The organism is Pseudomonas acericola (SeqCode) (assembly GCF_053456465.1).
Window position 1 is genome coordinate 57,672 of the sequence record NZ_JBRFJB010000009.1, and the last position, 57,105, is coordinate 114,776.

50 protein-coding genes (1 of these 50 cut by a window edge) are annotated in these 57,105 nt (G+C 61.8%); 14 read left to right on the forward strand and 36 right to left on the reverse strand.

The features are described from left to right. Positions 1-451: 451 nt before the first annotated feature. From ACU688_RS24665 to ACU688_RS24680, 4 genes are read right to left on the reverse strand one after another with little or no spacing between them, the layout of a single operon-like run. Positions 452-946 carry a periplasmic heavy metal sensor gene (locus ACU688_RS24665; protein ID WP_448186731.1) on the reverse strand — a complete coding sequence of 165 codons (495 nt, stop codon included), beginning with the start codon at positions 944-946 and terminating at the stop codon, positions 452-454. After that, the gene (locus ACU688_RS24670; RefSeq protein WP_448186732.1) at positions 943-1,374 is read right to left on the reverse strand and encodes a hypothetical protein; all 432 of its coding nucleotides are present in this window, start codon (positions 1,372-1,374) and stop codon (positions 943-945) included. The genes ACU688_RS24665 and ACU688_RS24670 overlap by 4 nt, the downstream gene beginning before the upstream one ends. Further along, entirely contained in the window at positions 1,371-1,949 is a 579-nt protein-coding gene (locus ACU688_RS24675; protein WP_448186733.1) for an RNA polymerase sigma factor, read from the reverse strand. The genes ACU688_RS24670 and ACU688_RS24675 overlap by 4 nt, the downstream gene beginning before the upstream one ends. A gap of 37 nt (positions 1,950-1,986) precedes the next feature. Beyond that, entirely contained in the window at positions 1,987-2,298 is a 312-nt protein-coding gene (locus tag ACU688_RS24680; protein ID WP_448186734.1) for a YXWGXW repeat-containing protein, read from the reverse strand. A 224-nt stretch (positions 2,299-2,522) separates the two neighbouring features. Here ACU688_RS24680 and ACU688_RS24685 point away from each other — a divergent pair, with 224 nt between their 5' ends. Continuing rightward, the gene (locus ACU688_RS24685; protein WP_448186735.1) at positions 2,523-2,663 is read left to right on the forward strand and encodes a hypothetical protein; all 141 of its coding nucleotides are present in this window, start codon (positions 2,523-2,525) and stop codon (positions 2,661-2,663) included. Here the strand turns inward: ACU688_RS24685 and ACU688_RS24690 are convergent. Then, positions 2,660-2,908, reverse strand: a complete 249-nt coding sequence (locus tag ACU688_RS24690) for a DUF1652 domain-containing protein (protein WP_448186736.1) — start codon at positions 2,906-2,908, stop codon at positions 2,660-2,662. The genes ACU688_RS24685 and ACU688_RS24690 overlap by 4 nt on opposite strands. A gap of 244 nt (positions 2,909-3,152) precedes the next feature. On the opposite strand from ACU688_RS24690, the gene ACU688_RS24695 reads away from it, so the two are divergent. Next, a complete protein-coding gene (locus ACU688_RS24695) occupies positions 3,153-4,097 on the forward strand; it encodes a GGDEF domain-containing protein (RefSeq protein ID WP_448186737.1) in 945 nt (314 codons plus the stop codon). A 270-nt stretch (positions 4,098-4,367) separates the two neighbouring features. Here the strand turns inward: ACU688_RS24695 and ACU688_RS24700 are convergent, their stop codons facing one another. Together ACU688_RS24700 and ACU688_RS24705 are read right to left on the reverse strand one after the other, a co-directional pair. Continuing rightward, complete coding sequence (locus ACU688_RS24700) at positions 4,368-4,625, reverse strand: hypothetical protein (RefSeq protein WP_448186738.1); 258 nt, start codon at positions 4,623-4,625, stop codon at positions 4,368-4,370. A gap of 566 nt (positions 4,626-5,191) precedes the next feature. Then, the gene (locus ACU688_RS24705) at positions 5,192-6,292 is read right to left on the reverse strand and encodes an AbrB family transcriptional regulator (RefSeq protein WP_448186739.1); all 1,101 of its coding nucleotides are present in this window, start codon (positions 6,290-6,292) and stop codon (positions 5,192-5,194) included. A 107-nt stretch (positions 6,293-6,399) separates the two neighbouring features. On the opposite strand from ACU688_RS24705, the gene ACU688_RS24710 reads away from it, so the two are divergent. Continuing rightward, positions 6,400-7,299 (forward strand): LysR family transcriptional regulator, encoded by a 900-nt coding sequence (locus tag ACU688_RS24710; protein ID WP_448186740.1) that lies wholly within the window; start codon positions 6,400-6,402, stop codon positions 7,297-7,299. A 5-nt stretch (positions 7,300-7,304) separates the two neighbouring features. Here the strand turns inward: ACU688_RS24710 and ACU688_RS24715 are convergent, their stop codons facing one another. The 3 genes from ACU688_RS24715 to ACU688_RS24725 form a co-directional block, all read right to left on the reverse strand. Next, the gene (locus tag ACU688_RS24715) at positions 7,305-7,634 is read right to left on the reverse strand and encodes a hypothetical protein (RefSeq protein ID WP_026136677.1); all 330 of its coding nucleotides are present in this window, start codon (positions 7,632-7,634) and stop codon (positions 7,305-7,307) included. Positions 7,635-7,714: 80 nt separating this feature from the next. Beyond that, positions 7,715-10,213, reverse strand: a complete 2,499-nt coding sequence (locus tag ACU688_RS24720) for a TonB-dependent siderophore receptor (RefSeq protein ID WP_448186741.1) — start codon at positions 10,211-10,213, stop codon at positions 7,715-7,717. A 96-nt stretch (positions 10,214-10,309) separates the two neighbouring features. Continuing rightward, positions 10,310-10,747, reverse strand: coding sequence for a DUF3995 domain-containing protein (locus ACU688_RS24725; protein ID WP_124530054.1), 438 nt, complete (start codon positions 10,745-10,747; stop codon positions 10,310-10,312). A 93-nt stretch (positions 10,748-10,840) separates the two neighbouring features. Between ACU688_RS24725 and ACU688_RS24730 the strand changes: the two genes are divergently transcribed. Both ACU688_RS24730 and ACU688_RS24735 read left to right on the forward strand, forming a co-directional pair. After that, entirely contained in the window at positions 10,841-11,230 is a 390-nt protein-coding gene (locus tag ACU688_RS24730; RefSeq protein ID WP_017735800.1) for a DUF2946 domain-containing protein, read from the forward strand. 95 nt (positions 11,231-11,325) lie between these two features. Beyond that, complete coding sequence (locus tag ACU688_RS24735; protein WP_448186742.1) at positions 11,326-13,452, forward strand: TonB-dependent receptor; 2,127 nt, start codon at positions 11,326-11,328, stop codon at positions 13,450-13,452. Between the two features lie 509 nt (positions 13,453-13,961). Here the strand turns inward: ACU688_RS24735 and ACU688_RS24740 are convergent. Together ACU688_RS24740 and ACU688_RS24745 are read right to left on the reverse strand one after the other, a co-directional pair. Beyond that, complete coding sequence (locus ACU688_RS24740; protein ID WP_448186743.1) at positions 13,962-14,978, reverse strand: ABC transporter substrate-binding protein; 1,017 nt, start codon at positions 14,976-14,978, stop codon at positions 13,962-13,964. Positions 14,979-15,110: 132 nt separating this feature from the next. After that, positions 15,111-15,560, reverse strand: coding sequence for a hypothetical protein (locus ACU688_RS24745; RefSeq protein WP_448186800.1), 450 nt, complete (start codon positions 15,558-15,560; stop codon positions 15,111-15,113). 416 nt (positions 15,561-15,976) lie between these two features. Here ACU688_RS24745 and ACU688_RS24750 point away from each other — a divergent pair, with 416 nt between their 5' ends. Then, the gene (locus ACU688_RS24750; protein WP_448186744.1) at positions 15,977-16,252 is read left to right on the forward strand and encodes a hypothetical protein; all 276 of its coding nucleotides are present in this window, start codon (positions 15,977-15,979) and stop codon (positions 16,250-16,252) included. A 110-nt stretch (positions 16,253-16,362) separates the two neighbouring features. Continuing rightward, complete coding sequence (locus ACU688_RS24755) at positions 16,363-16,593, forward strand: hypothetical protein (protein ID WP_448186745.1); 231 nt, start codon at positions 16,363-16,365, stop codon at positions 16,591-16,593. 12 nt (positions 16,594-16,605) lie between these two features. Here the strand turns inward: ACU688_RS24755 and ACU688_RS24760 are convergent, their stop codons facing one another. Then, positions 16,606-18,276, reverse strand: coding sequence for a methyl-accepting chemotaxis protein (locus tag ACU688_RS24760; RefSeq protein ID WP_448186746.1), 1,671 nt, complete (start codon positions 18,274-18,276; stop codon positions 16,606-16,608). 92 nt (positions 18,277-18,368) lie between these two features. Then, positions 18,369-18,773, reverse strand: coding sequence for a TraR/DksA family transcriptional regulator (locus tag ACU688_RS24765; protein ID WP_010564800.1), 405 nt, complete (start codon positions 18,771-18,773; stop codon positions 18,369-18,371). 374 nt (positions 18,774-19,147) lie between these two features. Between ACU688_RS24765 and ACU688_RS24770 the strand changes: the two genes are divergently transcribed. After that, positions 19,148-23,833 (forward strand): dermonecrotic toxin domain-containing protein, encoded by a 4,686-nt coding sequence (locus ACU688_RS24770; RefSeq protein WP_448186747.1) that lies wholly within the window; start codon positions 19,148-19,150, stop codon positions 23,831-23,833. A 45-nt stretch (positions 23,834-23,878) separates the two neighbouring features. Here the strand turns inward: ACU688_RS24770 and ACU688_RS24775 are convergent, their stop codons facing one another. Genes ACU688_RS24775 through ACU688_RS24785 form a run of 3 tightly spaced genes read right to left on the reverse strand, consistent with a single transcriptional unit; the run spans position 23,879 to position 27,473 of the window. Continuing rightward, on the reverse strand, positions 23,879-24,901 hold the full coding sequence (locus ACU688_RS24775; RefSeq protein WP_124526318.1) for an ABC transporter permease: 1,023 nt from the start codon (positions 24,899-24,901) through the stop codon (positions 23,879-23,881). 26 nt (positions 24,902-24,927) lie between these two features. Beyond that, entirely contained in the window at positions 24,928-26,481 is a 1,554-nt protein-coding gene (locus tag ACU688_RS24780; RefSeq protein ID WP_124526319.1) for a sugar ABC transporter ATP-binding protein, read from the reverse strand. 56 nt (positions 26,482-26,537) lie between these two features. Further along, positions 26,538-27,473 carry a sugar ABC transporter substrate-binding protein gene (locus ACU688_RS24785; protein WP_124526320.1) on the reverse strand — a complete coding sequence of 312 codons (936 nt, stop codon included), beginning with the start codon at positions 27,471-27,473 and terminating at the stop codon, positions 26,538-26,540. On the opposite strand from ACU688_RS24785, the gene ACU688_RS24790 reads away from it, so the two are divergent. Further along, a complete protein-coding gene (locus tag ACU688_RS24790; protein WP_448186806.1) occupies positions 27,472-27,669 on the forward strand; it encodes a hypothetical protein in 198 nt (65 codons plus the stop codon). The genes ACU688_RS24785 and ACU688_RS24790 overlap by 2 nt on opposite strands. 158 nt (positions 27,670-27,827) lie before the next feature. On the opposite strand, the gene ACU688_RS24795 is transcribed toward ACU688_RS24790, so the two are convergent. The 6 genes from ACU688_RS24795 to ACU688_RS24820 all read right to left on the reverse strand — a co-directional run bounded on the left by ACU688_RS24795 (position 27,828) and on the right by ACU688_RS24820 (position 35,692). Further along, entirely contained in the window at positions 27,828-28,856 is a 1,029-nt protein-coding gene (locus tag ACU688_RS24795; protein ID WP_448186748.1) for a Gfo/Idh/MocA family protein, read from the reverse strand. 91 nt (positions 28,857-28,947) lie between these two features. Further along, positions 28,948-29,958, reverse strand: a complete 1,011-nt coding sequence (iolG, locus tag ACU688_RS24800; protein ID WP_017735811.1) for a bifunctional inositol 2-dehydrogenase/D-chiro-inositol 1-dehydrogenase — start codon at positions 29,956-29,958, stop codon at positions 28,948-28,950. A gap of 19 nt (positions 29,959-29,977) precedes the next feature. Continuing rightward, entirely contained in the window at positions 29,978-31,909 is a 1,932-nt protein-coding gene (gene iolD, locus ACU688_RS24805) for a 3D-(3,5/4)-trihydroxycyclohexane-1,2-dione acylhydrolase (decyclizing) (RefSeq protein WP_448186749.1), read from the reverse strand. 10 nt (positions 31,910-31,919) lie between these two features. Continuing rightward, positions 31,920-32,708 carry a 5-deoxy-glucuronate isomerase gene (gene iolB, locus ACU688_RS24810; RefSeq protein ID WP_448186750.1) on the reverse strand — a complete coding sequence of 263 codons (789 nt, stop codon included), beginning with the start codon at positions 32,706-32,708 and terminating at the stop codon, positions 31,920-31,922. Continuing rightward, the gene (gene iolE, locus ACU688_RS24815) at positions 32,705-33,598 is read right to left on the reverse strand and encodes a myo-inosose-2 dehydratase (RefSeq protein ID WP_448186751.1); all 894 of its coding nucleotides are present in this window, start codon (positions 33,596-33,598) and stop codon (positions 32,705-32,707) included. Before iolE ends, iolB begins: the two co-directional genes overlap by 4 nt. Before the next feature lie 156 nt (positions 33,599-33,754). Beyond that, complete coding sequence (locus ACU688_RS24820) at positions 33,755-35,692, reverse strand: bifunctional 5-dehydro-2-deoxygluconokinase/5-dehydro-2-deoxyphosphogluconate aldolase (RefSeq protein ID WP_448186752.1); 1,938 nt, start codon at positions 35,690-35,692, stop codon at positions 33,755-33,757. Between the two features lie 284 nt (positions 35,693-35,976). Here ACU688_RS24820 and ACU688_RS24825 point away from each other — a divergent pair, with 284 nt between their 5' ends. Next, positions 35,977-36,885 (forward strand): MurR/RpiR family transcriptional regulator, encoded by a 909-nt coding sequence (locus ACU688_RS24825; protein ID WP_448186753.1) that lies wholly within the window; start codon positions 35,977-35,979, stop codon positions 36,883-36,885. A 56-nt stretch (positions 36,886-36,941) separates the two neighbouring features. On the opposite strand, the gene ACU688_RS24830 is transcribed toward ACU688_RS24825, so the two are convergent. From ACU688_RS24830 to pdxR, 5 genes are all read right to left on the reverse strand, one after another. Continuing rightward, entirely contained in the window at positions 36,942-40,049 is a 3,108-nt protein-coding gene (locus ACU688_RS24830) for an efflux RND transporter permease subunit (protein WP_448186754.1), read from the reverse strand. Next, the gene (locus tag ACU688_RS24835) at positions 40,046-41,257 is read right to left on the reverse strand and encodes an efflux RND transporter periplasmic adaptor subunit (RefSeq protein ID WP_448186755.1); all 1,212 of its coding nucleotides are present in this window, start codon (positions 41,255-41,257) and stop codon (positions 40,046-40,048) included. The genes ACU688_RS24830 and ACU688_RS24835 overlap by 4 nt, the downstream gene beginning before the upstream one ends. Continuing rightward, on the reverse strand, positions 41,250-42,488 hold the full coding sequence (locus ACU688_RS24840; protein ID WP_448186756.1) for a TolC family protein: 1,239 nt from the start codon (positions 42,486-42,488) through the stop codon (positions 41,250-41,252). Before ACU688_RS24840 ends, ACU688_RS24835 begins: the two co-directional genes overlap by 8 nt. Before the next feature lie 96 nt (positions 42,489-42,584). After that, the gene (locus ACU688_RS24845) at positions 42,585-42,923 is read right to left on the reverse strand and encodes a hypothetical protein (RefSeq protein ID WP_448186757.1); all 339 of its coding nucleotides are present in this window, start codon (positions 42,921-42,923) and stop codon (positions 42,585-42,587) included. 26 nt (positions 42,924-42,949) lie between these two features. Beyond that, positions 42,950-44,368: a MocR-like pyridoxine biosynthesis transcription factor PdxR gene (gene pdxR / locus ACU688_RS24850; RefSeq protein WP_448186758.1), complete on the reverse strand. Its 1,419-nt coding sequence runs from the start codon at positions 44,366-44,368 to the stop codon at positions 42,950-42,952. A 92-nt stretch (positions 44,369-44,460) separates the two neighbouring features. Here pdxR and ACU688_RS24855 point away from each other — a divergent pair, with 92 nt between their 5' ends. After that, a complete protein-coding gene (locus ACU688_RS24855; protein ID WP_448186759.1) occupies positions 44,461-45,702 on the forward strand; it encodes a multidrug effflux MFS transporter in 1,242 nt (413 codons plus the stop codon). A gap of 157 nt (positions 45,703-45,859) precedes the next feature. Here ACU688_RS24855 and ACU688_RS24860 read toward each other — a convergent pair whose 3' ends face one another. Beyond that, on the reverse strand, positions 45,860-46,744 hold the full coding sequence (locus ACU688_RS24860; RefSeq protein WP_448186760.1) for a hypothetical protein: 885 nt from the start codon (positions 46,742-46,744) through the stop codon (positions 45,860-45,862). 351 nt (positions 46,745-47,095) lie between these two features. Between ACU688_RS24860 and ACU688_RS24865 the strand changes: the two genes are divergently transcribed. After that, on the forward strand, positions 47,096-47,779 hold the full coding sequence (locus tag ACU688_RS24865) for a response regulator transcription factor (protein WP_003219726.1): 684 nt from the start codon (positions 47,096-47,098) through the stop codon (positions 47,777-47,779). Next, positions 47,757-49,148, forward strand: coding sequence for a sensor histidine kinase (locus ACU688_RS24870; protein ID WP_448186761.1), 1,392 nt, complete (start codon positions 47,757-47,759; stop codon positions 49,146-49,148). Before ACU688_RS24865 ends, ACU688_RS24870 begins: the two co-directional genes overlap by 23 nt. A gap of 128 nt (positions 49,149-49,276) precedes the next feature. Here ACU688_RS24870 and ACU688_RS24875 read toward each other — a convergent pair whose 3' ends face one another. The 4 genes from ACU688_RS24875 to ACU688_RS24890 are packed head-to-tail and all read right to left on the reverse strand — an operon-like array spanning position 49,277 to position 53,512. After that, positions 49,277-49,693 carry an SRPBCC family protein gene (locus ACU688_RS24875; RefSeq protein ID WP_448186762.1) on the reverse strand — a complete coding sequence of 139 codons (417 nt, stop codon included), beginning with the start codon at positions 49,691-49,693 and terminating at the stop codon, positions 49,277-49,279. 55 nt (positions 49,694-49,748) lie between these two features. Further along, positions 49,749-51,044, reverse strand: a complete 1,296-nt coding sequence (locus ACU688_RS24880; protein WP_448186763.1) for an NAD(P)/FAD-dependent oxidoreductase — start codon at positions 51,042-51,044, stop codon at positions 49,749-49,751. Further along, positions 51,041-52,129 (reverse strand): polyamine ABC transporter substrate-binding protein, encoded by a 1,089-nt coding sequence (locus tag ACU688_RS24885; protein ID WP_448186764.1) that lies wholly within the window; start codon positions 52,127-52,129, stop codon positions 51,041-51,043. The genes ACU688_RS24880 and ACU688_RS24885 overlap by 4 nt, the downstream gene beginning before the upstream one ends. A 24-nt stretch (positions 52,130-52,153) precedes the next feature. Then, positions 52,154-53,512: a glutamine synthetase family protein gene (locus ACU688_RS24890; RefSeq protein WP_448186801.1), complete on the reverse strand. Its 1,359-nt coding sequence runs from the start codon at positions 53,510-53,512 to the stop codon at positions 52,154-52,156. Between the two features lie 129 nt (positions 53,513-53,641). Between ACU688_RS24890 and ACU688_RS24895 the strand changes: the two genes are divergently transcribed. Further along, positions 53,642-54,529: a helix-turn-helix domain-containing protein gene (locus ACU688_RS24895; protein WP_448186765.1), complete on the forward strand. Its 888-nt coding sequence runs from the start codon at positions 53,642-53,644 to the stop codon at positions 54,527-54,529. Between the two features lie 132 nt (positions 54,530-54,661). On the opposite strand, the gene ACU688_RS24900 is transcribed toward ACU688_RS24895, so the two are convergent. The 3 genes in view from ACU688_RS24900 to ACU688_RS24910 are tightly spaced (at most 26 nt apart) and all read right to left on the reverse strand, a layout consistent with a single transcriptional unit that may run on beyond the window. Continuing rightward, a complete protein-coding gene (locus tag ACU688_RS24900) occupies positions 54,662-55,765 on the reverse strand; it encodes an acetoin dehydrogenase dihydrolipoyllysine-residue acetyltransferase subunit (protein WP_448186766.1) in 1,104 nt (367 codons plus the stop codon). After that, positions 55,762-56,781 (reverse strand): alpha-ketoacid dehydrogenase subunit beta, encoded by a 1,020-nt coding sequence (locus ACU688_RS24905; RefSeq protein WP_124526341.1) that lies wholly within the window; start codon positions 56,779-56,781, stop codon positions 55,762-55,764. The genes ACU688_RS24900 and ACU688_RS24905 overlap by 4 nt, the downstream gene beginning before the upstream one ends. A 26-nt stretch (positions 56,782-56,807) precedes the next feature. Further along, on the reverse strand, positions 56,808-57,105 hold the 3' end of the coding sequence (locus tag ACU688_RS24910; RefSeq protein ID WP_448186767.1) for a thiamine pyrophosphate-dependent dehydrogenase E1 component subunit alpha. Its footprint extends 680 nt past the window's final position; only the last 298 of its 978 coding nucleotides appear in the window; the start codon falls outside the window, past its right edge; the stop codon is at positions 56,808-56,810.

The window sequence follows — 57,105 nt, forward strand, 5'->3', positions numbered from 1 at the left end:
GGTTCGACCTTATACGGATACTGCTGGCCGGGGCCTCGCACTCAAGTTCGGTGACATACCGCTTGCTGGTCTTGCTCACGGTATCCAGCCATCTGTCTTTACCGACATACAACCCGAATACACCACCGTCCGGCGCCGCTTGCAGGTACAACTCAAGGTCGTCGGCAAAGGGCTTGCCTGTCCCCGTGAGGGGTTGGAATTGTTTGCCGCTCAACGTTTGATAGAGGGTATAGCCATACACTTCGGGCCCGGTAACTTCAGACCTGACCGGCGCCGCCGCTCAACCGCCCAACGACGACGTGATCATCACCAGGCTCAACACACTGCACAGCATCCTTTGCATGAAGCGCCCCACGGCAGACGGGCGGCTGAATAGCCGAGCGCAAGATGGCGCCCAATCCCAGTCGTTGTTTCGGCGTGCCTGGCCGAAATCTTAATCCGATACAGCCGCTCAAGAGCGCGGTTTACTGGCCACCACTTGAGTCAGCTTCTCCTTTGCCTTGGCCTGCCCACGCTGGTACAGCGCCTCGACCAGTTTTTGCCGCTCATCCTGGGGCAGATGGCTGGCGAACTCCGCCAGGGTGGTGTCCACCAGCGCCCGCAGAGACAGATCGGCCTCACGGGCCTTGGCCAACTCGCTCACCAGTGCGTCACGGTCCAGCGTCGGCGCTTGCAGTTGCTGGATCACCCCAAGCCGCGCTTCGCGACCGGCCATGATCAACGGCTGGCTGTCGGCGCGGTTGTGTCGCAACAGTTGGCGCAGTTCCTTGCGGCGCTCTGGTGGCAGCTTGAACATCGCCTGGCGCAACCCATGTTGGTTGACCACGGCTTCGACGGGTTTGACCGTCGCCATCCAATGGTAGAGACCACCGCCCACGCCACCGATCAAAAACACGTTGAGCAACACCGATACCGCCAACCACGGTTTAAGGGACTTGGACGTCATTGTTCGGTTTCCTCGGCGTTGACGCTAAACACGACTTCCGCATCGCCCTGGTCGAAGACGCTGGGCAGCACTTCGGAGGACAGCATCGGCAACGGCACGCTCATCGAGGCCACCAACACCCCGGCGGCGATGCCTGCAATGCCCACGCCTACCAAACCGGCGGGTGACAGCCAGTTGGCATAACGCGACCAAAATGACGCCCGTCGCGGTACGGCTTGGCGAATCTGCCTGGCCAGCGCCGGATCGGTGAGTGGCGCTGCGTGCGCATCCAACTGCGTATCCAGCCACGCGGCCTCGTGCAAGGCCTGGCGGGCGCTGGGGTTGCCGCTGTCGAGCAGGGCCTGGGCTGGCGCCTGTTCAGCGCGGGGCCAGCGATGCAGGCTGGCCCCGTAGGCATCAGCCAAATGGGCGAATCGTTCGGGCGTCATGGTTTTTCCCTTCCTGGGCGGGCAAGCCCTGGTGTATCGGCAAGTTGATTGCGCAACTGGCGGCGAGCCCGTGACAACAGGCTCTCCAGTGCCTCGACGCTGATCTCCATCAGGGCCGCGGCGTCGATGTTCGACAGCTCCTGGTAATACTGCAACACAATCGCTTCGCGCTGGCGCTCGGGCAATGCGGCCAACGCAGCCGCCATCCGCGCGCTGCGGTCGGCGGCTTCAAGGTGCTCGTCCGGCGACGGCGCGGTGTCGGCCAGTTGCAGCACCTCATCTTCATTCAGCGGGCGCTCCTTGCGCCGACGCAGGCGATCCCGGCACAGATTCAGCGCAACCCGGTGCAACCAGGTGTCAAAGCGCGCGTCCCCTGCCCGCCAGTTGGCCGCCTGGCGCCAGATCCGCAGGAAGCTCTCCTGGGCCACGTCCCTGGCCTCGTCGGCATCCCCCAGGATCCGACTGGCGAGCGCCAGCAAACGCGGAAGTTTGCGCGTCACCATTTCGTTGACGGCCGCAGGTTCGTTGTTGCCGATACGCGCCAGCAGTTCAACGTCCGGGTCAGTGTCTTTCAATCGGGTAATTCTCGGTCCGCAGGCTAAGTATCAGGTTTCAGCGCATCCAATGGCCTTCACGCCAGTACCAGTTCGGGCCACGGGATTCCCAGTGGCCGGGCTGCCAGCGCGCATTGCGCATCACCGGCTGCCAGTGCCCCGGCACCCAAGCGTAAGCACCGCGCTGCCAGCCCCAGTGGCCACGGTCCCAGGCATAACCCGGGCGCCCGGCGGGGATCACCTCGACACGCTCTACCGGCGGCGCCTGGCGAATGATGACTTCGGTCTGGGCAAACGTCGGGGTGCTGACAAACGCCGCAAAAACCAGCGGAACCAGCAAGGCATAGCGCAATTGGGCCAGTGTGCTCATGGCAACTCCTTCAGGCGGCGGACGAAAATGTTCGCTGCTGATGGGTTGAACGGCGGGCGCCGGAAAATCCGTCGCAGGGCACGCAGGTTTTTTCCGGGAGTGCTTGAAGGGCAGTATTGCCCAGGGGATGACAGCGCTTGATGAAATATTTGAAAGCCGCGCGACGGATTTATGCGGGCGCCGGCGTTAAAGGAGTAACGCCGCACACACCCAGAGGAAATACCATGTCCCGTCGCCTAACCCTGCTGGTTGCCGCCCTGCTGATCGCCAGCCTCAGCGGCTGCGTGATCCTGCCCGAACACCGCCATTGCTGCTGGCGCTATTACGGCGCGGTCACAACCACCGCAGACACCGTCAACAGCTAACCGACCGCCGCAAAACCCCGGCGCCCGGCCTTGAGCTCGGTGCGCAACTCACCAATAAGGTTTGAGATAGAACGGATGCTGTCCAGACCTTCGGGGGACACGCGGGTCAGCAACAGGTCGACGCGCCCGGAGACCGGCTCGAACACGCTGATGCGCAGCGAACCGTCGCCATTGAGGGTGCAGTCACACGACAGCGGCAAAAAGCCCACGGCCATGATGCGATTGAATTCGATGATGGAAATCATGATAAGCCCCCGTCCCTGGGTTCTACCCTGCTGGTTGGATTCGACCAGATTAGTTGAGGTTTGGCCGCATCTGGAGAATTAATGCAAAAGTGTTACCCAAGCCTCATTTTGCCCGCAAAACGCTGGCCCGCTGGCGCCAAAAACCCAGCACACGACCTCTCGTCTGCTGCATTGGCGAAGGCTTGACTCCCACCCGCGATCACCAGACGCTCTTGGCTTTTCGCCCCTCCCGGAGCCGCCGCCCATGAGCATCGATCCCCCGAGCCCGCCCGACAGCGATGTGTACAAAACCCTGCTGGAATCGACCAAGGCCATCCCCTGGCGCATCGACTGGCAGACCATGACCTTCAGCTATATCGGCCCGCAGATCGAAACGCTGCTGGGCTGGACGCCGCAAAGCTGGGTCAGCGTGGATGACTGGGTCGAACGCATGCACCCGGATGATCGTGAGTACGTGGTGAATTTCTGCGTGTCGCAATCCCGCGCCGGCGTGGACCATGAGGCCGACTACCGCGCGCTGACGGTGAACGGCGACTACGTATGGATCCGCGATGTAGTGCATGTGGTACGCAAGGATGGTGAAGTCGAAGCGCTGATTGGCTTTATGTTCGATATCAGTGAACGCAAGAAGACCGAAGAACACCTGATCCGCCTGCAGAAACAACTTGAGGAATATTCCTTCCAGGACGGCCTCACCGGCATCGCCAACCGACGCATGTTCGACACCGTGCTGGAGCGCGAATGGACCAGCGCCCAGCGCAGCCAGTTGCCCCTATCGTTGATCATTCTCGATATCGACTTTTTCAAGCAGTACAACGACCACTACGGCCATATCAAGGGTGACGAGTGCCTGCGCCAGGTGGCAAACACCCTCTCGCAAGCGGCCAACCGCCCACGGGATTTCATCGCGCGCATCGGCGGTGAAGAGTTTGTGTGGTTGCTACCGGAAACGGACGCGGCATCGGCGAAGTTGGTGGCGCAACGCTGCCTGCATCTGGTGCGCCAACGGCAGATCGAGCACGGGTTTTCCCCGGTGTCCAAATGGCTGAGCGTCAGCCTTGGCGTCGGCACCCACACCGTGACACCCAACAGCGCGATGCTGGGCTTTGTGGAACAGGTCGATAAGTTGCTGTACCAGGCCAAACGCAATGGACGGATGCGCGCGGAGTTTGCCGCTATTGAAGTTTGACGCCGAGGTCAAATCACGGGCAAAAAAAATCCCAAGTAGCTGATGGAAACTTGGGATTTAAAAATGCATAAACCGTGGGAGGTGAACGCCCGGCTATAGTAGCGATTGTAAAAAGCTGTAACAAGTAAAAATCCATCCTTTCGTCGGATTAAAACAGCCGTAAGTCATTCAATAACCACATGTTTTTTAAGGTGGCCGGGTATTTGAGTGCCACTTTTTGGTGCAAGTAAGGGGATGCGTGCGACTTATATTCCCCCTTATAAAAGATGGTTATTGATTAATGCGACCTGACACTTCGCCACCGTTGCTCGCGCAACTGTCGCCCAGTTTCAAGCCACCGGACGCGGCGGCACCGGCCAAACGTTCCACTTGCTGACACAGTACCAAACGCTCAGCCGCCTCGGCCCGCTGGCGATCCGCGTTGGCGTTGATATGCATGAAGTAACCGCCCAGCAACACCGCGACACACAGCACGCCGACCGCGAAGTGGCGCAGGCTGTTGGTTGATGAAGGCTCTGGCTGGTACATGGTCCGGCAACGACCTGCTCTATTTGCGACGAAGCGTGCAATTGTATGCAAATAGAAACACAGCAATTGTCGTGGTTTTGTAAACCGTCTTCGTTAGCGGGTCACAGGTTTGGCAACAGTCCCTGCTTGCCCTATCCAAGCATAGGTATCTACACAACGACTGGACCTGACAAAACCCGAAGCTCTGGCTCTGGCTCTGGCTCTGGCTCTGGCTTTGGCTTTGGATCTTAGGCGCCCCATTAACCACGCTGGCCGAACGCAGGCTTGAATCCGTGGGTAACCCGGCAGGACGCCGGGTTAGCCGTCCTGGGCCAAGGATGGCCCATGACGGCGGCCCACGGATTCAAGCCTGCGTTCGGGCACACCGAGCCTAGGCGAGGTGCCGAGTGGTGGGGCAAGAGCGTTTTGCTTACTTTTGCGCTCTTCAAAAGTGAGCCGCCGTAAGGGCGGAACCCTATTCAGCCGTTACCTAAATAACGGATATGTACTCCGACCAAAAAACCTCAGTGCCTAACACATAGCTATCGCAGGCAAGCCAGCTCCCACACTGAACCGGTTTACACCCGTTAAAAATCCCCCGACTGCCTGGCCGTCACGGGAGCAAGCTCCCTCGCCACAGGTCCAGCAGCAATGCTCACTATGCCTATCCAAGAGCTGCTCAACAGCCGATACAACGGCAAGCACGCCGCCTGGATCAGCAGCATGCGCATCACCTGCATCGCCGTCACCAACGTCACGGCCAACCCCAAGGCCTCGGCGGTCAGGCTCATCTCCGGCGCGCTGCCGGGCATCATGCCCAAGGCCAGCGACAGCCACGGCATCTCCAGCCACGTCCCCAGCGCCCAGGCCGCCAGCGCAGTGGCGATGATCGAGCCGCTCAGCAGCACCAGCACCTTGGCGAGATAACCCGGGGCGCGCCGGAAAAAGCTGCGCTCAAACGCCGCGCCCAATGCACAGCCAATGAGTAACTGGCCAGCGCCACTGAGCCAGCCGGGCATGCTCATCGACAAGTTGTTGCAGGCGACGCCCACGGCGCAAATCAGGAACGGGCCGAAGGTCCAGGGATTGGGCAGGTTGCAGCGTTTGAACCCGATCGCCGCCAGCAGGCTGATGCCCAGGATAAAGATCAGCCAGGGCCAGATCACCGGCAATGGTGCGGGGGCGGCGGTATGTGCCAAACCAAAGGTCGCGACTGCTGGCACTGCCAGTAGGATCAGCAACAGGCGCAGGCTGTGGGCGGCAGCAATCAAACCGGGGTCGGCTTGGCGCTGGCGGCCCAGGTGGACCATCTCCGTGGAGTTGGCCGGCATCAGCGCAAAAAACGCCGTGCCCAAGGCCACGCCCCAGCGGTGCAGCAGCCATACCGAACCTAGCGCCAGCACCAGCGTCAGCAGCACCGCCGTGACGATCAATCCGAGGTGCGCGACCACTTGCTGCATCACCGGCAAGGTGAAATGACAGCCAATGGCCACGGCGACAATCAACTGCCCGGCTTCGCGCCCATGGGGAATTTGCGGAACCATCGCCCCGCTACACCGGCTGATCAATACCGCCAACAACGAACCGATGACCCAGGGCAACGGCCAACCGGCCCACTGCGCAAGGCTGCCGCCCAAGGCGCCGACAATCAGGGTGACAAGCCAATACTGGCGAAGGTTTAGGGTCATGATGAAGTCCGGCATGGAGAAGAGTGCCGACAGGTTATAGACTGGATGGCATCACAAAAAATATCCATTTGTGAAGCATTCCATCACTCTTTGTTATGTGAGCCCCCGTGAACCTGAAAGCCCTGGAGTACTGCGTCGAAATCGCCCGCCAAGGCAGCTTTACCAAGGCCGCGCAGGCCCTGCATGTGGCGCAGCCGGCGCTGAGCATGGCGGTCAGCCGCCTGGAAGATGAGCTGGGCGTGGCCTTGTTCAACCGCGCCACGCGGCAAATCAGCGTGACCGCCGAAGGCCAGTTGTTCCTCGCCCGCGCCGAAGCCTGCCTGCAAGGGTTGGCGGGGGCCCGTCGTGAGTTGCAGGACTTGACGCACTTGCACAGCGGCGAAATCCGCGTCGGCATCCCGCCGATGTACGGCATCCGGCATATTCCCGAGTTGCTGATGCAGTTCCGCGCGCATTACCCCGGCATCGCCATGCACGTCGTGGAAGGCAGTGCCGATGACATCAGCGCGCGCCTGGCAACACGGGATATTGATGTGGCGCTGCTGGAGTCGCGGCGCGTCGATCCGGACTGGCAGTCGGTGTTACTCGGCAGCGATGAAATGGTGTTGTGCATGCATGAGCAGCACCCGCTGGCGACCGCAGCCTCGGTCGCGGCAGAACGCTTGCGGGGCGAACCGATGCTGGTGTTCGACAACACCTTCCTGCAACGTCACCTTTTGGATGCGTTTTGCAGCAACGCCCGGGTGCGTTTCAACATCGCCCTGGAAAGCAACTTCGTGCCTCTGGTAATTGCCGCCACGCGCAACGGCATGGGCGTTTCCACCTTGCTGCGTTCGGTTCAGGAACAGGAACCCGGCTTGGCCGGGGTGTCATTCGAACCCGCGCAGTTCATGCACTTCAACCTGTGCTGGCGGGGCAGCGAATACCTGTCCCAGGCCAATCGGCGGTTTATTGAAACGGCGAAGGTGTATTTCCAGGAAGACGCCAGCTCACCGCTGTCGCACTGAACCGGCTATTTGCGCGCCACTTTGTAGCGCACGCAATCCTGGTAAAAACTCTGGCGGATCGCTTCGGGCTTGAGCCGCGAGCGACTGTCATAGGTCTGTTCGGTGATGCCCATGGCCATCATGCGCATCCACGATTTGTTGAACTTGATCGTCTGGATCTTCTGCCGCGCCGCATACAACGACACCCCCGACAGCTTCAACTCCTGGGCCCTGGCGGCCGTGCCCGCGCCCCAGCTGCACATGTACTTGTCACCCTCGCGCAGCTCCCGTGCCTGCACGGCAGCCGCGCCGCCTGCCAGTGAGCAGGCGATCAGCATGATTCCAACAGTGCGCATTAACATCCCCGACTAACCGACTGAAAATAAAAGCGATTCTGCCGAGGATTTTGTTACAAAGGGGCCATTAAAGTGCCTTATCACCACTGATAGGTGGCACTCGCTTGTACCGTGCGCTGTGAGCCATACCAGCACCACGAGTAGGAATAGCACGATGCGACGTACTCTTTATTCGCCAGGTTGGTGGCGTTGAGGGCCAGGCGCAGGTTGTCCTTGAGGCTGGTGATATTCGGGATGTCGTAGTGCACCGCCGCATCAAACAAGGTGTAGCCCGGCACTTTCAGGGTGTTGGCCGTGTCGCCCCAGGACGAGCCGACATAACGCGCACCGGCACCGGCGCCGAAGCCCTTGAGGTGGCCATCATGGAAGGTATAGTCCGCCCAGGCCGACGCCGTGTGGCGAGGCACGGCGTAGGTCGTGGTGCCTTCGGCAGCGATGGCCGGGCCTACGCCGATGTCGCTGATGGGTGCATAGCGCACAGTGCTGTTGGACTTGCTGATGCGGTTGTCCAGGTAAGCGTAAGCCGCCGTGATATCCAGGTTGTCGTTGAGGCTGGCCTTGCCTTCCAGTTCAAAGCCACGGGATTGCACTTCGCCGTCCTGGCTCTGGCAGCGGCCGGTGCCGCACAGGTGGGTGGGATCTGGATCGGTGGTCAGCACATTGCTCTGGCGCAGGTCGAAAATCGCTGCGGTGATAAAGCTGTTGCTGCCCGGCGGCTGGTACTTGATGCCGATTTCATACTGCTTGCCTTCGGTCGGCTTGAACACCGAGCCACCGTAGCCAGTACCCGACTGCGGGTTGAACGACTCCGAGTAGCTGGCATACGGCGCCAGGCCGTTATCAAACAGATAGACCAGGCCGATACGGCCGGTAAAGGCCTTGCTGTCCAGGGACGACTTACTCTTGGCGCCGGTGCTGATCGTCTGGGTGCTGTTATCGGTGCTGGCCCAGTCATAGCGCCCGCCCAGCAGTAGCACCCACTTGTCCCACTTCATCTGTTCTTGCAGGTACACCCCGGTCTGTTCGCTGCGCGACGTGCCGTCGGTGGTGTACGCCGGCACCGGCACTGCCGCGCCGTACACCGGGTTGAAGATATCCAGGGTCGGCCCGGCGGTGTAGACGCCGGAGCCGGACTTGGTGTCGGTGCTGGTGTTCTGATAGTCGAGGCCCATCAACAAGGTGTGCTGCAACGGGCCGGTATCGAATTTGGCCTGCAGCTGGTTGTCGAGGGTGTACGCGTCCATGTTCACGTCGCTGGCGATGGTCGAGCGGCGGATGGTGCGGTAGTCCGTCATCAGGTAGTTGCTGTAGAGGCTGCGGTACTGGCCTTCGCTGCGCAGGTAACGCGCGTTCTGGCGCACGGTCCACACGTCGTTGAAGCGGTGTTCGAAGGCGTAACCGATGGAGTAATACTCGCGGTCACTTTTCTCGAAGTTCTTCTCGCCATCATAGAAGCCCACATCGATATCGTGCCCGGTCGGGCTGTGCAGCACCGAACCCCACGCCGGCACCGAGCCGTAGGACGCGCCCTTGGGGTCCTTCTGGAAGTGCCCGAGCAAGGTCAGCGAGGTGTCGTCATCCGGGCGCCAGGTGAAGGCGCTGGATAGGGCCTGGCGGCGGGTTTCGGTGTGTTCCACTTGCCCGTCGGCATCGTCGAAAAGCCCGGCCACGCGGTAGGAATACACGCCCTGATCATCCACCGGGCCGCTCAGGTCAAACGTCGTACGCTTCTTGTCGAAGGTGCCGTACTCCACGCCTACCTCATGAAACGGTGTGTCCAGCGGGCGCTTGCTGACCATGTTGATCACACCGCTGGGCGTGCCCTGCCCGTACAGCACCGAGGCCGGGCCACGCAGGACTTCGACACGTTCCAGGTCAAAGGCATCTTTTTGCGGCAACGCGTCGCGGCTCGAGGGCATGCGCAGGCCGTCGAGGTAAGTGGCGGGCGAAAAACCACGGATGGTCAACTGGTCGAGACGCGAGGCGGTGGCGCCACGGGTTTCCGGGACCACCGCCGCGCTGTAGCGCAGGATCTGGTTGAGGCTCTCGGCGTTCTGCGCGCGCATCTGGTCTTTGGTGACGATGGAGATTGACTGCGGGGTCTCGATGATCGGCGTGTCGGTCTTGGTCCCCGACAGGCTGCGGGTGGCCACGTAACCGGCCACGGGCCCGGTCGGGCTTTCGCTCTGGTAGGCGCCGCTGATGGTGGTGGCCTGCAACTCCATGGCCGCGCCGTTATCCGGGATGGCTTCGAGGCGGTAGCGGTCGGCGGCGATCTTCAGCGCCTGCAGGCCGCTGCCGGCGAGCAACTGGGTCAATGCCACATCGGTGGCGTATTGCCCGCTCAAGCCGTTGCTGTGTTTGCCGCGAGTGAGGCCTGCATCGAACGCCAGCACCAGGCCAGCCTGCTCGGCGAGGCTATTGAGGGCCTGGCTCAAATCGCCAGCGGGAATCGAGAAACCGCGCACGGTACTGGCGCTCTCGGCGGCGCAAACGGACGGGGTATTCAGCAACGGCACAGCAGCAAAAGCCATCGCCACTGACAGGGCCAGTGGGTGCAAGGGACGGGCAAGCGACATGGGAAGTCCTGGGTAATAGAGGTTCTATTAACCATGACGGGCAGCTCGGAAGATCGGGTAAGGATGAGAGCGGTTTTTATTTGCGCAGGTGTATTTTCAACCCCACGCTACTACCAACAACCCCACCCCCAACACCAAACACAGCGGCGAATAGAAATACGTATCCAACCGGGCAAACCGCGACCCACCGACCTTCTTGAAAAAACCCACCAGCTCCGAATCGCCAATCGCCCGGGCAAACATCACCAGGGCTATCGCGCTGATGCCCCACTGCAACGCGCCGTGGGACACCGCGCTAAAGTACAAACCGGCGCGCAGGCACACGAGCAATGCAATCGCCACCAAGCCCATCGCCACCAGCAAGGTGCCCAGGGCCGACGGCTTGAACGCCGGCCGTGGCCCACGGGCAAATTCGCCGGGTAGTTGGGGGATGGCGGCGAGGCTGCCGAGTTTGCCGCCGGCAGCCCAATAGAGGTGCACCATGCTGATGCAGGTAAAAACCCCGACGATCCATCGCGCAATGACAAAGCTCATGACTGGCTATCCCTGGAAAAGTCCGAAAGAGGATAGTCGCCCAGTGATTTTCTGCAGGCATTTCGTCGGCGGCTGATGGTAAAGTGCCGCCCCATGAAATTCGCCCGCACCGACCGCTCGCTCATTGCCTGGATGCTCTACTGCTGCGTCCTGTTCAATGTGTTCGCCTGCAGCATCGGTCACGGGCAGATGGTCGGCATGCAGCTCAACGGCATCGGCGGCCAGTTCTGTACGGTGGACCCGCGCACCCAGGCGCCGGCTCCTGCCAACTCCACAGATGAGAGCCTGCCGACCCTGGCCAAGGCGTTCGGTTGCCCGCTGTGTTCCAGCGGCGGCATGGGCCCGGCCCTCAGTTCCAGCCTGAATGTGGCGGTATTGCCACAACCCCATGCGCCACCGCCTGCCGTGGTGCTGGCCGCTGACATCCCTGCCCGCTTTACCTGGCCCACGGCTCACCCGCGCGCGCCACCTGCTGTCGCCTGATCCCTTCGCTGTCTGATCTGCACTGAGCACCGCATCCCCCAGGGAGTGCGTGCGGCTGTGCGTTGTTTTCAAGCCAAGTTTTTCAGGATTCAACCATGAAACATTTACCCCTGTTGGCGGGCCTGTTCGGCTGCCTGCCTGTCTGCGGCTGGGCCTTAGAGCTGGCGCCCACCACCATCGATGGCGAGCAAAGCGCCGAACCCGGCCTGACGCTGGATCAATCCAGCGGCATGGCCTCACGGCTTGGGCTGAGCGTGCGGGAAACCCCGGCGTCGGTGGCCATCGCCAACCGCAACGATATCGAACGCCACGGCGCCAAGACCTTCCGCGATGCAGCCAACACCCTGCCCGGCGTCAATGCCAGCGCTCCGCCGGGGCTTGGTGGATTTGTATCTTATCGTGGCTTTACCAGCAGCCAGATCACCCAGATGTTCAATGGGATCAACGTCGCGACCGGCCTGGCCCGCCCGGTGGACGCCTGGATCTACGACCGCGTGGAACTGGTGGGCGGCCCCTCCTCCCTGATCAACGGTGCCGGCTCCGTGGGCGGCTCGCTCAACTACGTGACCAAGCTCGCCGGCCGCGAAGAACAAGCTGCGCAAGGCCAGCTCAGCTATGGCAGCTACGACACCACCGGCATCGCCTTCGGCCTCAACCACGCCCTCACCGAACCGGGCGCCGAGGTGCAGCACTACGCGCGCCTGGATGTGAGCCGCAACAGCAATCACAGCTATATCGAGCGCGACCAACGCGAGGCCTGGAGCCTGGCGTTTTCCCTGCTCAGCGACCTCACGCCAGACCTGTCCCACACCCTGGCCCTGGAATACCAGGATGAACATGAAGACAGCCCGTACTGGGGCACCCCGGTGCTCAATCCCAAGGCGGGCGAGTTGAAGATCGACCGGCACAACCGCTTCAACAACTACAACGTCGCCGATGGCCGTTATGAACAGCGCACCCTGTGGGCGCGGTCGATCATCGACTACCAGATCAATGACAGCACCACCTTGAAAAACACCCTCTATCACCTCGACAGCCAGCGCGACTACCGCAACCTGGAAACCTACCAGTACAACGCCGACAACAGCGCCGTAAACCGCTCGACCGCGTATCAGGTGCGCCATCAGGGCGAGCAGAACGGCAACCAGTTCGAGCTGCGCCATGACGCCAGCATCTTTGGCCTGGCGACCACCTGGTCTGGCGGCTTCGAATACAAAATCAACAGCACCACCAGCAGCCCACTGCGCGCAGCGGGGAACAGCGCGGTGGACCCAAACCACTTCGACCCGGGGCATTTCTATGCCATCCCCGGTACCAAACCCGGCTTTATCAAGGACAAGACCAACGAAGTCACCACCCGGGCCCTGTTCGTGGAAAACCGCCTGGGCCTCACCGACAAACTGTCGCTGTTGACCGGCCTGCGTTATGACGCGATCGACCTGGATGTGACCAACCACAGCACAGTGACCGCCACCAACCCGCGCCACTTCAAACGCCGCTGGGAACCATTGACCGGACGCGTCGGCCTGACCTACCAGTTCATCCCCTCGGCGAATGTCTACGTGCAATACAGCACCGCCGCCGAACAGCCGACCACCACCACCCAGGTGTTCGATGTCTCCACCGGCAAACAGTGGGAAGTGGGCAGCAAGTTCGATTACCTGGACGGCCGTGGCTCGGCCACCGTTGCCGCCTACCGGATCGAGCGCAAGGACTTTGCCGTCACCGACCCACTGGACCCGACCAGCAGCATTCCCGTGGGCGCACAGACATCCCGGGGTATCGAGTTGGCCAGCTCACTGCGCATCACCCCACGGTTGCTGGCCGAAGGCAACTTCGCCTGGGTGGACGCCGAATACGATGAGTTCAACGAGAAGATCGCCAGCGGCGCCGTGGTGTCGCGCAAGGGCAACACGCCGACCAACGTGCCCAAACGCGTGGGCAACCTGTGGCTGACCTATGACTTTGCTGAAGACTGGCAAGGCGGCGTGGATGCGCGCTATGTGGCGCAGGTGTATGCGGACAATGCCAACACCCTGACCGTGCCGGCGTACACGTTGTTCGGCACGTTCCTGCGCTACAAGGTGGATCAACACACCTCGGTGACGGGTCGAGTGCGCAACCTGACGAATGAGGTGTATGCCGAGTTTGCGCATGTTTCACCGGCTTACTACCTGGGGTCGCCAAGGACTTTTGAGTTGGCGGTACAAACCCAGTTCTAAACCTGATGTGGGAGCTGGCTTGCCTGCGATACAGACACCTCGGTACATCAGGCACACCGAGTCGATGCCATCGCAGGCAAGCCAGCTCCCACAGGGGAACACGCCAGCTCCAAAAAACCGGTCGGCTACTAGGCCGCCGCGCTTTGCTTTTGATCTTAGGCGCCCCGTTAAACACGCTGGCCGGAATTCGGCATGGATTTGGGGGGTAAACCGGCAGGGATGCCGGTTTAGCCGCCCCGCGCCATGGATGGCGCGTGGCGGCGGCCCCCCAAATACATGTCGGATTACGGGCACACCGAGCCTAGGCGAGGTGCCGAGTGTTGGGGCAAGAGCCCTTTTGGTTACTTTTGGGGCTCTTTTCCAAAAGTGACCCGCCGTAAGGGCGGAACCAATTTCAGCCGTTACCGCAGCAACGGGTATGTACCCCGACAAGCCGCCATCGCAGGCAAGCCAGCTCCCACACAAGCCAGCTCCCACATTTGGATCTCCACATGGCTGGGACATCAAGGTTACTTCAGGCTAGCCTCAACCTTGCGCGCCACATCCTCCGACAACCAAGCCTTCCACACCTCAGGATGTTCCTTGAGAAACACCTGCGCCACTTCCCGTGGCGCCGTGTGGTTCTCACTCATCGCCGCCAACGCCTTGTTCAACGGCCCAATGGGAAACTCAACCTTGGTGAAAAACGCAGCAATCTGCGGATACTCCTGCTGAAACGGCGTCGACACGCCAATGCTCAACTTGGACGCCAACGACCGCGTCGGCCGGGGGTTGGGGTTATCGGCATCCGTCAGGGTCTTCCAGGCGTCGGCATCAAACGCCGGCTCTTCCAACTGGATCAATTTGTAGCGCCCCATCAAGGGCGTCGGCGACCAGTAGTAGAACAGCACCGGCTTGCCCCGGCGGATCGACGAAGCAATCTCCGCATCCAGCGCCGCCCCCGAGCCACTGCGGAAATTCACGTAGCTGTCACTCAGGCCATAAGCCTTGAGCTTCTGCGCGTTGACCACCTCGGACGTCCAGCCGATCGGGCTGTTGAGAAAGCGCCCCTTGCCGGGCGACTCAGGGTCCTTGAACACGTCCTTGTAGCGCGCCAGGTCCTGCACACGCTTGAGGTCCGGCGCCAGCGGCTTGAGGCCCTTGGCCGGGTCACCCTTGATCACGTACTCCGGCACCCACCAGCCTTCGGTCGCGCCCTTGACCGTATCCCCCAGGCCCACCACTTTGCCTTCGGCCTCGGCCTTGATCCACACCGGGCTGCGGCCGGCCCACTCTTCGCCGATCACCTGGATGTCGTTCTTGGCCAGGGCGGTTTCCAGAGTGATGGTGGTGCCCGGCAAGGTGTCGGTGGGCAAGTCATAGCCCTTTTCGACGATAACCCGCAGCACTTCGGTGATCAGGCTGCCACTTTCCCAGTTCAGGTCGGCGAAATGAATCGGCGCCTGGGCAGCCGATACCGGCAATGAAACCATCGACAGGCTCAGTGTCGTAAGCGACACGGCCAACAACGCTCTAAATCCTTTCATGCCTGCGCACCTCGCGTTTTCGCAGCAACAGCGGACGGCTTTGCTGCCAATGCGCGAAGCCTCTGAATAGTTAAGTCAACTCAACTGTAGTAGAGGTTCCGGGAGATACGGATTACACGTGGTGTTTACAACTCACTCACTGGCCTTGAAGGTCACGAGTTCGCCCTTGCGCCACTTGGCGGCCTTGCCGGTCACGGCCTTGAGGGTCTTGGTCAAGCCTTCCTGCAATTGCTCAGTGGCGGCAAACACCAGCATCACGCTGTGGCCTTCCTTGAACACAATGCCCTGGCCTTCGGTGGAGGAAACAAAGGCGTAATCACCCAGGCCATACACCGTCAACTTGATATCGCGAAACTTCAATTCAAACTTGCCACCTTCGCGACTGGGCAATACGGCCGCACGAAAATGATCACCCACCTTGAGTTCCAGGCGCTGTTTGTCATCAACAACCAACGCCGTCTCGGTATCGATCTCGGCGATGTAAATACCTTCCGGCGTCTGTTCAGTGACATAAACAAAACGGGATTGGAACAGCTTGACCAACTTTGCGCGCAAATCACCCAGCACGAATAACGCATGCATATCCAGATTACTGACTGCCAAGGAAACGCCCCCACATTAAAAGAAGTGCTGACCGCCAGAGCGGACAGCACAAAAATACGGCCGTTACGGCTCGATCACACAACCTGTTCATTGAAAAAACTGAAGAGACTCCCGATGCTGCGCCCCTAGACGAGTACAGACGTACTCGATGGACCTTATGCAAGGTCACCAGGCATAACAGCAAATCACAGGTTCGCCGACCCGAGAATACGGGGCGACCCGCTTCAGAGAATAACCCTATTAAAAAGCGTAGCTTCCGACAGGCTACACAAAACCACATACCTGACATGGAACCTAACATCGACCGGCGACGACAATACTAAAACAGCAGCACGGGTCAAAACCACCTGAAACGCTGCTGGCGTGTCACGAAGATCGACCGAAAGGAGCTGACCATGCAACCACGTCAACACAACACTGCGTCTGCCAGCACTCATTCATCCTGGCACGACGAGCGCCAATACTACTGCCTGCACAGCCTCAGTGGGTACGAGAATTCAGTTCTTTACCAAGTTGTACCTGCCGGCCGCAACTTCTTTCATATCCGCGAAGTGACCAGCGGCCGGATCAAAGGCTTTCGCAGCGACCATATCCAGGCTTGCCAATTGGCCAAGGCATTGGAGGCCAACCTGTATGGCCTCCATGGCGCAATCGTTTCGTCACCTGGCTAACTTTACTGCGCCGCCGCCCGCCAACAACTGCCATACTGGCCCGTCCATTGAAGTTTGCCCCCCGCGGGTCAGGTTTCATCAGTGCAGTTACCTTGAAGGGAAGGCTATACGTGACGGAATTTGATATTGGCGAATTTTTCATCCATGGCGATGCCAGGGAAGTGGACGGGGAGTTTCAAGCGGTCATCGTGATGCGCGCCAAGCCACCACTGAAGACGGTCACCACGCACCAGGTGGAAAAGGACCGTTGGTTCAAGACCGCAGACGCCGCTGCAATTGCGGGAAAAGAAGCCGCAAAGGCCCTCAAGACCGCCGTCGATTCAGGGGCGTTGACTTCCTGAACCCCGCCCCACCTAAACGCCTTCGGGCTTGTACCCCAGTCGCAACCCACCCCAATGCCGGCCCTTGACCATGATCGGCACCGACAGGTCATGCATCAATTCGCCGGTGTCGCGGGTGTAGGTCTGTAGCAATACCGCCTGCTGATGACTGCCACAGCGAATCCCGGTGCGGTCCTCGAACTTGCGCTTGGTGCGGTTCTGCACAGCATCCACCTGGGCATCGCCGGTCAAGGCCTGGGAAAACGCCTTGTTGTGCGTCGGCACATAGCCTTGCGGCGTGCAGGCAATGGCGAATACCAAGCCCTCGTGACGCGGCAACAACGCCTCCTGAATCCCCGGCAGCACCTGGTCGGTGTAACCGTCAAATCGCGTGTGGTACTTGCTCGGGCGAGTGTTCGGGATCGCCGTGTAACTGCGGTCGAACAAGTCGTCCAGGCTGATGCGGTTTTGCAGCACATCGGCCTCGAACTGCGCAGCGATGCGGCTTGCGCCTTCACGGGCGAGGTCGTAGATACGCTGGTGGTAGTCATCCAGCCCGACTTCGGCCAAACGCTCGCTGATGGTTTCGGCCTGACCTTCCATTTGCACGGCGGCATCAGCCAGTTGGCGGGTCTGCTGGTCACTCACGGCCAGGTCGCTGCGCATTTGTTCCACGGCATGGAACAGGCTGTCGAGTTGGGTGCGGTTGGTATCGGTACCCTGGGCGATTTCATTGACCTGCCCTTCCACATCCGCGGCCAGGCTGGCGATGTTCGACAACTGTTCGCCGGCATGTTCCACCTGCTCGACACCGGTGTTGAGGTCGGCCGACAACTGGCGAATCTGCTCCACCACCTGGGCCGTGCGCTGCTGGATATCCGCGACCATCACCCCGACTTCATCGGTCGCCGTGGCGGTACGCCCGGCCAACCCGCGCACCTCATCGGCGACCACGGCAAACCCACGGCCGTGCTCACCGGCGCGCGCCGCTTCAATCGCCGCGTTCAAGGCCAGCAGGTTGGTCTGGCTGGCGATGGACTGGATGACCAGGGTCACCCGCTGGATTTCCTCACTGCGCTGGCTCAAGGCTTCGATCAATTCACGGCTGGCATTGGCGCGCTGGCTGAGCTGGTGCATACGCGTGATGGACTGCGCCAGCACCTCACGCCCTTCGGTACTGCGCTGATGGGCCTGGCTGGCGGCGCCGAGGGCCTGGCGGCTGAGCTGGGACGTGACCTGCTCGGTGCCGATCATCACTTCGGCGCTGCTGACGATCTGCTTGGCCGCGCTCAACTGGGATTGCAGGCGAGCGGCCAGTTGCTTGACCGAGTAGGCCACGCCGGCAGCGGACAGCGCGTTATGGCTGGTGGTATGGGACAAATCACGCGTCAACTCGCCAATCGCATCAACGGCGGACGATTGTGCGACAACGGGCGTAGGACTTTTCAGGCGAGGTAGCCAGATCACCAGCAAAACCAGTGGCAGGCAGAGGTACAGCGGCAGGCCGGCAAACACCAGGCCCAACAGGATCAGCACCAGGGCGGTGCTCTGCAAGAGCGGCGTCAGCCAGCCGGGCAGCCCGCGCGCCACCGTGTGCGGTGGCACTGCTGCGCCCATCAGAGATCCGTCTCCAGCCATCTTCGTCACCCCACTGTTTGTCATTATTGTTGCTGCATTAAACGCCACTATCTGGCCATTATCCATGGGCCTTTAGTGGGGTGGCTTGCAGCAGATCAATAGACGGGGCGTAACGGGTATTGCCTGGGGGCCATGTGCGCGCCCCCAGCTTCAGCGCATCAAGCTTGGCGCTGGTGCTTGTCGATCTGCTCGTGGCGCTCTTGCGCTTCGATGCAGTACTTGGTGGTCGGGCTGATCAGCAGGCGCTTGAGGCCGATAGGCTCGCCGCTGTCATCACACCAGCCAAAGGAATCTTCCTTGATGCGCTCAAGTGCACGCTCAAGTTGCGGCAGCATGCGCTGGTCGCGGTCGATGGCGTTTACCAGCCAGGTACGCTCTTCTTCAACGGAAGCGGCGTCAGCTGGGTCGGCCGGGGTGTCCAGGCTTTCAATGGCGATACGGTTCTGCTCAATGCGCTCGTGGTGTTCCACTTTCATGTCTTGCAGCAACTGCTCAAAAAAAGCGTGCTGTTCGGCATTCATGTAGTCATCCGCCGGCATGGCCAGCAACTTTTCCTTTGTCATTGATTTCTCTATAAAAAATACGTGCATTAAGGCGAATAAGGGAGCGTTCCGGCCGACCTCTGCAGGTCTCGGAAGGGCGCCGTCCATTTCAAGCGCCACCCGGCACTCAATTTACGAGGGGCGGCAGTCTAAGGCCGACTTGAGGGCGCAGCAACTGAAAAGACAGGCAATTTTTCCGAGAAAACCCTTAAAAGCACCAGGACGGGCCTATTGGACGGTTATCGGAGTGCGTTTATAGCAAGAAATTCAGTGTTGTGGAGCTATATAGAAGACAAACGGTTGATCAGCCTCTCAGCATTACATAACACCCGAGCGGGGTAGAAAAGGAATCAGCTGGTGGCCTCTGCACGTTCGCAGTGAAAAAAGGACCTTTTATGACGACCCACCCTCTTTCAACGCCTGCCGATGCTGTCATCGCTGAGTTCAGCAGCCGCTCCAATGTGGCCAGTGTGGTGCAAAAACTGTTCAGCGCCGACATCGCCAATACCTATCCTGCACTGCACCTGGACTTGAACCTCACCCAGCTCGCCACGCCGACCTCAGGCGGCGGTTGGACGCTGCAGCCCTTGATGCCGCTGGTACTCGATTTTCTGGGTCGCGGCACCCCCGTGGACTTCAGCGACCGCGACGCAAATGCCTGCTTTTTTACCGACAGCCCGCCTACCCGGCTGAAGATGCCCGACGGTACGCTACCGTCCCCGCAAGTGATCGAAGGATTGATCAAGGCCCTGCCCGCAGCCTTGCCTGGCGCCCTGCAAGATGACTTGGCGGATTACTGGCGCGCACTTGCCGACACCGGCGTCAGCCGCTGGCGCTGGCTCAGCGATGTGCTGATGAACACCCTGAGCCTCATCATCATCCGCGAGGCAAGCCTGGAAACAGCTGACCGCCAGGCACTCTATCAATTAGTGGATTATCCCGACCGCGATCAGCGTATCGCCAAGTTCGGCAACAACGCCGTGCATGCCTACTGCCCACTTGCCACGCTGCAAGCGGCGAATGGCACACAAACCTTGCACGGCCCGGACCTCGTGCTGGTCAATGGCCAATCCAATGCACTGCTGTACTCGCCCGCCGGCACGTGTGTGCGGTTCTCCAGTGCAGAGGCCGCCTTGCAAGCCTGGACGCTACGGGTAACGCAAGAGGTTGTGGTAGAACGCGTCGCCCTGCAGCGCCTGGAGCCGGACGGCAACCTGTTCGACGCACAGGCGGCGCTTATCCTCAATCAACAACTGCAACAGATCGCGACCCTCCGCCTCCCCGGCTCCCAGGGCCTCGAAAGCCTCGAAACCGTGTACCGCCATATCACCGACCCTTACCGGTACTTTGCAGGCGCTGGAACGCCAATATTCCAAGGCTTGGCAACCGTGGCACTGCAGGCTCCGACCTGGTTGCAACAAGCACCGGCTGCCGATCGTGCACGCTATCGGCACTACTGCTTGCAGCTGGCGAGCGCGAAAAAACTCAGTGGGGGGCGCACGTTTCTCAGCGATGTCCCGGACATCCGTGCTTTTACACGCGAGGCCTTGACCCAAAGACTCAAGAACGATGCCGTTCGGTTCGATCAATCACAGCCGTTCGAGCTTCAGCCTGACGACCTGTTGCTGACCTTCTCCGTCGCAGCCGGTTACCCAGGCGGCTTCGGTTTTGTGGAAAAGGTGGAGATGAGCCTCACGGACCTTGCCATCAAAAACCTGCACGCTAAACCCAGTGGGACCTTCACCATCGCCCACCGCAACGCCCTCCCCCTGCCCTCCTGGCTCACGGCGGACTACATCGACGGCAGCGATGGTCCGATCCAACAGGCGGACATCGGCAAGGCCTATCCAGAACGCCTCAACACCCTCTTGCTTGGCGACAACGCCACGCCCTCCCAGCGCGAGCAGCAGTTTGCCGAGCAAGCCCAAGCGCTCTTGCCCATGCAGGCGCTTGAACTGAGCCTCAAGCAAGAGCAGGGGTTCACCCGCGAGGGCGCCGCGTACGTGGCAGCATTGATGGGCAACACCCGCGAGCAACGCCAGGTCAACGGTACTGCAGTGGTCATCCGACATTTGGCCCTGGTGCGCAAACCCCAGGCCGTGCCAGACGTAGTAGCCAACATGTACATCATCGAATCCGAAAGCGACCAGGCCGGGCCACATATCTTGTACCGGCCGTTGTATGCCGACACCCTGCGGCAATTTTCCAGCCGTCAGTCATTGCTCGATGCAATTGCCAGCCCAGGGGAACTGCAGTCCAGCGTGTTGGCCTGGCTCTCGGACAATGCCCGCCCGATTTATGACAATGGCGGGTTCCAGCAACCGCACTACGTGCGCTTTGGCCTGGGGACAGAGTTTGACCCGCTGGAGGTGCCCAAACCGGCTCAATTGGCCACTGACGGCGCCAGTGATGAGCTGCTGCAATACCTCACCAATGGCCAATTGATGGAATACCTGTATGGCGCCAATGCCCGCGCACTGGTGGATCAGGCTGACCGCGAGTCCGTGTCCAACGCTGAAAGTCGCTGGGCGGTATTCCTGGAGGGGGCTGGCTTGCTGTTCAACAGCCTGTTGCTGCCACTGGTGCGCGGCCCGCTGATGCTCGCCGGCTGGCTGCTCAGCCTCATGGCCAGCGCCATCAAGGACATCCCTGCACTCAACAGTGAAGACCCCATCGCACGCGAACTGGCGTGGGTCGACCTGTTCGTCAATATCGCGATGCTTACGTTCCAACTCGCACCATCAACGCCCCAGCCAAGGCCAATGCCCGCAGACGCCCGCTGGAAGGCCTTGCGCTCACCCTTCGAACGACAACTCGCCGAGCAGTGGCCCGCCCCCGTTGTAGAGCAAGGACCGGTGCTGCTGGACGGGAACAACGCAGGGCTGTCAGACACAGTATTTGACTTCAGTTTTTCCAGTGCACGCAATCGCTTGACGGCGCAGCAGCAACAGCGGCTATGGCAATTGCAGGCGCCCAGGCCCCACAGCATCCCCGAGGCTGTGCAAAGCGGCCCGCGCCGCGGCCTGTACAGCAACCTGCGAGATTGGTACGCCGTGATCGACGGGCGTTGGTATCAGGTTCGGATGGAGGCAGGTCGGGTGGTGATTGTCGACCCCTTCAATACCCGCCGCCAAGGGCCTTACCTGCAATCGGACGGCGAGGGTAACTGGTCACTCGACTTGCAGATGCGCCTGCGCGGCGGTATGCCGCCCAAGCGACGGGATGCCATTCGCCAACAAAACGCGCAACGCAAGCAGCAACTGGAACAAGCGTGGGACTATTTCATCCGCTCCAGGACAGAGATACAGGAAGGTCGAGTCGTTGAAATAAAAAGTCAGCAAGAGACCCTGCAAAAAAAGGCCGATATTGCCGAGCGATTGATGAACCTCGCCAACAACAACCCAAAATCCACGGCTGCCGACCGAGCCAGGATGCGCAAGGCCTTCGACACCGCACTTGATGAGCAAACGCAGGTCTTCAAGGGCCTTATCGACAGTCGCACCGAGCGCAACGGGCTGGATATTCCCCTGGACGCCAGCACCATCAGTCGCCTGATGGAAAACACCGTGAATAACTCGCGCAAGTCCGTACTAAATGCTGACCTGGATCGCCAAGTCCTGTATGCCGCTCACCCCAACTTCAAGCTATCCGGCGAACAGTTGGCATCGATGGTGATTGCCGACCCGGCGGGCTATATCCAGTTCGTCAAGGATCTGAGCGCTATCAACGAACGGCAGATTCTCGCGCTGGAGCTCACCGACAACTACTTGCAAGAGCTATTCAATCTCGGGCGCCCGGGCGAAGAAGCCTACAACCGATTAACCGTGGGCCGTCCAGCCGAGCTCAGCGCCGTAGCCTTGAAATTCAGCCAATTGCATAACTTGAAATACCTGAGCAATAAAGACCTCAAGCAAGGTTTCCTCCGCGAGCTGGGCCTTCTGCTCAGCCCACTGGGCCAGCAAGTGCGTACCCATAGCGAGCTCAACCAGTTGAATCTATCTGCATCCGATCGCCTGGCCGTGCTCGATAGCCTGCTGGAGCACTACGGTCAGGTCGTCGACGGTTTGCAGGGTATGGCAGTGGTTCACGCAGAAAAACTCAACCCCGTCTATTTCCAGCAAACCCAGGCCTTGATGAACTCGCTGTACCAAGATGTAGTGGTGCAACTGGCTGCCGAGGTAAAACCCGTAGCCGAGGCCAAGAAGAAGCCTCCCAAGCGCGCCCTGAACGCACCGGGCAAGCCACAGAAAAAAGTCATCAAAACCCGCAAACAAGGGGTTTTGATTGGCAACGTAAAACCCGCCGGAACCACCCTTCCGATCGAGGTGGTGGAGGTGCGCTTCGACGAGGCCGACGACCTGCCAGGCACTTACACCCAACACGAAGATGCCTGGGATGACGTCAAGATAGAGCGCAAACCACAGCCGAAACTGCCACCCGACACCCGCGCCCTGAACGTAGTCAAGGGGGATGCGCGCAAGCGCGTCAACGAACTGCAAGCGATCACCGACCGTCAGACCGGCTACGCCAAAGTTTCCAGGTATCCGATCGAAATACAGGAAAGCCTTGAGGCCGAGGCAGCACGTTTCGATTATTTGGCGCAAGAACTGGAGCGCGCAATCTCAGCCCAACCCGAGGACCAGCAAACAGAGGCAAACCGCACGCTGGTCACTGAATTGCGCAGTGCACACGCCGCGTTGAAGACCAAAGGCCATACGTTGCGTATCGAGCGCACCCTGGAGATTCTCCCCACCGACAGCAGCGTGACGTATCTGCTTGAACAGGACGCCATCCAACTCACCAGGCTCGGCGCACGGAGGGCGCTGCGGGAAGACTTCATTCAGGAGTACGCCGTCAACCGAAAAGGCGGCAGTGCCCTGTGGTACGCACACTTCCATTACCCGAAGGTGGACACGCCCAAGCAGCAGTACACCGCCGCCCATCTGAAAACCAAAGAGCAGCGCACCGACAGTTACCATTCATTGCTGGCGCGGGCGCAAAGCCCGCAGGAAGTGGTGGATGTGCACCGGGGCAAAATAACCCCTGAGCTGGCCAAGCGGTTCTTGCCATTGGCGGACTGATCCGCCGTCGAGAGGGGGCAGCAGGCGCCTGCCCCCTTTTGCCGATCAGCGTTTGAGCTTGCGCTTGTTGCGATACTGGTCAATCACCACCGCCACCACAATGATCAGGCCCTTGATGATGTCCTGGATATACGCGTCCACCCCGACAAACGTAAACCCGCTGGCCATCACGCCCAGGATCAGCGCGCCGATCACGGTGCCGGTGATGCGCCCTACCCCGCCCGCCAGGCTGGTGCCGCCGATTACCGCAGCAGCAATCGCATCCAGCTCATAGGACATGCCCATGCCCGCCTGCCCGGTCGCCGCACGTGCCGAGGCCACCACGCCGGCCAGGCCCGCCAGCAGACCGGCGATGCTGTAGACGATGATCAGGTGACGCTTGACGTTGATACCGGAGGTGCGCGCCGCCTGCATGTTGCCGCCGATGGCGTAGGTGTACTTGCCGTACTTGGTGTAACGCAAGGCGATATGGAAAATCACCGCCACCACCAGGAAGATCACCACCGGCATCGCGCCATGGCCGATGGCCGTGTACGAGTCCGAGAGCATGCTCACCGGCTGGCCTTCGGTGTAGTAACGCGCCAGGCCACGGGCCGAGACCATCATGCCGAGGGTGGCAATGAACGGCGGGATACCGGTCACGGCAATGATGCTGCCGTTGATCGCCCCCGCCAGCAGCCCCACGCCCAGCCCCATCGCCACCGGGATCCACACCGGCAAGTCGGTGAGGCTCGGGAATACGGCCCGGGAAAAGTCGGAAGTCTGCGCCAAACTGGCAGCGATCATCGCCGACAGCGCCAGCACAGAGCCGGATGACAAATCGATACCGGTGGTGATGATCACCTGGGTCACGCCAATCGCCAGCAGGCCGATGATCGACACTTGCAGGATCATCAGCACCAGGCGCTGGGAGTTCATCAGGAAGCTCTGGTCACGCACGATCCAGCCAAACAACTCGAACACCAGGCCGATGCCGATCAGCACCAGGAAGATACTCAGCTCGGTCGGCATGCGCCGGCGGGTTTTGGTCGGCGCCGTGGCCGGTTTGTTATCCGTTATTGCGTTCATAGCCAATCACCTTTTTATTCTGTACGTCAGTGAACTGCCGTCATACCGGAAGCCAACTGCATGACTTTTTCCTGGGTGGCTTCGGAGCGATCCAGGGTGCCCATCAATTCGCCTTCGTGCATCACCATGACCCGGTCGCTCATGCCCAGCACTTCAGGCAGCTCCGACGAAATCATGATCACCGCCATGCCTTCGCTGGCGAGGAAGGAGATCAAGCGGTAAATCTCGGCCTTGGCCCCGACGTCGATGCCCCGCGTCGGCTCATCGAGGATCAGCAGGCGTGGGTTGGTCATCAACCAGCGCGCGAGCAAGGCTTTTTGCTGGTTGCCACCGGACAAGGTGTCGATGCACTGCTCAAGGGACGGGGTTTTCACCCGCAGCTTCTTGCACATGTCTTCGCACAGCGCGCGCAGGGCTTTCTGCTGGATAAAACCGTTGCCCGAATAGTGCGGCAGCACGGCCATTTCCATGTTTTCCAACACCGACAGGCACGGGAACAGGCCACTGAGCTTGCGGTCCTCGGTCAACAGCGCAAAACCTTTCTCGATGGCCATGTGCGGGTCGGTAATGCGCACCGCCTTGCCGTCCAGGGTGACCTGGCCGCTGCTGCTGGGGGTGATGCCGAAAATGGTCTCGGCCACGTTGGTGCGGCCCGAGCCCATCAACCCGGCGATGCCGAGGATCTCGCCGGCGTGCAGGTCGAACGAGACATTCTTGAACACGCCGTCCAGCGTCAGCTCACGCACCGACATCAGCAGGTCACCGATGGGCGTCTCGCGCACCGGGAACAACTGGCTCAACTCACGGCCCACCATCATCGAGATCAGGCTGTCGCTGTTCATGCTGTCGGCGCGTTGCAGGCCGATGTAATGACCGTCGCGGAACACCGCCACTTCATCGGCAATCGCAAACACTTCGTTCATTTTATGCGTGATGTAGACGATGCCTTTGCCCTGGGACTTGAGGTCGGCAATGATCGAAAACAGGTGGGCCACTTCCTTGTCGGTAATGGCCGAAGTCGGTTCATCCATGATCAGGATGTCGGAGTCGTAGGACACCGCCTTGGCAATCTCGACCATCTGCCGCTCGGCGATGCTCAGGTTGCCGACGTGTTCTTCCGGGTCCAGGTTGATGCGCAGGCGGGCCAGCAACTCGGCGGTGCAGCGGTGCATTTCGCGGTGGTTGACCATGTGCAGGCCGTTGAGCTGCTCGCGGCCGATCCAGATGTTCTCGGCGATGCTCATGTGCGGCATCAGGTTGAGTTCCTGGTGGATCATCGCGATCCCGGCCTTTTGCGCCGCCAGCGGCGTCTCGAACACGATGGGCTTGCCCCGCAGGCGGATTTCCCCGGCGTCGGGCTGGTAGATGCCGGCGATGATTTTCATCAGCGTCGATTTGCCCGCACCGTTCTCGCCCATCAGCGCCAGCACCGTCCCGGGGCGTACGCGCAGTTGCACATCGGCCAGGGCCACGACGCCGGGAAAGCCTTTGCTGATGTTGACGATTTCCAACAGGTAGGGTTCTTCCAACTCAATCGGCTGGACACCGGGAGGCTGCGAGACAGTGGCTTGAGCGAGCATAGGGAGGTACTCCATCGGCAGGGCAGCCGCACAGCTGCCCTGCTGGCTTATTGTTGTTATTTGAAGTCTTTGAGGTTGTCCAGCGTGATCAGTTTGAACGGGATGACGATGTTCTGTTCGGTCGCCTCCTTGTTCGCCAACTTGCGTGCCGCGTCCACCGCGCCGACGCCTTGGCCCTTGGCATCCTGGAAGACCGACGCGGCCATTTCGCCCTTGGCGATCGCGTTAAGGCCATCTGTCGTGCCATCCACACCGGCAATCAACACGCTGCCCGGCTTGCTCCCGGCGGACTTGAGGGCCATGGCCGCGCCAATCGCCATTTCGTCGTTGTTGGACAGCACGGCGTTGAACTCGCGGCCCTGGGTCAGCCAGTCGTTGGTCAGGGTCATGCCACGGTCGCGCAGCCAGATACCGGTCTGCTCCTGCTCGATCTTGATATCGGGGTATTTTTTCAGGACATCCTTGATGCCCTTGGTCCGGTTGGTCGTGGAGTTGTTGGCCAGGTCACCCAGCAGGATCACGATATTGCCCTTGCCGCCCATTTTTTCGGCGATGTACTGCATCTGCAAGCGGCCGGCCTCTTCATCATCGGAAGTCACCGCCGCTACACCTTTGGGCAAGTCTTTCTGGTCTGGCCGGCGATTGACGTACACCAGTGGAATCCCGGCTTCGGTCGCGGCCTTGCTGATGCGCGCCGTCGAGGCAGTGTCCACCGGCGTGACGATGATCGCATCGACCTTCTGGCTGATGAAACTCTCCACCTGGCTCAGTTGCTTGACCACATCGGCGCGTGCGTCTTCGAACTGCAACTGCACGCCATCGCCCTTGGGCAGCGCCTTGACGTGCTGTTCCATGTAGCCGCGAACGCTGGTCAGGTAGTTGTCGTCAAAACTGGAAAAGGTCACGCCAATCTTCAGATCGGCCGCCATCGCGGCACCGCTGCCCAGCAACAGGGACAAGGCCAGCGCGGTAAAACGGATCGGGGTCTTCATGAACGGTCTGTCTCCACTTTCTTGTTGGTTTTTTTGGACGTTGCGTTTATCAGCGTTCGGCAGGCAGCCGAACGACGGGGGCACCTGGAATGCAGCAGACCAGGGCGCCTTTGTTTTCGACGCACAACACATTGAGAAAGGAGAAGTAGAACGGCCGAGCGCGGGGCAGGCCGCGTGGCGCAAGGGCTGGGCGTAAAACTCGCAGTACAGCGTTGAAGATTTTCATCTGACGGTACCTGGTTGTTTTTGATCTTGTTTTTGTTTGAGTCGTGCAGGTCGAGCCCGAACGTACTTTTTGCAACCTGGAAAAGACTTTATTGGAAAATAATTTCCATATCAACCTGTTTTAGAATTTTATTCTATTTTTGTTGAAACCACCTGTTGGCGCTCGGCGCTGAGGCGTGCGGCGTCCAATATACGGGTGGTTTCCAGCGCGTCATAGGCGTCCACCGGCAACGGCCCCTGACCTTGTACAGCCCGTTGCAACTGCTGATAGAACTGCGTCCAACAGCCCTTTTCCGACGGCACCCGCTCGCGCTCCGGGCCTTGTTCGAACCAGCCCCAGCGTCGGTGCTCTTCGGCGCCCCAATGTTCACCTTCGGTTTTCGGGGTCTTGCCGGCCATCAAAGCCTCTTCCTGGCCGTCCAACCCTTCGACGGTGTAACAACCCAAGGTGCCACTCACGCGAAAACGCGGTAACTGGCTGTTTTGCAGGGCGCTGCCCCACAGGTGGGAAATCACGCCGTTGGCGTGGGTCAGGGCGACGAAGAAGCCGTGGTCGAGGCTCGGGTGCTGCGGGCTGAACTGCAATTGCGCGAACACGCGATCCACCGGGCCGAACAGTTGCAGGGCCTGGTCCACCAGATGGCTGCCGAGGTCACGCAACCAACCGCCGCCGCTGGCATTGCCGACGGCTTGCGGGCTGTAGCGCTCCACACGGGACTCAAAGCGGGTGATGGTGCCCAGGGCGCCGGCATCGATGAGTTTGCGCAAGGTCAGGTAATCCGAATCCCAGCGCCGGTTCTGGTAGACGCTGAGCAGCACCTCATGGCGTTCGGCGGCGGTAATCAATGCCTGGGCCTGTTCCGCGTTGGCCGCGAAGGGTTTGTCGCTGACCACCGGGATGCCGTGTTCGATGGCTTCCAGCACCAGCGCCGGGCGACCTTTGAGGGTGGTGGAGATGACCAGGGCGTCAACGCCGGCTTCGACGATCTGGCCGATGGAGTCGAAGGCCTTGAGGCCGGGGTGGTCGCTTGCCAATTGCTGGCGGCGTTCGGGGGATCGTGTGACGACGCCGACAAAGGTGGCGCCGGGCAAGGTTGCAATCAGCGGCGCATGAAAAAAGCGCCCTCCATGGCCGTAGCCGACTAGTCCGATTCGCATACATACACTCCTTACTTGAACTGCAAACCCCATTCAACTGTGGGAGCTGGCTTGCCTGCTCCCACAGTTTGAATCCGGTTTCTTCAGTGGGTCAGCCGTAGAAGTGTGGGCGGTCCGGCAAGCTCACTTTCACAATCTGCTCGCTGTTCTGCGCTTCAATGCACGCATCCGCTGCCACCGCCGCCGCAAAGCCATCCCACGCCGACGGCCCACCCACCTGCCCGGCGCGCACGCTGTCGATAAACGCCTGCAACTCCACGTCATACGCACCGATAAAGCGGTCCTTCCAATCCATCAGAATCGCATTGGACAGCTTGGCGCCGCTGCGCAGTTGCACCTGCGAAGGCTCCGGCAATTTGGCGATACCGGTCTCCCCCACCACTTCGCACTGGATGTCATAGCCGTATTGGCAGTTCACAAACACTTCCACGTCGATGCGCGTGCCCTTGGCGGTCTCCAGCAGCACGATCTGCGGGTCGCGCAGGTGAGCCAGCGCCTTGCTGGTCTTGCGCGGGAACACCACTTGCACCGACACGTAGTCGTCGTTGAGCAGCCAGCGCAACACATCCAGCTCATGGATCAACGTGTCGGTGATTGCCATGTCGGTCTTGTAGTTCTCGCCCACCGTCGGGTTGCGGTGCGCGCAGTGCAGCATCAGCGGCTCGCCGATCTGGCCACTGTCGATCACCGCTTTCAGGGCGCGATAGCCTTCGTCATACGGGCGCATGAAGCCGACTTGCACCAGGCGCTTGCCGTAGGCGACTTCGGCGTCGACGATCTTGCGGCAGCCGGCAGCGGTGACTGCCAGCGGTTTTTCGCAGAACACCGGCTTGCCCGCAGCGATGGCGGCAAGCACGAACTCTTCGTGGCTCGGGCCCCAGGAGGTGACGAGCACCGCCTCGACTTCCGGCGAGTTGATCAGCGCGTGGCCGTCGGCATACACCTCGGCGCTGATGTTCAAGTCCGCCACCACCTTGGCCGCTTGTTCCAGGTTGATGTCGGTCACCGCCACCACCTGGCTGTTGAGCAGGGTCTGGCTGCAACGACGGATGTGGTCACGGCCGATGGCGCCGGTGCCGATTACTCCAAGCTTCAACGACATGTAAAAACTCCTCTTGTTATTAGTACTGCCGGGCTTTCGCCAGCTGTTCATTGAGTTTTTTTGCAGCAGCATTGGTGCGTTCGCTGGTGGACACCTGCGCCACCCCCACCCGCCACCACGACAGGTAGCCGTGGATCATGGTTTTCGGCAGGACCTTGATATCAATCAGCGTCGACACCGTTTGTGTACGCGCATCGGCGAGCGCCGCTTCCAGTTGTTCCACGGTGCTGACCTTGTAGGTCTTGCAGCCATAGGCCGCCGCACTCATGGCGAAGTCCACCGGCACCAGGCCGCCGTCGAGCTTGCCGCTCTCGGGGTTGCGGTAGCGGAACTCGGTGCCGAAGCTGTCCATGCCATTGCCGATCTGCAGGTTGTTGATGCAACCAAAGGCCATGTTGTCCAGCAGCACCACGTTGATCTTGCGTCGCTCCTGGATCGAGGTGGCCAGCTCCGAGTGCAGCATCATGTAGGAGCCGTCGCCGACCAGGGCGTAGACCTCTTTGGTCGGCTCGGCGAGTTTCACCCCCAGCGCGGCGTTGATCTCGTAGCCCATGCACGAATAGCCGTACTCGACGTGGTAGGTGTTGACGCCCTTGCTGCGCCAGGCGCGTTGCAAATCACCGGGCAGGCTGCCGGCGGCGGCGACGATGATCGCGTCGTCGGCCAGGGTGGCATTGAGCACACCGAGCACGCGGCTCTGGGTCAGGCATGAGCCGGTCAGTTCGATGAATTCACGCAGCACGCCACGGTCGAGGTGGTCATCGACTTCGGGCACAAAGCCGTCGCCGTCGTATTCCACCTGATGCACGCGGTCGACCTCGGCATCCAGCTGCGCCTTGGCCGCAACGACCTGCTCGCCCCAGCCGGAACGGTAATCGCCGAGGGCATCGCCCAGTGCTTCAAGGGCCAGCTGCGCATCGCCCAGCACTTGCACCGCGTCGAGTTTCAACACGTCGCACGGGCTGATATTGAGGTTGAGAAACTTCACATCCGCGTGCTTGAACAACGACTTGGACGAGGTGGTGAAGTCGGTATAACGGGTGCCGATGCCGATGATCAGGTCAGCCTCTGGCGCCAGCAGGTTGGCCGCCAGGCAGCCGGTTTCGCCAATGCCGCCGACGTTCAACGGGTGGCTGGAGACTACGGCGCTCTTGCCCGCCTGGGTTTCCGCAAAGGGGATATCAAAACGCTCGGCAAACGCTTGCAGCGCGGCATTTGCGCCGGAGTACTTGACCCCGCCACCGCAGATGATCAGGGGTTTGCGCTTGCCCCGGAACGCGGCCAGCGCGTCACCAATCATCGCCGGTGTGGCCGGGCGACGGTCGATACGGTGCACACGTTTTTGCAGGAAATAGTCTGGGTAATCCCAAGCTTCAGCCTGCACATCCTGCGGCAATGCCAGGGTCACCGCGCCGGTTTCGGCGGGGTCGGTGAGCACGCGCATCGCATGGATCGCTGCGGTCATGAGCTGTTCGGGACGGTTGATACGGTCCCAGTATTTGCTCACCGAACGGAACGCGTCGTTGGTGCTGATGCTCAGGTCGTGGAACTGCTCGATCTGTTGCAGCACCGGGTCGGGCTGGCGGCTGGCGTAGACATCGCCGGGCAACAGCAGCAAGGGGATACGGTTGGCAGTGGCCGTCGCGGCCGCAGTGAGCATATTCGCCGCGCCGGGGCCGACCGACGCCGTGCACGCGTAGATCTTGCGGCGCAGGTGCTGCTTGGCAAAACCGATGGCCGCGTGGGCCATGCCCTGCTCGTTGCGACCCTGGTGCACCACCAGGTCACCGGCGTCCTGTTCCAGCGCCTGGCCCAGGCCCAACACGTTGCCGTGGCCAAAAATGGTGAACACGCCGGCGACAAACTTGCTCTGCACGCCATCGACTTCGATGTATTGGTTGTCGAGGAACTTCACCAGGGCCTGGGCCATGGTCAGTCGGGTTGTGGTCATGTCGCGCCCCTTAAAGGTCCAGTAGCCAGCTGTGCTGCGGGTCGTTGTGGAAATGCCAGGCACGCTTGGGGCCGGCCATCACGTTCAGGTAATAGGACTCGTAGCCGTACGGCACGCTGACCGGGTGGTAACCCTTGGGCACCACCACCAGGTCGCTGTTCTCCACGGCCATGGCCTGGTCGATGCTGCGGTCGTCGGTGTACACGCGCTGGAACACAAAGCCCTGGGGCGGATTGATCTGGTGGTAGTAGGTTTCTTCGAGAAAGCTCTGGTGCGGCAGATCGTCGGTGTCGTGCTTGTGCGGCGGGTAGCTCGACGAATGCCCGGACGGCGTGCGCACTTCCACCACCAGCAGCGAATGGGCCGGCGACGTGTCCGGCAGGATGTCGCACACGTAGCGGGTGTTGGCGCCTTTGCCGCGCACGCTGCGCTTGCAGTCCTCCGGGCGGATCAAGCGTGGCTCATAGCCTTCGGTGCCAGGGGCGGCGCACACAGCAATCTGCACATCGCTCAAGGCCGTCACCTGGGCGGCAGTGCCGGGCGGCAAGTAAGCGGCAAACGGTGATTTGTCTTCAAACACCGACTGGCGATCACCGAGGTTCTGCCAGTTGAAGCCCTCGCCTTCGATGTTCACCCGGCCGCTGAGCAGCACCAGGCACAACTCTTTATCGCCGGCGCTGACCGGCAGGGTTTCCCCCAGGCTCAAACGGTAGGCTTTAAAGCCCACGTACTCCAGGCGCCCGTCTTCGAGGGCGACCATGGTTTGCCCGCGTTTGTTGCTCTTGACCAACAGGCTCATGCTTGTGTCCTCTCAGTGAGCAGCGCGCGCAGGGTGTCGTAGCCCTTTTTTGCATAGATATAGCTGGGCGCCACGGCCGGGTCCTGCTCGGCTTCCACCACCAGCCAGCCCTCGTATTTCGCGGCCAGCAGCACGTCGAGCAGTTCGCCAAACTCGATATCGCCATCCCCAGGCACGGTGAAGGTGCCGTTGACGATGCAATCCGGGAAGCTCCACATCTGGTTGCGCGCCAGTTGCACCACCGGCTTGCGCACGTCTTTGAAGTGCACGTGGCAGACGCGGTCGATGTGTTTTTTCAGCACATCTAGGGGCTCGCCGCCGCCCATGTAGCAGTGGCCCGAATCGAACAGCAGGCCGACTTCCGGGCCGGTGCGCTTCATTAATTGATCGATGTCTTCCGGGGATTCGACGTAGGCGCCCATATGGTGGTGGTACGCCAGGCGCACGCCCTGGGACAGGGTGAAACGCGCCAGCTCAGTGAGCTTGTCGGCATATTCCTGCCAGGCCTGTTCGCTGTGGAAACGCGGGCGTTCGATCAGGCGGATGCGTGAGCCCTGGATCGAATCGGCCACTTCGCCGTACACCAGCACCGTCGCGCCGTTTTGTTTGAGCAGCTCGACGTGAGCGGCGATGGCCTCGATTTCTTCCGCCACCGAACGCCGCGCCAGGCGGCTGGAGTACCAGCCGGAGACCAGCGCCAGGTCGTACGGGCGCAGCACATCGCCGACACCCTTGGCGTCCTTGGGGAATTTGCCGTTGAGTTCAAAACCTTCGTAGCCGATTTCCTTGCCTTCGCTCAGGGCGGTGCTCAAGGGCGTTTCACCGCCCAGGGCCGGCAGGTCGTCGTTGCTCCAGGAAATCGGGTTGATGCCAATTCGGATTGCGGGCATGGCTGCACCTTTTATTGTTTTAGCCTGAGATCACTGAGATCTGCTGTCTGTGGGAGCTGGCTTGCCTGCGATTGCAGTGTGTCAGGCCATGAATCTGCCACTGGAAGACCGCTATCGCAGGCAAGCCAGCTCCCACATTTGATTGCATTTCAAGTCTTAAGCGCGGGCACTGCGCCAGGCGTTGATCAGTTGTTCAAAGGTCGCCTGCACCCGCTGGATCAACGCCTCATCATCGATCTCCCCCGCCAGCCATGCACGGCTCGGTTCCTGGAAGATCGTGCGGCCCACCGCAAAACCACGGCAGGTCGTGCTCTGACTGGCTTGCTGGAAGCCATCGGCCAGGCATTCGGCCGAGGCGTTCAGCCCCAGCAGCACCACGCCACGGCAGTACGGGTCGCGTTCCTGGATCAGCGTATCGAGCTGTTTCCAGTCCTCGGCCGACTGCGCCTCGATCTTCCACCACGCCGGGTAGATGCCCAGGTTGTACAGGCGCTTGAGGCTGCGATACAACACATCCGGGTAGGTGGACGGGTGATCCTTGGGCGGGATGACTTCCAGCAGCAGCTCATGGCCACTGACCACGGAGGCGTCATATACCGCCTTAAGCTGGGCTTCCTGCTCAAGACGCAGCAGCGGTTCGTCGTCTGGGTGGTATTGCACCAGGCACTTGATGATTTGTTCCTGGGGCCAGGCGATCAGGTTGCTGCCCAGCGAACGGCCGTGTTCCAGCGCCAGCGGGCGCGAGTTCTGCACTTCCACCGGGCGCGCGATCCACCAGCCGCGACCGCTGGCGGCATTGAGCGCGTCCTGGCCGAAGCGTTGATCGGCCAGCAGGCCGACATCGGCCTCGACGCCCTGCTCGCTCAGCTTGCGCTCCACGCGTTCGATGGCCTGGATAAACAGTTGCTTGATCGCACTGATGCGCGTGCTGTCCTGGCCGCCGCGCTGGGCCAGGTCCACCAGTTGCCAGCGGTGGTCGAAGGCAAAGATGAACAGCTGCTTCCAGGCTTTGCGCGGCACCGTCACGCGGTGCAGGCGTTGCAGGGTTTCGTCGCGGTCCGGGCGGGTGATGGGCACCGGGCTGTTGAACAGGTATTCCAGTTCCGCCGGGGTCGGCATGGCCGGTGCGCAGGCGTGGCGTGACACAACAAGACCGCCGCAGGCATTGGCCAGCTGGCTGCAACGTTCGTCACTGGCGTCATTGATCCAGCCGCTGAGGAAGCCCGACATGAAGGCATCGCCAGCACCCAGCACGTTGAGCACTTCAACGCGCACACCGGGGTAGATCGCGCCGTCTTCCAAGCGGGCCGGAATCGCGCCGTGGATCACCGTGCAACCCTGCGGGCCGAGCTTGACCACCAAAGTCGCCGGGGTCAGTTCGCGCACGCGGCGCAGGGCGGTGAGCAAATCTTCGCTGCCGCCCGCGATGAGGAATTCTTCTTCCGTACCGACAATCAGGTCGAAACGCGGCAGGATCGTCTGCACATGCGCACTGACGTTCTGGTCGGCAACAAACCGCGTCTCGCCGTCGGCCTTGCCCGCCAGGCCCCACAGCACCGGGCGGTAGTCGATATCCAGCACGCGCTTGACGTTGTGCTTGGCCGCATAGTCCAGTGCCTGGATGCTGGCCTTGTACACGCTGTCGGTGGAGAAATGCGTGCCGGTGATCAGCAGGGCTTTGCTGGAGGCAATAAAGGCTTCGTTGATGTCTTCGGCGCGCAGGGCCATGTCGGCGCAGTTTTCGCGGTAGAACACCAGGGGGAAGGTTTCGCGGTCCTTGAGACCCAGCAGCACCAGCGCGGTGAGGCGCTCCGGGTCAACCTTGATGCCGCTGACATCGCAACCTTCGCGGGCCAGGGATTCGACGAGGAAGCGTCCCATATGGTCGTCGCCGACCCGGCTCAACATCGCCGACTTGAGGCCAAGCCGTGCGGTGCCAAAGGCGATATTGGCGGAGGAACCGCCGAGGTACTTGGCAAAGCTGGACACGTCCTCAAGCCGCGCACCCACTTGCTGCGCATAGAGGTCGACGCCCAGGCGCCCGAGGCAAATCAGATCCAATTGACGCCCACTGGCAAAACGAGTCTGGCCCATGCTGGCTCCTGTTATTTTTATCAGCCTGCGTTGTACCGCCGTGGCGACGGCAAACGCTCTTGGTGGATGCAGACTAGAACGTCCGGCGGCGGCAATCAATATTTATTCCATAATTATTTTTAGTGGAATATTTTTTCCAATACGTCAGCATAGGGGCACGCCAGCCGCCGTGCATCGTTTCAGCAGGCCACGCGGGCCGTGATGCCGGGGTATTTTTTTGCGCCTACCCTGTAGACTTGCGCCACCCATCAGCGCAACAGAACAACACGCCAGAAGGATTGCCCATGTCCCGCACCGATCCCGAGACCACCCTGGAAGACACCGTCGCCAGCCCTCCGATCAATGCCGAACGTCTGTTGCAGCTGATCACCGACGAATATGAAAGCCTGCCCCGCCAGCTCAAGCGCATCGCCAGCTACATGAGCCAGCAGAGCGACCGCATCATGGTGGACCGCATCAGCGACATCGCCCGCGAGTGCGAAGTGCACCCGTCGGCCATCGTGCGGTTTTCCCAGCGCTTTGGTTTCAGTGGGTTCAGCGAGATGCAGGCGCTGTTTCGCGAGGCCTACACCCACAAGACCACGCCGGTGCAGAACTACCAGCAGCGCATCCGCAGCATGATCGCCAACAAGTCGCAGAAAGCCAGCGGCGGCGACCTCGCGCGCGAATGCGTGAACGCGACTTTGTCCGGCATCGAGCGGCTGGGGCTGGAACTGGATGACGTGGCCTTCGACAAAGCCGTGGACCTGGTGGTGAACGCCGACAACATCTACGTGGTCGGCGTGCGCCGCTCCTTCGCGGTGGCCGATTACCTGGTCTACAACCTGCAACACACCAACAAACGCATCCACCTGATCTCCGGCCTGGGCGGCAGCTACCGCGAGCAGATGCGCAGCGTGCGCGCCAATGATCTGGTGATCGCCATCAGCTTCACGCCCTACGGCAAAGAGACCCAGCACTGCCTGCGCATCGCCCAGCATAACCAGGCCAAGACGTTGATCATCACCGACAGCAACCTGTCGCCCCTGGCCAAGCGGGCGAACGCGGTGTTGTTGGTGAACGAGGGGTCGTCGTTCGCCTTCCGCTCGTTGAGCGCGACGTTGTGCCTGTGCCAGGCGTTGTTCATTGCCGTGGCGTATCGCCTGGAACTCAAGGTGGATGAAATCCACGAACAAGTCGGGTTCGACGACTAGTCTTCTGACACCACAAATCCCCTGTGGGAGCTGGCAAGCCAGCTCCCACACTTTGCTCAGTCCCTGGCTTGGCGGCGCATCAGGTAGTACGCCGCAGGAATGACGAACAGCGACAGCAACGGCGCAGTGAGCATCCCGCCAATCATCGGCGCAGCAATGCGGCTCATCACCTCACTGCCCGTACCACCATCCAGCAGAATCGGCAGCAAACCCGCAATGATCACCGCCACGGTCATGGCCTTGGGTCGCACCCGCATCACCGCACCTTCGGTGATCGCCGCCAACAGATCACCCTCCTTGCGCTCGGCCCAGGCGTTTCTCAGGTAGAGCAGCATGATCACGCCGAACTCCGCCGACACCCCCGCCAGCGCGATAAAACCCACGCCCGTGGCCACCGACAAGTTGAAGCCCAACCCGTACAACAACCACACCCCGCCCGTCAGGGCGAATGGCAAGGTCGCGAGGATCAACAACGCTTCGTCCACCCGGCGGAAGGTCAGGTACAGCAACACAAAGATGATCAGCAACGTCGCCGGCACCACCAGTTTCAGGCGCTCATTGGCGCGTTCCAGGAACTCGAACTGCCCCGAATAGCTGAGGCTCATGCCCGGTTGCAAGTGCACTTGGCGGTTGATCGCCTCGCGCAGGTCCGCCACCACCGATGCCAGGTCGCGGTCACGCACATCGATATACACCCAACCGGAAGGCCGCGCGTTTTCGCTCTTGAGCATCGGCGGGCCGTCGCTGAGCTGGATCCGAGCGACACTGCCCAGGGTGATCTGGCTGCCTGCCGGGGTGTAGATCGGCAAGTTGTCCAACGCGGTCACCGAGTCGCGCCATTCTTTCGGGTAACGCAGGCTGATGGGGAAACGCGCCAGGCCCTCCACGGTTTCGCCGATGGTTTCGCCGCCAATGGCACCGGACACCACGGCCTGCACATCGGCGACGTTAAGCCCGTAGCGCGCCGCCGCCGTGCGGTCGATGTCCACGTCGATGTAACGCCCGCCCGTCAGGCGTTCGGCCAGCGCCGAGCTGACCCCGGGCACGCCCTTGGCGACTTTTTCCACGGCCTGGGTGACCGCGTCGATCTGCATCAGGCTGGCACCGGCGACCTTCACGCCAATCGGGCTCTTGACCCCCGTGGCGAGCATATCGATCCGGTTGCGGATCGGTGGAATCCAGATATTGGTCAGGCCGGGCACCTGCACCACACGGTCCAGTTCTTTCACCAGTTTGTCCGGGGTCATGCCCGGGCGCCATTGCGCCCTGGGCTTGAACGCGATGGTGGTTTCGAACATTTCCAGCGGCGCCGGGTCGGTGGCGGTTTCAGCGCGGCCGGCCTTGCCGAACACATGGTCAACTTCCGGCACGCTCTTGATCAGGCGGTCGGTGCGTTGCAGCAGTTCGCCGGCGGTCTGCGTCGATAGACCGGGCAACGCCGAGGGCATGTAGAGCAAGTCGCCTTCATCCAGCGGCGGCAGGAACTCGCCGCCCAGCCTGGATAAGGGCCACCACGCGCTGGCGACCACCAGCAGCGCCACCAGCAAGGTCAGACGCGGCCTGCGCAGCACCGCGTCCAGCGCCGGTTGGTAGAGCTTGATCAGGCCGCGATTGAGCGGGTTGCGCTGCTCATCGGGAATCCGTCCGCGAATCCAATAACCCATCAGCACCGGGATCAAGGTCACCGCCAACCCGGCTGCTGCCGCCATGGCGTAGGTCTTGGTGTAGGCCAGCGGGCCGAACAGCCGCCCCTCCTGGGCCTGCAAGGTGAATACCGGGATGAAGGACAAGGTGATGATCAACAGGCAGAAGAACAACGCCGGGCCTACCTCGACCGCCGCCTCGGTCATGACCGTCCAATGCTCGTCGCCCTGCAATTCACGGCCGGGGTTGGCGTGATGCCAGGCCTCGATCTTCTTGTGGGCGTTCTCGATCATCACCACGGCGGCATCGACCATCGCGCCGATGGCAATGGCAATGCCGCCCAGGGACATGATGTTGGCGTTGAGCCCTTGCCCATGCATGACGATAAACGCGATCAACACCCCCACCGGCAACGAAATGATCGCCACCAGCGACGAGCGCAAATGCCACAGGAAAATCCCGCACACCAGCGCCACCACCAGGAATTCCTCCAGCAGTTTATGGCTGAGGTTGTCCACCGCGCGGTCGATCAGCTTGCTGCGGTCGTAGGTGGTGACGATCTCCACACCGGGCGGCAGGCTGCTTTTTAGCGCTTCAAGCTTGGTTTTGACGGCGGCGATGGCTTCGCGGGCATTCTTGCCGCTGCGCAGGATCACCACGCCGCCCACTGCCTCGCCCTCGCCGTCCAGCTCACTGATGCCGCGACGCAAGTCCGGGCCCAGTTGAATCGTGGCCACATCGCCGAGGGTCACCGGCACATGGTTGGCGGCGAGGCGCAAAGGAATCGCGCGAAAGTCGCCGATGGATTTCAGGTAGCCGGAGGCACGCACCATGTACTCGGACTCCCCCATGTTCAGCACCGAACCGCCGGTTTCCTGGTTGGCGCGGGCAATGGCCTCCTTCACTTGCGCCTGGGTGATGCCGCGACTGGCCAGGGCCAGTGGATCGAGTTGCACTTGGTACTGCTTGACCTGGCCGCCGATGGTGGCGACCTCCGCTACGTTGGGCAGGGTCTTGAGTTCGAACTTGAGGAACCAGTCTTGCAGGGCGCGCAACTGTGCGAGGTCGTGCTGGCCGCTGCGGTCCACCAGCGCGTACTGGTAGATCCAGCCGACACCGGTGGCGTCGGGCCCCAATGCCGGCTTGGCCGACGCGGGCAGCCGCGCCTGCAATTGGCTGAGGTACTCCAACACCCGCGAACGCGCCCAGTACAGGTCGGTGCCTTCGTCGAACAGCACATACACGTAGCTGTCACCGAAGAACGAGAAGCCACGCACGGTCTTCGCCCCCGGCACCGAGAGCATGGTGGTGGTCATCGGATAGGTGACCTGGTTTTCGACGATTTGCGGCGCCTGGCCCGGGTACGGCGTGCGGATGATCACCTGCACATCCGAGAGGTCCGGCAACGCATCCACCGGTGTGTTCTGCACCGCCCACACGCCCCACGCGGTGATGAACACGGTTGCCAGCAGCACGAGGAAACGGTTGGCCACCGACCAGCGGATCAACAAGGCAATCATGGCTGGGCTCCCGGTTGCATGCTCATCGCCGCTTCGGCGGCGCTCACGCCTTTGAGGCTGGCTTCGGAATCCAGCAGGAACTGGCCCGAGGCGACCACCTGCTGGCCTTCCTGCAAGCCGCGCAGAATAAGGGTGTGGTCCTGGTTTTCAGCGCCGACCTCGACGTCCACCGGACGGTAATGGCCGCCCTCCTCGGCGAGCATCACCCGCACACGCTTGCCGGTGCGGATCAACGCCTCACTGGGCACCTGCAATCCGGGTTCGGTGGGCTGCGCCAGGCGCACCTGGGCGGTCATGCCGGGGCGCAATGCACCGTCGAGGTTGGGCAATTCGATACGCACCTGCACCGTGCGGCTGTCCTGTGCCGTGACCGGCAGGACGGCGCTGACGCGGCCGTCGAATACCTTGCCCGGCAAGCCGACGAAACGGCTCTGCACGGTTTGCCCCACGGCCAGCGCGGCGCCTTGGGCCTCCGGGACCGCGACCTGCAACCACACCGCATCCAGGCCGTTGATGCGTGCCAGGGTCTGCCCGGGGGCCACGGTCATGCCTTCGCGCACGTCCAGGGTCTGCAACACGCCACCCAAGGGGTTGCTCACGGTCCATACCGCCTGCACCCGACCGCTGCGCTGCACCTGCGCGATCAATTCCAGCGGCATGCCGCTCAGGCGCAAGCGCTGGCGGGCAGCGGCCAAAAGGCTGCTGTCGCCACTGCGGCGCAAGGCCAGGAATTCCTCTTGGGCCGCTGCCCACTCCGGCACCAGCACGTCGGCCAACGGCGCGCCGGCCTTGAGCACATCCCCCGCAGCACGGCCGTAGACCCGCTCGACAAAACCTGCGGCCCGCGCCTGTACCACCGCCACATCGCGGTCGTTGAAGGCGAGCACGCCGGACACGTCCAGGGTCGAGGTCAACACGCCACGGCTGACCGTCGCCAGGCGCATGCCCAGGTTCTGGGTGCTCCGTGGGTCGATCTGCACGCTGTCACTGGGTGCGGCGCCATCGGCGTAACGCGGCACCAGTTGCATGTCCATGAAGGGCGACTTGCCGGGCTTGTCGAACTTCTGTTGCGGGTACATCGGGTCGAACCAGTACAACGCCTGTTTGGCGTCTTTTGCAGGAACAGCCGCAGCCGCAAACCACTGCGCCGCCCCGTAGCCGACGCCCAGCCCCACCAGCACCCACACGGCGACGATTCGATTATTCATTGGCAGGTTCCCCATAGGCGAAATACAGCTGGGCGCCGACCAGGGCGCGTTGTTCGATGGCATCGATCTGCTTGAAGCGCGCTTCGACCAGTTCACGGCGGGCATTGACCAGTGTGAGCAAATCACCCTTGCCCGCCCGGTAACCGGCCAGGCCGAGGGCGACCTTCTCTTCTGCAAGCGGCACCAGGCTGTCCTGGCTGCGCTGCACGGCGCGGTCCAGGCGCTGGTAGGCCGCCAGGTCATCGTCAAGCATCTGCCTGTGTTCACGGGTTGCGGCTTCGCGCTCGGCGTCCAGTTGATCCACCTCGGCCTGCTTGGCGGCAATGCCGGGGTTCTGTCGACGGCCGGGAAAGATCGGCAAATCAAAGGTGAATTGCAGGTTGACCATGTCGCCGAACTCACGGCTGCGATGCCCGTAGTCCACTTCCCAGCTCCAATCCGACGTCTTCTGCGCCTTGGCTTCCTGCACGCGTGCCTGGGCTTCCCGGGTGCGCGGTGCAAAGGCCTGCAGTTGTGGGTGCTGGTGCAGGTTGTGGCTCAGGCCGTGAGTGTCGAGGGGCCAATTGGGCAGCTGCCCGCTGGGCGCTGCATCGGCCGCCGGGCCGATCCAGCGTTTGAGGGCTGCGCGGGCCTGGGCGCGTTGCTCGGCCAGCTCGTCTTCGCGTCCCGCCAGCTCGGCGGCTTCTTGCCGGGGAATGACCGCATCGGTCGCTTGGCCACGGCCACCGGCCAACTGCGCACGCACGCTGTCTTGCAACAGGCGGTTTTGTTGATAGAAGTCCTTGAACAAGGCTTCCTTGCGTTCGACTGCATACGCGCGAATCCACGCCTGGGCGGTGGCCTGGCGTACGTTCAGGCGTTCGATCCGGCCTTCGGCGGCGGTACGTTCGATGGTCGCATCGGCCAGCTCGACCCGTGCCTTGCGCTTGTCGCGGCTGGGCACCTGTTGCTGGATGCCGATCATCTGCTGGGTCATGTCATCGCCATACAACGTGCCGCGATTGGGCCCGCCGATGGGGAAGTTTTGCAGGCCGACCACCAGCTTGGGGTCCGGCAGTTCACCGGCCGGGATGGCCGATTGGGTGGCGGCTTGCAGCTTGGCCGCCTCGGCCGCCAGTGACGGCGCATTGTTTTGCGCCAGGCGCAGGGCGTCGTCCAGGGTCAGCGCACTCGCCAACGCCGGCCACGCCAGCACGCCCACCACCAGGGCGCGCATGTAGAGGGAATTCATGGGGAAGATTCCTGGTCTGTTGCGCTGCGCGCCGCTTCAAGCGGCCCACAGCAAGGCCATCCCGGAGGCGGGATGAGGCTTCAGGTGCAACAGGAATCAGCCCCGGGGCGGGCGCCAGACGCCGGACGGCGTGCGGTCGGGGATAAAGGCAGCAGCGCCGTTGACGGCCAAGGAATGTGCCAGGGGCATCGGCGCCTTGAGCAGTGGCACCGCCAGCTGCAACACGCCGCCGGTCTTGCATTCTTGCCCGGGTTTGCAGGCCTTGCCGTGATCAACGCCGTCCTGGCAGCAATCGGGCGACATGTCGCCCATCATCTGCATGTCCGCGATTTTCATCGGGCAAGGTTCGCTGCTCGACGGCACACCCGCCATCCCGGCCAGGGGAAGCGTGAGGCTTAACAACAAGACCAGGACTAAACGCAGAAGGCGGCTCATGGGGCGCGAGTCTAGCCAGGCACGGGTTAAGCCGCTATTAACAATTGTGCGAGCACTTGCCCGTGATAACGGATCTGCGCCAGGGTCAACGCGGTATAGCCGATGATCACCGCTGCGGGCAGGCGCACATGCGTGCAGAACTTGCCCAACGGCTGCAACGTCAACCCGACGGCAGCGGCGCGCTGGCACAAATCCTCTTCTGCAACGCCAGGCGGCAACCACAACACACAGTGCAGACCCGCCTGCTGGCCGCTGACCGTGCAATCAGGCAGGCACGCGAGCAAGGCATCGCGGCGCGTCTGATAGGCCTGGCGCGAAGTGCGCAGGTGGCGCACGAAGGCGCCGCTGCGCAGAAACTCCACCAGCCCCAACTGGTCCGTGGCCCCCACCGAATGCCCGGTGAGTTGCAATGTGCGCAGCAGCGAGCGGCGCAGCACCTTGGGCACCACCATGAAGCCCACGCGCAGCCCTGGGAACAGGTTTTTGTTGAAGCTTCCGCAGTAGATCACCCGGTCGCCGCTGTCCAGGGACTTGAGCGCCGCCAGCGGCGCGGCGTTGTAGTTGTATTCGCTGTCGTAGTCGTCCTCGACCACCCAGGCATCGGCGCGGGCGGCCCAGTCCAGCAGCGCGAGGCGCCGTGATACCGACAGGGTCATGCCCAGCGGCGCCTGGTGCGCCGGCGTGACGTAGGCCAGGCGTGCCGTATCAGGGAGTTGGTCGACGTCGAGACCGTCGGCGGTGACGGGAATACTGTGCACCTGCGCACCCGCCATACCGAACAAACGTCGCGCCGGCAGATAACCGGGGTCTTCCACACACGTGGTGTCACCCGGCTTGAGCACCGTGCGCGCAATCAGGTCGAGGGCGTGGCGGATGCCACTGGTGACAATCACTTCATCCGCCTCGCACTGCATGCCACGATAGCTGCGCAGGTAGTCCGCGATCTGTGCGCGCAGCTCGGGCAGGCCTGCTGGATGCGCCGCTTCGAGCACACCCGGCCCTACCGACTGCAAGCCTCGGGCAATACAGCGGGCCCAGTTCTTCAAATCGAACAGGCTGGCATCCGGGCGCCGTGCGACAAAGGGCACATGGCTTTGCACGCCTGCGTCCGGTTGATCAGGCACAACCTCGCGGCGCGGCACGGCGCTCGCCATGGGTGCCGCAATAAATTGCTCGGGAATCACCGCACACACCCGCGTGCCCGAGCCGGCCAACCGCTGCACATAACCTTCGCTGTGCAGCCGATCAAACGCCGCTTCCAAGGTGCCCCGGGACACCAGCCAACGCTGCGCCAGGCTGCGGGTGGACGGCAAGCGACTGCCGGCCGGCAACTGCCGATTGAGGATGGCCGCGCGCAGGGCGTCGTAGGCGCCCTGCTGCTTCCCGGCGTCCAGGCTATCGGGGCGCGGCAGGTCGAGGGCTGATGCTGCTTTTCCGCGGCTCATAGTGGTCCAGTCCGTTCAGCATTAAGTGGCTCTAATGATTAAACCACAATGCCGCTAGAGTTTGAGTCCTACTCCTTGCGAAGAAACTTCCCATGACCCAACGCGCCCTTTCCACCGGGTTCTGGCTGGTGCTGCTGACCGTCCTGATCGCCCTGCCGCGCATCACCCTGGACATGCACCTGCCCGCCCTGCCGGCCATGGCCGACTACTTCCACAGCAGCGACAGCCAACTGCAACTGACCCTGACCCTGTACACCCTCGGTTCGGCGATTTCCCTGCTGGTGGCCGGCCCGCTCACCGACCACTTCGGCCGCCGCCCGGTGCTGCTGGCCGGGCTGTTGCTGTATATCGTCGCGACCGTGGCTTGTGCCCTGGCTGACAGCCTCACGGTGCTGATCATCGCCCGCTTGTTCCAGGCCCTTGGCGGTTGCTGCACCACGGTGATCGGGCGCGTGATCGTGCGTGACCATTTCGACCGCCACGAACAGGCGCGTTTATTGGGGCTGATCTCCATGGCCATGGCCGTCTCGCCCATGGCCGCGCCGGTGCTGGGCAGCCTGATGTTGCCGTTGATCAACTGGCGCGGCCTGTTTGTGCTGCTGGGAGTGATTGGCGCCGTGCTGTGCCTGGTGGTGTTTCGCCGGCTGCCCGAGACCCGTCCGCCAGCCGTCGCCACCGCGCCGCCGAGTAATCTGTTGCACATTTACGGGCAGCTTCTGCGCGACCGTTATTTCCTGCGCTATTCCCTGGCCATTGGCTGCGTGTACAGCACCTATTTTCCGTTTATTGCTGAGTCGTCGGCGTTGTTGCAGCGGGGCTATGGCTTGTCTGCCACGGCCTATGCGCTGGTATTTGCGGCGACCATCAGCGGCTACATGCTGGGCGCGAACCTGTTCCGCCGGCTGGTGCTGCGGTTCGAAGCCGACCGTTTGATCGCCGGGGCCATCGCGTTGAATGTGCTGGGCAGCATGCTGCTCGCGGCGGCGACCGCCGTGTTGCCGGGGGAGTGGCTGGCGATCGTGTTGCCGATGGTGGTGATCATGGTGTCGGTGGGCATGGTGATTCCAGCCTGTCAGCTGGCGGTGTTGCAGCCTTACGGCGCGATTGCGGGGACCGCGTCGGGGTTGTTCTTTTTTACCCAGATGTTTTTGACGGCGTTGAGCAGTTGGGCGACGGGGTTGTTGTCCGATGGTACATCCAAGCCGTTAGTGATCATGACCGCTTTGGCGACTGCACTACTGGTGTTCAGTTGGCTGACCCTGCGCAAAACCCAATGTGGGAGCGGCGGTGCGACGACTCGACTTGCCCGCGAAGGCGGTGTGCCAGTCAACTGATAAGTCACTGACAGACCGCCTTCGTGAGCAAGCCCGCTCCCACAGGGGGATCGAGCCTGGCTCAGGTTTAGTGCATGAAGATGGCAATCAGGATGATGACCGGGATAGGTACACCGAGGAAAAAAAGCAGTATCGAGCGCATGATGTTCTCCTTGAGTTAACGGACAAAATGTTCGGTTTCGACATACACCACTGCATCCCGGCGACGACCGCCGTAGGTGGCAGCGAAGCTGGCAAAGAACGCGCCGATCAGCAGGGCAATGAAGGTCCACAACGACGTGTAGGCTGCCACTTTCGCGGCGGTATCAGCGGCCTGCTTGGCTTTGAGCTTGGCGTCTTCCACCGCTTTACGTGCGTCGCCATACACCTTGTCGATACGCGCCTCGGCATCCGCCTGGCTGAGGTTGGTGCGCTGGCTGATCAACTGGGCCAGGTAGGCGCGATCCTCGGCGGCAAGCTGGCCATCGTTGCTCAGGGTGCGCGCGAAGATGCGTGCAACCACGCCGTGAGCGGCGTCATCACTGACGGCAACCGGGCGGTCATCGCGGAACAGGCTGTCGACGTAGTAACCGAAGTCGTCGCCCTTCACCGCTGTGCCGACGGCCTGAGACATGCCCGAGACCACGCTGGCACCGGCTTTCACGCCACCGCCGACGACACTGCTCACAGAGCCGACGATCAGGGTTGCTGCCACCAGCGTGGCGATGGCCCAGGACAGGAAGCCATGGGCGGTATCGCGAAAGTACACCTCATCGCCATGCATATTGGCCCACTTCACCCGCAAACGGCCGGCGATGTAACCGCCCAGGCCCGAGGCGACGATCTGGGTAAAGGCCAGCCAAATGATGGTGGAAATGCCCAGTCCCTTGGCGCTGATACCGCTGTTGGCCCACGGCGACACCGCCGAAAAGCCCAGGCCGAAGCCCAGCAGTACGAGGATCAGGGACAACGCCGCCGCAGCAGCGGCCCCGGCAAAGATCGCGCCCCAGGAAACCCCGGAGCGCGAGCTCGATTCTTGCAGCGTGGATGAGGATGTGATCATTGTTGTTTTGCTCCCGGCAGGAAAAATGGTGTTACATGTCTCGGGAGGGACAGTGCAGGCGACGTGCCAGTCGCCTGAAAATTAAATATTCAATATTTTCAACAAGTTAAATAACTTGAACTTCCTAGAACCATGCAACTTGCAAGAACCGCCTCTTCCGGGCAGGCGTTATGCAACCTCCAGCCGAACTCAAAACCTGTGGGAGCTGGCTTGCCTGCTCCCACAGGGGATCGGCGGCGTGGCACAAACTTGTGGTGGTTTTGCCAACATGAAGTTTAATTTAGGAAGCGTTCAGGCATTTCTTGGCAAAATGCCCCCACTTCTAGTGTGAATCGCTCACCAGGTAATCCTATGACCCGCATTTTGACCATCGAGGATGATGCCGTAACAGCCCGCGAGATTGTCGCCGAGCTGAGTAGCCATGGACTGGACGTAGATTGGGTAGACAACGGCCGCGAAGGCCTGGTCCGCGCCGTGAGCGGCGATTACGACCTGATCACCCTCGACCGCATGCTGCCGGAACTCGATGGACTGGCCATCGTCACCACCTTGCGCACCATCGGCGTATCGACACCGATCCTGATGATCAGCGCCCTCTCCGATGTGGACGAACGCGTGCGCGGCCTGCGCGCCGGTGGTGACGACTACCTGACCAAACCCTTCGCTTCCGATGAAATGGCCGCCCGCGTCGAAGTGCTGCTGCGGCGCAAAAGCACGGTCAAGGAATTCGAGACCGCCCTGCGCGTGGCCGACCTCGAACTCAACCTGATCAGCCGCGAAGCCAGCCGCGCCGAGCAGCCGCTGAGCCTGTTGCCCACCGAATACAAGCTGCTGGAATTCCTGATGCGCAACACCGGGCAGATCCTCTCGCGCATGATGATCTTCGAGGAGGTCTGGGGTTATCACTTCGACCCCGGCACCAACCTGATCGACGTGCACATCGGTCGCCTGCGCAAAAAAATCGATCCACCGGGCCTCACGCCGCTGATCCGCACGGTACGAGGTTCCGGTTATGTCATTGCTGAACCCCTCTAAGGGCTGGCGTTCTTCCAGCAGCCGCTTGCTGGCGCTGTACAGTTCGCTGTTCGTGGCCTGGAGCTGCATCCTCATGGGGGTGCTGTATTACGAGGTGTCCGGTTACCTCGGCGACCTCTCGCGCCATTCCCTGATGCAGCGCCAGCACCTGTTCCAGCGCTTCGACGGCGAGGAATTGGTGGAAGCGCTGACCACCAGCATGACCTTCGACATGAAGGGCGTGGACGCCTACGGTTTGTTCGACGAGCAATTCAACCCGCTGAGCGGGCCGATCCGTGCCGTGCCGCCCGACCTGCCGCTGGACGGCAAGATCCACGCCCTGGCCAATTGTGTCGACTCCGACGACCCCAAATTGCCCAAGGACAGCTGCGACGCCGTGGCCACCCACACCGACGACGGCCGCTGGCTGGTGCTGGTGCGTGCCAACGGTTCGCTGTTTGGCGTGACCCGGATCATCTGGCATGCGCTGCTGTGGGCGCTGTCGTTGACCATCATCCCCGGCGCCGCTGGCTGGCACCTGTTGCGCCGCCGCCCGCTGCGGCGCATTCGCGGCATTCAAGCCAGCGCCGAGGCCATCGTCGCCGGCGATCTGACCCACCGCCTGCCACTGTCGAATCGGCGTGACGAACTGGACATGCTCGCGGCCATCGTCAACGCCATGCTCGACCGCATCGAAAAGCTGATGAACGAGGTCAAGGGTGTGTGCGACAACATCGCCCACGACCTGCGCACGCCGCTGACCCGCTTGAGGGCGCAGTTGTACCGCATCAGGCAAGAGGCGGAAGAAGACTCCGGCTTTGCGGTAAAACTGGATGATGCGATTGCCGAAACCGACACGCTGATGGCGCGTTTCCGCGGGCTATTGCGCATTTCGGAACTGGAAGACCACCAGCGTCGCTCGGGCTTTTTGGTGATGGACCCGCTGCCACTGCTGCGCGAACTGCATGACTTCTACCTGCCGCTGGCCGAAGAAGGCGAGCTGCAGCTGGTGCTCGAAACACCGGACTCCCTGCCGTGGATCACCGGCGACCGCGCCCTGCTGTTCGAAGCCCTGGCCAACCTGCTGAGCAACTCGATCAAGTTCTCCCCGGCGGGCGGCGAAGTGATCCTGCGCGCCGTGAACGACGCCGGCAGCACGCGCATCGAAGTGCACGACTCGGGGCCGGGCATCCCGATTGCCGAACGCAACGCGGTGTTCCAGCGCTTCTATCGCGTGGATGAAAGCGACCAGCAAGGCGGGTTTGGCTTGGGATTGTCGATTGTCGCGGCGATCATCAACTTGCACGGGTTCAAGCTGGAAGTGGGCAGCAGCGCGAGCGGCGGTGCGCGGTTGGTGCTGGAGTGCCGGCAGCAGCTGATGCCCGAGTAGTCCAAACACCACAAAACCCTGTGGGAGCGGGCTTGCCCGCGATGGCGGCGTGTCAGTCAACTAGAGCTGGCTGACCCACCGCCATCGCAGGCAAGCCAGCTCCCACATTGGATGTGCCGTGTGTCAAATCAGGCCGGGAAATTGGCCCGCAGCGCCTCAACCCCACCTTTGTAGACACCGGCAAACAACTCTTCCACCGCCGCATCCGTCACACCTTCCACCGGCGTGAACACACCCGACCACGTCACCTTCGCCGACGCATCCGTCAACGCTTCAACCTGCAACGTCGCCAGGTAGGCACTCACCGGAAACGGTGATTGCTCAATGGTGTAGCTGTAGGTACGCGCCACGTTGTCAAAGGTCTGCAAACGCTCCACGATCGCGGCACCGTCGGCGGTCGTCAGGTGACGCAGGCGCCCGCCTTCGCTCGGCTCGCTCTTGGCGATCAGCGGCAGCCATTTCGGCAGATCGTTGAAGCCACCGACCAACGCCCAGACCTTGTCAGCGGATACCGGGATTTCAATTACTGCGGATGCTGTTGGCACGTTAAATCTCCAGAAGTCGTAGGAAAACGTCGCCCAGCCTGCCACGCCCGGCGCCTCAATGCATCAACTCCCGCAACCGATACCACAACATCCCCAATGCCAGCAGTGGCGAACGCAAGGCCTTGCCGCCGGGAAATGTCATGTGTGGCACCTGGCTGAAAATATCCAGGCCCTGGCTGTGGCCGGCATGAATCGCCTCGGCCAGCAGACGTGCGCACCAGTGGGTCACGTTCAAGCCGTGGCCCGAGTAACCCTGGGCGTAGAACACGTTGGGGTACTGCTGCAAGCGCCCCACCTGAGGGAAACGGTTGGCGGTGATGCCGATCTTGCCGCCCCACTGGAAGTCGATGGCGGTGCCTGCCAATTGCGGGAACACCTTGAGCATTTTCGGCTGCATATACGCGGCGATGTCGGCCGGATCACGCCCTGAATAATGACAGGCGCCGCCAAACAACAGGCGGCGGTCGGCGGACAGGCGGTAGTAATCCAGGCCGACTTTCTGGTCGCACAACGCCAGGTTCTGCGGGATCAGCTCATTCGCCAATGCTTCGGATAACGGCTCGGTGGCGATGATATAGCTGCCCGCTGGCAGCACCTTGCCGCTCAGGCGGGGTTCCAATTCTTCGAGGTGCGCATTGCAGGCCAATACCAGGCTGTTGGCGCGCACCGTGCCACCGGCGCAGCGCACGTGCACCGTGTCGCCGTGGATCAGTTCCAGCACTTCGGTCTGCTCGAAAATTCGCACCCCAAGGGATTCGGCCACCTGCGCCTCGCCCAACACCAGATTCAACGGGTGCAGATGCCCGGAGCCCATGTCCACCAAGCCCCCGGCATACACCGTCGAACCCACGATCTGCGGCATATCCTTCGCGCCGACGAGGCGGGTTTCATGGGCATATCCCATCGCCGCCAAATGCTCCTGTTCCCCCTTGAACGCAGCGAATTGCGCCGACGTATTCGCCAGCTCGCAAAAACCCCAGCGCAAATCGCAGTCGATGCCATGCTCGCGGATACGCTCCCCCACCAGCGCCACCGACTCGATCCCGGCACGCTCCAGGTAACGCACGCCCTCCTCGCCCACATACTTGGCGAACCCCGACACATCGTGGCCGATGCCACGAATCAACTGCCCGCCATTGCGCCCGCTGGCGCCCCAGCCGATGCGCCGGGCCTCCAGCAGGACCACCGAAAGCCCGCGCTGGGCCAGTTCGATGGCGGTGTTCACGCCGGTGAAACCACCGCCGATCACGCACACATCGGCGCTCAGGTCGCCGCCCAACGCCGGGCGCTCGGGCATGGCATTCGCCGAAGCGCGGTAGTACGACTGGGCGTGGTCACTGGGCTGCATCATTTATTGGTCTTCACTTTGCTCCAGGCGCGGGTCATCAGGCGCATGGTCGCCGGGGTCGGCGTGGTGGAAATATAGAGTTTGTCGAGCACCTCCTGGGACGGATACACCTCGGGGTTGTTCACCAGTTCCGGGTCCATAAAGGCCTTGGCCGCCGGGTTGGCGTTGGCGTAGCCCACCGAGGCGCTGACCTTGGCGATCACCTCAGGGTCGAGCAGGTAGTTGATGAAGGCGTGGGCTTGTTTCGGGTTGCTCGCGTCGGCAGGAATGGCCAGCAGGTCAAACCACAGGTTGGAACCTTCCTTGGGGATCGAGTACGCAATGTTCACCCCGTTCTTGGCTTCCTTGGCACGGTTGGCCGCCTGGAACACATCGCCGGAATAACCGAAGGCCACGCAGATATCACCGTTGGCCAGGTCCGAGATGTATTTGGAGGAATGGAAGTAGGTAATGTACGGGCGCAGCGTCAGCAGCTTGGCCTCGGCCTGTTTGTAGTCCTCGGCGTTCTCGCTGCGCGGGTCCTTGCCCATGTAGTTGAGGATCGCCGGGAACAGCTCATCGGCCGAATCAAGGAAGGCCACGCCGCACTGGTTGAGCTTCTTGATGTTCTCCGGTTCGAACAGCACTGCCCACGAGTCGATATGGTCGATGCCCAGCACCTGCTTGACCTTGTCGACGTTGTAGCCGATGCCGTTGGTGCCCCACAGGTACGGCACCGAATGCGCATTGCCCGGGTCGTTTTTCTCCAGCAGCGCCAGCAATTTGGGGTCGAGGTTCTTGAAGTTGGGCAACTGCGCGCGGTCCAGCTTGAGGAACGCGCCGGCCTTCACCTGGCGCGCGAGGAAGTGGTTGGACGGCACCACCACGTCATACCCGGTGCGCCCGGCGAGCAGCTTGCCCTCCAGGGTTTCATTGGAGTCGAACACGTCATAGATCGGCTTGATCCCGGTCTTGGCCTGGAAGTCGGCCAAGGTGGTTTCGCCGATATAGTCCGTCCAGTTGTAGATGCTGACCGTCGGGGCCGCCTGGCTGGTGCTGCTGAAGGCGGCCACCAGGGCCAACGGGAGAAGTTTGTTCACAAGACGCATATCGACACCCCTTTTATGGATTTTTTAGACGCTCAACAGCAGGAACTCGCGCTCCCAGGAACTGATCACCCGCTTGAAATTCTCATGCTCGGCGCGCTTGACCGCGACGTAGCCGCGCACAAACTTGTCGCCCAGGTAGTGCCTGACCGTGGCGCATTCCTCCATGCGCGCCAGGGCGTCCTCAATGGTGATCGGCAGGCGCAGGTTGCGCCGCTCGTAGGCGCGGCCCTCCACCGGCGCGCTCGGTTCGATCTTCTCGATCATCCCCAGGTAGCCACACAGCAGACTAGCGGCAATTGCCAGGTACGGATTGGCATCCGCGCCCGGCAGGCGGTTTTCCACGCGCATCGCATCGGGGCTGGAGGTGGGCACGCGCAGGCCGACGGTGCGATTTTCTTCGCCCCACTCGACGTTGACCGGTGCCGAAGTGTCCGGGAGGAAGCGGCGGAACGAGTTGACGTTGGGCGCGAACATCGGCAGCAGCTTGGGAATGTACTTTTGCAGGCCACCGATGTGGTGAAGGAACAGCTCGCTCATCTTGCCCTCGGCGTCGACAAACACCGGTTTGCCCGTAGCGATGTCCACCACGCTCTGGTGCAGGTGCATGGCGCTGCCGGGCTCATCGGCGACCGGTTTGGCCATAAAGGTCGCCGCGACGTTGTGCTTAAGCGCCGCTTCACGCAGGGTGCGCTTGAATACGGTGATCTGGTCCGCCAGGTCGAGGGCGTCGCCGTGGCGGAAGTTGATTTCCATCTGCGCCGGGCCGTCTTCGTGGATCAGCGTATCGAGGTCCAGGCCCTGGGCTTCGCACCAGTCATAGACGTCTTCGAACAGCGGGTCGAATTCGTTGGCGGCGTCGATGGAAAATGACTGGCGTCCGGTTTCCGCACGGCCGGAGCGGCCCACCGGGGTTTTCAGCGGCAGGTCCGGGTCTTCACAACGCTGGGTCAGGTAGAACTCCATTTCCGGCGCGACAATCGGCTGCCAGCCCTGCTCGGTGTAGAGCTGGAGGACTTTCTTCAGCACGTTGCGCGGCGACAGCTCGATGGGGTTGCCCTGCTTGTCGAAGGTATCGTGGATCACAATCGCGGTAGGCTCGATGGCCCACGGCACCACATAAGTCGCGTTGGCCACCGGGCGGCAGACCATGTCGATATCGGCCGGGTCGAGCAGGTCGTAGTAGATCTCGTCGTCGACAAAATCCCCGGTCACCGTTTGCAGCAGCACACTTTCCGGCAGGCGCATGCCGCGCTCATGCAGGAACTTGTTGGTGGGCGCAATCTTGCCGCGTGCGATGCCAGTCAAATCACTGATCACGCATTCGACTTCGGTAATCTTGTGTTCTTTCAGCCAAGCGGACAGCTGATCGAAGGGGGCGTTCATAAAGACCTCGGCGTGGTTGCCCGGCTTGTATTGCCAGCGCATTGAGGTCTATCTTGGGCCGGCCTTCGAACCGCATCTATCCACTTTGCACGAACCACAGCGCACCAATAGAGTGCGCACGGATCTCCCATGACCCAGGCAACCGCCTCTCGCGTCCAGGCCTTCACCACCGGTGATGTGACCGCCCAATGCAGTGCCACGCCCGGTTGGGTGCAGCAGTACCAGCAGATGTCCCCGGGGCATTTTGCCGGGCAGATCCGCTACCTCGACCTGCAAGGCGTGGAGGTGTACGAAGAGTGCATGAACACGCGAGTGGAGCAGCATTTCAACGCACCGCCGGGCTCGTTGGCGTTCTGCTTCGACGGCAGCGATAACGCGCTGTACCTGCTCAACGGCGAAAGCCGCAACACCTGGATCACCCCGGAAAACTACCGCGAAGTGGCCGTGGTGTTCGGCCCGCAGTTCGTACAGCGCCATGGCCTGGATGTGGCGAAGCTGGAAGGCCTGTTCATGGCCCCGCTGAACAGTCAGCAAAATGCGCTGTTCACCCGCTGGCTCAGTGGCACGCTGACGCGCCTGCCCACCGTGATCGACCCCGTCAGCCTCACCCGGCAACTGCTCGACGACTGCCTGTTTATCCTCGACAACGCCTGCGTGGGCCTGGACCGCAGCTCATTGCAAAAACGCAGTGAAGAACGCCGTTTGATGGCACGCATCGGTGAATGGGCGGCGGACGTGCCGGACGAGACCGTCAACCTGCTGGAACTGGCGCAGATCGCCGGCGTGCCGTTGCGCCAGTTGCAGCAAGGCTTCAAGACCTACACCGGGATGAGCCCGGCGCAGTGGTTGAGGTTGCGCCGGTTGAATGGGGCGCGGCGGGAGTTGTTGAGCGGCGCCGATACAACGGTGGCCGAGGTGGCGATGAACTGGTCGTTTTGGCATCTGGGGCGGTTTTCGAACAGCTACCGGGCGCTGTTCAAAGAGCTGCCCAGTGAAACCCTAAAGCGCCATGGTTAAAACGCGGTCAAAAACTGTGGGAGCTGGCTTGCCTGCGATAGCGGCGGGTCAGCTTGCTCATTTGGCACTGATACACCGCTATCGCAGGCAAGCCAGCTCCCACATAAGCCAGTTCCCACAGTTAGATCCCGATCAGGCTTGGGATTTGAGGAAGGTGGCCATAAGCTGGTTCACCTGCTCCGCCGCCTCCAACTGCACCATATGCCCCTGCCCCGGCAGCACCTCCACCTGCGCCTCCAGCCCCTGCGCATGCCGCACCGGGATGATTGCATCATCACTGCCCCAGATCACCAGGCTCGGCTGACGCCCCACCACATGGCGCAAATCCACGTTCTGCCGCCCGCCCGCAAACAGCACGCCGTTGAGCTGGCGCAACGCCTGATCCACGCCCTCCAGACGCTTGAACTTGAGCATGTCCTCCAGCATCTGCCGCGTCACCAATGCGGGGTCGCTGAACAGTTGCGTCAGTTGCGGCTTGAGGGCGTTGCGATTGCTGGCCTCGGCAAACCCTTGCAGGTAATCGCCGTTGATGTCCGCGCCGAGCCCAGCGCTGGCAATCAGGGTCAGCGAGGCGACGCGGGCGGGGGACTGGTCGGCAACGGTCAGCGACACCAGCCCGCCCATGGAATGCCCCGCCAGGTGCACGCGGTCCACCTTCAGATGATCGAGCAAATCCAATACCGCCTGACTCAGCTCGCCCGCATCACCGCTGTGCAGCTGCTTGCCCGACTCGCCATGCCCCGGCAGATCCAGGGCGATCACCCGCCGCTCGGCAGCCAGCGCCGGTTGGTTGAACAGCCAGTTGTTCAGGTCGCCGCCAAAGCCATGCACCAGCACCAGCGGCGTGCCGCCCTCGCCGAGGTCGAGATAACGCAGCAGACGCCCGGCGATCTCGACTTTCTGCGCACTCGGCCCAGACGCTTCGGCCTCGGCCGCACTGGCGACAAACCCGGCGTTGAAGCTTTCGATCACCGCGTCAATCTCAGCGTCCGTGGCCTCGCCTTCGACGACAATCCCCAACAACGCGCCCACCGGCAAGGTCTCATCGCTCAGCGCCAGGACGCGGCGCAGCACGCCACTGAACGGCGCTTCCACGCTGCTGGAAATCTTGTCGGTCTCCACATCCAGCACTTCCTCGCCCTTCTCCACCCGGTCGCCGGGTTGCTTGAGCCAGATATCGATGCGCCCTTCGGTCATCGACAGCCCCCATTTGGGCATGGTCAGGGTATGGATCATGCGGCGTTCCTCTTGTCGGCGATCTTCAGCACGGCGGCCTCGATCTTCGCGGCGTTGGGGATGTACAGGTCTTCCAGCGCATCGGAAAACGGCACCGGCGTGTGCGGCGCGGTGACCATTTCAATCGGCGCACGCAGGGAGGAGAACGCCTGCTGGGCCACCAATGCGCTGATATCGGTGGCGATGGAACAGCGTGGGTTGGACTCGTCGATCACCACCAGTCGCCCGGTTTTCTCCACGCTTTCGAGGATGCTGTCGACGTCCAGCGGGCTGGTGGTGCGCAGGTCCAGCACTTCGCAATCGATGCCCTGGCGCGCCAGGTTGGCCGCGGCTTCCAGGGCGATATGCACCATGCGCCCGTAGGTCACCAGGGTCACGTCCTGGCCTTCGCGCACAAAGTTAGCTTCGCCGAAGGGCACGGTGTACAGCTCTTCCGGGACTTCACCTTGCAAGCTGTAGAGCATCTTGTGCTCAAGGAAGATCACCGGATCGTTGTCGCGGATCGCCTGGATCAGCATGCCCTTGGCGTCATAGGGCGTGGCCGGGCACACCACCTTGAGGCCGGGGATGTGCGTCCACATCGAGGTGAGCATCTGCGAGTGCTGAGCCGCCGCACGCAGGCCGGCGCCGTACATGGCGCGGATCACCAGCGGCGTGGTGGTCTTGCCGCCGAACATGTAGCGGAACTTGGCCGCCTGGTTGAGCAGTTGGTCGAGGCAGCAGCCGATAAAATCGACGAACATCAATTCACACACCGGGCGCATGCCCCGGGTGGCCGCGCCTACGGCCATGCCGACGTAACCGACCTCGGACAACGGCGCGTCCAGCACGCGGTCGGGGAACTGCGGGTACAAGCCCTTGGTCACGCCGAGCACACCGCCCCAGGCGTCCTGTTCACCGGGAGCGCCGGTGCCGCCGCTGACGTCCTGGCCGATGATGAACACGCTCTGGTCACGGCGCATTTCCTGGGCCAGGGCTTCGTTGATTGCCTGCTGGTAGCTGATTTTGCGAGCCATAAGATTCTCTCCAAATGTTGTTTTTATTAGGGATAGGCGACGTAGACATCGCTGAGCAGGTCGGCGGCTTGCGGCTTGGGATCGGACTTGGCGCGGCGCACGGCGTCTTCGATCAACTGCGCGACCTCGCTGTCGATACGTTCGAATTGCGCTGCGTCCAACCAGCCTTCGGCGCTGCAACGCTGGCGGAACAGCGCCAGGCAGTCGGCGCTTTCCCGCAGGTTTTTCACTTCATCAGGGCCACGATAGGTTTGCGCATCGCCTTCGAAGTGGCCGTAGAAGCGGCTCAATTTCACCTCCACCAACGTCGGCCCCTGGCCTGTG

What these genes read in the sequence shown, in the direction of transcription:
- ACU688_RS24735 (WP_448186742.1), top strand. Translation starts at nt 11,326, where the DNA reads ATGAAACATTTACCCCTGTTGGCGGGCCTGTTCGGCTGCCTGCCTGTC.
- ACU688_RS24830 (WP_448186754.1), bottom strand. Translation starts at nt 40,049, where the DNA reads ATGATTGCCTTGTTGATCCGCTGGTCGGTGGCCAACCGTTTCCTCGTG.
- ACU688_RS24855 (WP_448186759.1), top strand. Translation starts at nt 44,461, where the DNA reads ATGACCCAACGCGCCCTTTCCACCGGGTTCTGGCTGGTGCTGCTGACC.
- ACU688_RS24745 (WP_448186800.1), bottom strand. Translation starts at nt 15,560, where the DNA reads ATGCATGCGTTATTCGTGCTGGGTGATTTGCGCGCAAAGTTGGTCAAG.
- ACU688_RS24865 (WP_003219726.1), top strand. Translation starts at nt 47,096, where the DNA reads ATGACCCGCATTTTGACCATCGAGGATGATGCCGTAACAGCCCGCGAG.
- ACU688_RS24860 (WP_448186760.1), bottom strand. Translation starts at nt 46,744, where the DNA reads ATGATCACATCCTCATCCACGCTGCAAGAATCGAGCTCGCGCTCCGGG.
- ACU688_RS24785 (WP_124526320.1), bottom strand. Translation starts at nt 27,473, where the DNA reads ATGAAGACCCCGATCCGTTTTACCGCGCTGGCCTTGTCCCTGTTGCTG.
- ACU688_RS24680 (WP_448186734.1), bottom strand. Translation starts at nt 2,298, where the DNA reads ATGAGCACACTGGCCCAATTGCGCTATGCCTTGCTGGTTCCGCTGGTT.
- ACU688_RS24720 (WP_448186741.1), bottom strand. Translation starts at nt 10,213, where the DNA reads ATGTCGCTTGCCCGTCCCTTGCACCCACTGGCCCTGTCAGTGGCGATG.
- iolD (WP_448186749.1), bottom strand. Translation starts at nt 31,909, where the DNA reads ATGACCACAACCCGACTGACCATGGCCCAGGCCCTGGTGAAGTTCCTC.
- ACU688_RS24685 (WP_448186735.1), top strand. Translation starts at nt 2,523, where the DNA reads ATGTCCCGTCGCCTAACCCTGCTGGTTGCCGCCCTGCTGATCGCCAGC.
- ACU688_RS24705 (WP_448186739.1), bottom strand. Translation starts at nt 6,292, where the DNA reads ATGACCCTAAACCTTCGCCAGTATTGGCTTGTCACCCTGATTGTCGGC.
- ACU688_RS24750 (WP_448186744.1), top strand. Translation starts at nt 15,977, where the DNA reads ATGCAACCACGTCAACACAACACTGCGTCTGCCAGCACTCATTCATCC.
- pdxR (WP_448186758.1), bottom strand. Translation starts at nt 44,368, where the DNA reads ATGAGCCGCGGAAAAGCAGCATCAGCCCTCGACCTGCCGCGCCCCGAT.
- ACU688_RS24770 (WP_448186747.1), top strand. Translation starts at nt 19,148, where the DNA reads ATGACGACCCACCCTCTTTCAACGCCTGCCGATGCTGTCATCGCTGAG.
- ACU688_RS24665 (WP_448186731.1), bottom strand. Translation starts at nt 946, where the DNA reads ATGACGTCCAAGTCCCTTAAACCGTGGTTGGCGGTATCGGTGTTGCTC.
- iolG (WP_017735811.1), bottom strand. Translation starts at nt 29,958, where the DNA reads ATGTCGTTGAAGCTTGGAGTAATCGGCACCGGCGCCATCGGCCGTGAC.
- ACU688_RS24780 (WP_124526319.1), bottom strand. Translation starts at nt 26,481, where the DNA reads ATGCTCGCTCAAGCCACTGTCTCGCAGCCTCCCGGTGTCCAGCCGATT.
- ACU688_RS24730 (WP_017735800.1), top strand. Translation starts at nt 10,841, where the DNA reads ATGAAATTCGCCCGCACCGACCGCTCGCTCATTGCCTGGATGCTCTAC.
- ACU688_RS24825 (WP_448186753.1), top strand. Translation starts at nt 35,977, where the DNA reads ATGTCCCGCACCGATCCCGAGACCACCCTGGAAGACACCGTCGCCAGC.
- ACU688_RS24895 (WP_448186765.1), top strand. Translation starts at nt 53,642, where the DNA reads ATGACCCAGGCAACCGCCTCTCGCGTCCAGGCCTTCACCACCGGTGAT.
- ACU688_RS24740 (WP_448186743.1), bottom strand. Translation starts at nt 14,978, where the DNA reads ATGAAAGGATTTAGAGCGTTGTTGGCCGTGTCGCTTACGACACTGAGC.
- ACU688_RS24835 (WP_448186755.1), bottom strand. Translation starts at nt 41,257, where the DNA reads ATGAATAATCGAATCGTCGCCGTGTGGGTGCTGGTGGGGCTGGGCGTC.
- ACU688_RS24700 (WP_448186738.1), bottom strand. Translation starts at nt 4,625, where the DNA reads ATGTACCAGCCAGAGCCTTCATCAACCAACAGCCTGCGCCACTTCGCG.
- ACU688_RS24820 (WP_448186752.1), bottom strand. Translation starts at nt 35,692, where the DNA reads ATGGGCCAGACTCGTTTTGCCAGTGGGCGTCAATTGGATCTGATTTGC.
- iolB (WP_448186750.1), bottom strand. Translation starts at nt 32,708, where the DNA reads ATGAGCCTGTTGGTCAAGAGCAACAAACGCGGGCAAACCATGGTCGCC.
- ACU688_RS24695 (WP_448186737.1), top strand. Translation starts at nt 3,153, where the DNA reads ATGAGCATCGATCCCCCGAGCCCGCCCGACAGCGATGTGTACAAAACC.
- ACU688_RS24905 (WP_124526341.1), bottom strand. Translation starts at nt 56,781, where the DNA reads ATGGCTCGCAAAATCAGCTACCAGCAGGCAATCAACGAAGCCCTGGCC.
- ACU688_RS24900 (WP_448186766.1), bottom strand. Translation starts at nt 55,765, where the DNA reads ATGATCCATACCCTGACCATGCCCAAATGGGGGCTGTCGATGACCGAA.
- ACU688_RS24715 (WP_026136677.1), bottom strand. Translation starts at nt 7,634, where the DNA reads ATGCGCACTGTTGGAATCATGCTGATCGCCTGCTCACTGGCAGGCGGC.
- iolE (WP_448186751.1), bottom strand. Translation starts at nt 33,598, where the DNA reads ATGCCCGCAATCCGAATTGGCATCAACCCGATTTCCTGGAGCAACGAC.
- ACU688_RS24870 (WP_448186761.1), top strand. Translation starts at nt 47,757, where the DNA reads ATGTCATTGCTGAACCCCTCTAAGGGCTGGCGTTCTTCCAGCAGCCGC.
- ACU688_RS24890 (WP_448186801.1), bottom strand. Translation starts at nt 53,512, where the DNA reads ATGAACGCCCCCTTCGATCAGCTGTCCGCTTGGCTGAAAGAACACAAG.
- ACU688_RS24670 (WP_448186732.1), bottom strand. Translation starts at nt 1,374, where the DNA reads ATGACGCCCGAACGATTCGCCCATTTGGCTGATGCCTACGGGGCCAGC.
- ACU688_RS24760 (WP_448186746.1), bottom strand. Translation starts at nt 18,276, where the DNA reads ATGGATAATGGCCAGATAGTGGCGTTTAATGCAGCAACAATAATGACA.
- ACU688_RS24795 (WP_448186748.1), bottom strand. Translation starts at nt 28,856, where the DNA reads ATGCGAATCGGACTAGTCGGCTACGGCCATGGAGGGCGCTTTTTTCAT.
- ACU688_RS24725 (WP_124530054.1), bottom strand. Translation starts at nt 10,747, where the DNA reads ATGAGCTTTGTCATTGCGCGATGGATCGTCGGGGTTTTTACCTGCATC.
- ACU688_RS24840 (WP_448186756.1), bottom strand. Translation starts at nt 42,488, where the DNA reads ATGAATTCCCTCTACATGCGCGCCCTGGTGGTGGGCGTGCTGGCGTGG.
- ACU688_RS24775 (WP_124526318.1), bottom strand. Translation starts at nt 24,901, where the DNA reads ATGAACGCAATAACGGATAACAAACCGGCCACGGCGCCGACCAAAACC.
- ACU688_RS24845 (WP_448186757.1), bottom strand. Translation starts at nt 42,923, where the DNA reads ATGAGCCGCCTTCTGCGTTTAGTCCTGGTCTTGTTGTTAAGCCTCACG.
- ACU688_RS24690 (WP_448186736.1), bottom strand. Translation starts at nt 2,908, where the DNA reads ATGATTTCCATCATCGAATTCAATCGCATCATGGCCGTGGGCTTTTTG.
- ACU688_RS24880 (WP_448186763.1), bottom strand. Translation starts at nt 51,044, where the DNA reads ATGATGCAGCCCAGTGACCACGCCCAGTCGTACTACCGCGCTTCGGCG.
- ACU688_RS24885 (WP_448186764.1), bottom strand. Translation starts at nt 52,129, where the DNA reads ATGCGTCTTGTGAACAAACTTCTCCCGTTGGCCCTGGTGGCCGCCTTC.
- ACU688_RS24765 (WP_010564800.1), bottom strand. Translation starts at nt 18,773, where the DNA reads ATGACAAAGGAAAAGTTGCTGGCCATGCCGGCGGATGACTACATGAAT.
- ACU688_RS24790 (WP_448186806.1), top strand. Translation starts at nt 27,472, where the DNA reads ATGAACGGTCTGTCTCCACTTTCTTGTTGGTTTTTTTGGACGTTGCGT.